Origin of the sequence: Streptomyces sp. NPDC048462, from assembly GCF_043200175.1 — a bacterium.
Lineage (GTDB): Bacteria > Actinomycetota > Actinomycetes > Streptomycetales > Streptomycetaceae > Streptomyces.
On the sequence record NZ_JBICXG010000012.1, the window covers coordinates 55,850 to 111,547 of the forward strand.

At 70.4% G+C, this 55,698-nt stretch carries 52 protein-coding genes and 1 pseudogene (2 of these 53 only partly in view); 33 read left to right on the forward strand and 20 right to left on the reverse strand.

Annotation, left to right across the window (positions count from 1 at the left end; translation table 11 throughout):
* The 9 genes from ACGFU6_RS20960 to ACGFU6_RS21000 all read left to right on the forward strand — a co-directional run.
* Window positions 1-928, forward strand: the 3' portion of a protein-coding gene (locus ACGFU6_RS20960; RefSeq protein WP_393612744.1) for an extracellular solute-binding protein. 359 nt of this gene lie to the left of the window's left edge; only the last 928 of its 1,287 coding nucleotides appear in the window; its start codon lies off the left edge, out of view; the stop codon is at window positions 926-928.
* Window positions 925-1,887: a carbohydrate ABC transporter permease gene (locus tag ACGFU6_RS20965; RefSeq protein WP_393613000.1), complete on the forward strand. Its 963-nt coding sequence runs from the start codon at window positions 925-927 to the stop codon at window positions 1,885-1,887. Before ACGFU6_RS20960 ends, ACGFU6_RS20965 begins: the two co-directional genes overlap by 4 nt.
* Window positions 1,884-2,744 (forward strand): carbohydrate ABC transporter permease, encoded by an 861-nt coding sequence (locus tag ACGFU6_RS20970; RefSeq protein WP_393612745.1) that lies wholly within the window; start codon window positions 1,884-1,886, stop codon window positions 2,742-2,744. The genes ACGFU6_RS20965 and ACGFU6_RS20970 overlap by 4 nt, the downstream gene beginning before the upstream one ends.
* A gap of 45 nt (window positions 2,745-2,789) precedes the next feature.
* Window positions 2,790-4,043, forward strand: coding sequence for a glycosyl hydrolase (locus tag ACGFU6_RS20975; protein ID WP_393612746.1), 1,254 nt, complete (start codon window positions 2,790-2,792; stop codon window positions 4,041-4,043).
* A gap of 70 nt (window positions 4,044-4,113) precedes the next feature.
* A complete protein-coding gene (locus ACGFU6_RS20980; RefSeq protein WP_393612747.1) occupies window positions 4,114-6,174 on the forward strand; it encodes an endo-beta-N-acetylglucosaminidase in 2,061 nt (686 codons plus the stop codon).
* Between the two features lie 64 nt (window positions 6,175-6,238).
* Window positions 6,239-9,268, forward strand: a complete 3,030-nt coding sequence (locus ACGFU6_RS20985) for an alpha-mannosidase (RefSeq protein WP_393612749.1) — start codon at window positions 6,239-6,241, stop codon at window positions 9,266-9,268.
* 358 nt (window positions 9,269-9,626) lie between these two features.
* Entirely contained in the window at window positions 9,627-9,830 is a 204-nt protein-coding gene (locus tag ACGFU6_RS20990; protein WP_015609674.1) for a cold-shock protein, read from the forward strand.
* 430 nt (window positions 9,831-10,260) lie between these two features.
* Complete coding sequence (locus ACGFU6_RS20995) at window positions 10,261-11,847, forward strand: DEAD/DEAH box helicase (protein WP_393612750.1); 1,587 nt, start codon at window positions 10,261-10,263, stop codon at window positions 11,845-11,847.
* 51 nt (window positions 11,848-11,898) lie between these two features.
* Window positions 11,899-12,210 carry an SCO5918 family protein gene (locus ACGFU6_RS21000; protein ID WP_393612752.1) on the forward strand — a complete coding sequence of 104 codons (312 nt, stop codon included), beginning with the start codon at window positions 11,899-11,901 and terminating at the stop codon, window positions 12,208-12,210.
* 77 nt (window positions 12,211-12,287) lie between these two features.
* Here ACGFU6_RS21000 and crcB (ACGFU6_RS21005) read toward each other — a convergent pair whose 3' ends face one another.
* Genes crcB (ACGFU6_RS21005) through crcB (ACGFU6_RS21015) form a run of 3 tightly spaced genes read right to left on the reverse strand, consistent with a single transcriptional unit; the run spans window position 12,288 to window position 13,422 of the window.
* Window positions 12,288-12,662: a fluoride efflux transporter CrcB gene (crcB, locus tag ACGFU6_RS21005; RefSeq protein WP_393612754.1), complete on the reverse strand. Its 375-nt coding sequence runs from the start codon at window positions 12,660-12,662 to the stop codon at window positions 12,288-12,290.
* On the reverse strand, window positions 12,659-13,009 hold the full coding sequence (locus ACGFU6_RS21010) for a DUF190 domain-containing protein (RefSeq protein WP_393612755.1): 351 nt from the start codon (window positions 13,007-13,009) through the stop codon (window positions 12,659-12,661). The genes crcB (ACGFU6_RS21005) and ACGFU6_RS21010 overlap by 4 nt, the downstream gene beginning before the upstream one ends.
* Window positions 13,006-13,422 carry a fluoride efflux transporter CrcB gene (crcB, locus tag ACGFU6_RS21015; RefSeq protein WP_393612757.1) on the reverse strand — a complete coding sequence of 139 codons (417 nt, stop codon included), beginning with the start codon at window positions 13,420-13,422 and terminating at the stop codon, window positions 13,006-13,008. Before crcB (ACGFU6_RS21015) ends, ACGFU6_RS21010 begins: the two co-directional genes overlap by 4 nt.
* A gap of 241 nt (window positions 13,423-13,663) precedes the next feature.
* Between crcB (ACGFU6_RS21015) and ACGFU6_RS21020 the strand changes: the two genes are divergently transcribed.
* The 7 genes from ACGFU6_RS21020 to ACGFU6_RS21050 all read left to right on the forward strand — a co-directional run bounded on the left by ACGFU6_RS21020 (window position 13,664) and on the right by ACGFU6_RS21050 (window position 20,272).
* Window positions 13,664-14,407, forward strand: coding sequence for a peptidoglycan recognition protein (locus ACGFU6_RS21020; protein WP_393612758.1), 744 nt, complete (start codon window positions 13,664-13,666; stop codon window positions 14,405-14,407).
* 70 nt (window positions 14,408-14,477) lie between these two features.
* Complete coding sequence (locus ACGFU6_RS21025; protein ID WP_393612759.1) at window positions 14,478-15,089, forward strand: GNAT family N-acetyltransferase; 612 nt, start codon at window positions 14,478-14,480, stop codon at window positions 15,087-15,089.
* Between the two features lie 126 nt (window positions 15,090-15,215).
* Window positions 15,216-17,429 carry an MMPL family transporter gene (locus ACGFU6_RS21030; RefSeq protein ID WP_393612761.1) on the forward strand — a complete coding sequence of 738 codons (2,214 nt, stop codon included), beginning with the start codon at window positions 15,216-15,218 and terminating at the stop codon, window positions 17,427-17,429.
* Between the two features lie 5 nt (window positions 17,430-17,434).
* Window positions 17,435-18,688 (forward strand): sensor histidine kinase, encoded by a 1,254-nt coding sequence (locus ACGFU6_RS21035; RefSeq protein WP_393612763.1) that lies wholly within the window; start codon window positions 17,435-17,437, stop codon window positions 18,686-18,688.
* On the forward strand, window positions 18,685-19,341 hold the full coding sequence (locus ACGFU6_RS21040; RefSeq protein ID WP_393612765.1) for a response regulator: 657 nt from the start codon (window positions 18,685-18,687) through the stop codon (window positions 19,339-19,341). The genes ACGFU6_RS21035 and ACGFU6_RS21040 overlap by 4 nt, the downstream gene beginning before the upstream one ends.
* 106 nt (window positions 19,342-19,447) lie before the next feature.
* On the forward strand, window positions 19,448-20,035 hold the full coding sequence (locus ACGFU6_RS21045; protein ID WP_393612767.1) for a DUF2975 domain-containing protein: 588 nt from the start codon (window positions 19,448-19,450) through the stop codon (window positions 20,033-20,035).
* A 3-nt stretch (window positions 20,036-20,038) separates the two neighbouring features.
* A complete protein-coding gene (locus tag ACGFU6_RS21050) occupies window positions 20,039-20,272 on the forward strand; it encodes a helix-turn-helix domain-containing protein (RefSeq protein WP_393612768.1) in 234 nt (77 codons plus the stop codon).
* Here the strand turns inward: ACGFU6_RS21050 and ACGFU6_RS21055 are convergent.
* Together ACGFU6_RS21055 and ACGFU6_RS21060 are read right to left on the reverse strand one after the other, a co-directional pair.
* Window positions 20,244-21,566, reverse strand: coding sequence for an ammonium transporter (locus ACGFU6_RS21055; RefSeq protein WP_393612770.1), 1,323 nt, complete (start codon window positions 21,564-21,566; stop codon window positions 20,244-20,246). The two genes, ACGFU6_RS21050 and ACGFU6_RS21055, sit on opposite strands and share 29 nt — an antisense overlap.
* Before the next feature lie 165 nt (window positions 21,567-21,731).
* On the reverse strand, window positions 21,732-23,282 hold the full coding sequence (locus ACGFU6_RS21060; protein WP_393613002.1) for a hypothetical protein: 1,551 nt from the start codon (window positions 23,280-23,282) through the stop codon (window positions 21,732-21,734).
* A 417-nt stretch (window positions 23,283-23,699) separates the two neighbouring features.
* On the opposite strand from ACGFU6_RS21060, the gene ACGFU6_RS21065 reads away from it, so the two are divergent.
* Both ACGFU6_RS21065 and ACGFU6_RS21070 read left to right on the forward strand, forming a co-directional pair.
* A complete protein-coding gene (locus tag ACGFU6_RS21065) occupies window positions 23,700-24,383 on the forward strand; it encodes a DUF998 domain-containing protein (protein ID WP_393612772.1) in 684 nt (227 codons plus the stop codon).
* Window positions 24,384-24,437: 54 nt separating this feature from the next.
* On the forward strand, window positions 24,438-24,665 hold the full coding sequence (locus tag ACGFU6_RS21070; RefSeq protein WP_393612773.1) for a hypothetical protein: 228 nt from the start codon (window positions 24,438-24,440) through the stop codon (window positions 24,663-24,665).
* Between the two features lie 40 nt (window positions 24,666-24,705).
* Here the strand turns inward: ACGFU6_RS21070 and ACGFU6_RS21075 are convergent, their stop codons facing one another.
* Window positions 24,706-25,122 (reverse strand): ArsI/CadI family heavy metal resistance metalloenzyme, encoded by a 417-nt coding sequence (locus tag ACGFU6_RS21075; RefSeq protein WP_393612774.1) that lies wholly within the window; start codon window positions 25,120-25,122, stop codon window positions 24,706-24,708.
* Window positions 25,123-25,201: 79 nt separating this feature from the next.
* Here ACGFU6_RS21075 and ACGFU6_RS21080 point away from each other — a divergent pair, with 79 nt between their 5' ends.
* Both ACGFU6_RS21080 and arsB read left to right on the forward strand, forming a co-directional pair.
* Window positions 25,202-25,573, forward strand: coding sequence for an ArsR/SmtB family transcription factor (locus tag ACGFU6_RS21080; protein WP_393612776.1), 372 nt, complete (start codon window positions 25,202-25,204; stop codon window positions 25,571-25,573).
* Window positions 25,570-26,655, forward strand: a complete 1,086-nt coding sequence (arsB, locus tag ACGFU6_RS21085; RefSeq protein ID WP_393612777.1) for an ACR3 family arsenite efflux transporter — start codon at window positions 25,570-25,572, stop codon at window positions 26,653-26,655. The genes ACGFU6_RS21080 and arsB overlap by 4 nt, the downstream gene beginning before the upstream one ends.
* Before the next feature lie 185 nt (window positions 26,656-26,840).
* On the opposite strand, the gene ACGFU6_RS21090 is transcribed toward arsB, so the two are convergent.
* Window positions 26,841-27,347: a DinB family protein gene (locus ACGFU6_RS21090; protein WP_393612779.1), complete on the reverse strand. Its 507-nt coding sequence runs from the start codon at window positions 27,345-27,347 to the stop codon at window positions 26,841-26,843.
* Window positions 27,348-27,533: 186 nt separating this feature from the next.
* Here ACGFU6_RS21090 and ACGFU6_RS21095 point away from each other — a divergent pair, with 186 nt between their 5' ends.
* The gene (locus ACGFU6_RS21095; protein WP_393612781.1) at window positions 27,534-28,304 is read left to right on the forward strand and encodes a polysaccharide deacetylase family protein; all 771 of its coding nucleotides are present in this window, start codon (window positions 27,534-27,536) and stop codon (window positions 28,302-28,304) included.
* A gap of 155 nt (window positions 28,305-28,459) precedes the next feature.
* Here the strand turns inward: ACGFU6_RS21095 and ACGFU6_RS21100 are convergent, their stop codons facing one another.
* On the reverse strand, window positions 28,460-29,314 hold the full coding sequence (locus ACGFU6_RS21100) for an ABC transporter permease (RefSeq protein ID WP_393612783.1): 855 nt from the start codon (window positions 29,312-29,314) through the stop codon (window positions 28,460-28,462).
* Window positions 29,315-29,325: 11 nt separating this feature from the next.
* Between ACGFU6_RS21100 and ACGFU6_RS21105 the strand changes: the two genes are divergently transcribed.
* The 3 genes from ACGFU6_RS21105 to ACGFU6_RS21115 all read left to right on the forward strand — a co-directional run bounded on the left by ACGFU6_RS21105 (window position 29,326) and on the right by ACGFU6_RS21115 (window position 31,875).
* Complete coding sequence (locus tag ACGFU6_RS21105) at window positions 29,326-29,973, forward strand: response regulator (RefSeq protein WP_393612784.1); 648 nt, start codon at window positions 29,326-29,328, stop codon at window positions 29,971-29,973.
* Between the two features lie 250 nt (window positions 29,974-30,223).
* On the forward strand, window positions 30,224-31,414 hold the full coding sequence (locus tag ACGFU6_RS21110; RefSeq protein WP_393612786.1) for a serine/threonine-protein kinase: 1,191 nt from the start codon (window positions 30,224-30,226) through the stop codon (window positions 31,412-31,414).
* A 41-nt stretch (window positions 31,415-31,455) separates the two neighbouring features.
* Window positions 31,456-31,875, forward strand: coding sequence for a hypothetical protein (locus tag ACGFU6_RS21115; RefSeq protein WP_393612787.1), 420 nt, complete (start codon window positions 31,456-31,458; stop codon window positions 31,873-31,875).
* Window positions 31,876-31,950: 75 nt separating this feature from the next.
* Here ACGFU6_RS21115 and ACGFU6_RS21120 read toward each other — a convergent pair whose 3' ends face one another.
* Complete coding sequence (locus ACGFU6_RS21120; protein ID WP_393612789.1) at window positions 31,951-32,097, reverse strand: hypothetical protein; 147 nt, start codon at window positions 32,095-32,097, stop codon at window positions 31,951-31,953.
* Between ACGFU6_RS21120 and ACGFU6_RS21125 the strand changes: the two genes are divergently transcribed.
* A complete protein-coding gene (locus ACGFU6_RS21125; RefSeq protein ID WP_393612791.1) occupies window positions 32,096-32,485 on the forward strand; it encodes a VOC family protein in 390 nt (129 codons plus the stop codon). The two genes, ACGFU6_RS21120 and ACGFU6_RS21125, sit on opposite strands and share 2 nt — an antisense overlap.
* A gap of 143 nt (window positions 32,486-32,628) precedes the next feature.
* On the opposite strand, the gene ACGFU6_RS21130 is transcribed toward ACGFU6_RS21125, so the two are convergent.
* Window positions 32,629-33,006 carry a DUF4259 domain-containing protein gene (locus tag ACGFU6_RS21130; RefSeq protein ID WP_393612792.1) on the reverse strand — a complete coding sequence of 126 codons (378 nt, stop codon included), beginning with the start codon at window positions 33,004-33,006 and terminating at the stop codon, window positions 32,629-32,631.
* A 123-nt stretch (window positions 33,007-33,129) separates the two neighbouring features.
* On the opposite strand from ACGFU6_RS21130, the gene ACGFU6_RS21135 reads away from it, so the two are divergent.
* Window positions 33,130-33,834: an SMI1/KNR4 family protein gene (locus tag ACGFU6_RS21135; protein ID WP_393612794.1), complete on the forward strand. Its 705-nt coding sequence runs from the start codon at window positions 33,130-33,132 to the stop codon at window positions 33,832-33,834.
* Here the strand turns inward: ACGFU6_RS21135 and ACGFU6_RS21140 are convergent.
* The 3 genes from ACGFU6_RS21140 to ACGFU6_RS21150 form a co-directional block, all read right to left on the reverse strand.
* Window positions 33,762-34,520: an SDR family NAD(P)-dependent oxidoreductase gene (locus ACGFU6_RS21140; RefSeq protein WP_393612796.1), complete on the reverse strand. Its 759-nt coding sequence runs from the start codon at window positions 34,518-34,520 to the stop codon at window positions 33,762-33,764. The two genes, ACGFU6_RS21135 and ACGFU6_RS21140, sit on opposite strands and share 73 nt — an antisense overlap.
* A gap of 116 nt (window positions 34,521-34,636) precedes the next feature.
* Complete coding sequence (locus ACGFU6_RS21145; protein ID WP_393612797.1) at window positions 34,637-35,221, reverse strand: TetR/AcrR family transcriptional regulator; 585 nt, start codon at window positions 35,219-35,221, stop codon at window positions 34,637-34,639.
* A gap of 169 nt (window positions 35,222-35,390) precedes the next feature.
* Window positions 35,391-36,758 (reverse strand): hypothetical protein, encoded by a 1,368-nt coding sequence (locus tag ACGFU6_RS21150; RefSeq protein WP_393612799.1) that lies wholly within the window; start codon window positions 36,756-36,758, stop codon window positions 35,391-35,393.
* A gap of 236 nt (window positions 36,759-36,994) precedes the next feature.
* Here ACGFU6_RS21150 and ACGFU6_RS21155 point away from each other — a divergent pair, with 236 nt between their 5' ends.
* Entirely contained in the window at window positions 36,995-37,879 is an 885-nt protein-coding gene (locus tag ACGFU6_RS21155) for a virginiamycin B lyase (protein WP_393612801.1), read from the forward strand.
* 30 nt (window positions 37,880-37,909) lie between these two features.
* Here the strand turns inward: ACGFU6_RS21155 and ACGFU6_RS21160 are convergent, their stop codons facing one another.
* The gene (locus ACGFU6_RS21160) at window positions 37,910-38,488 is read right to left on the reverse strand and encodes a TetR/AcrR family transcriptional regulator (RefSeq protein WP_393612803.1); all 579 of its coding nucleotides are present in this window, start codon (window positions 38,486-38,488) and stop codon (window positions 37,910-37,912) included.
* Between the two features lie 160 nt (window positions 38,489-38,648).
* Between ACGFU6_RS21160 and ACGFU6_RS21165 the strand changes: the two genes are divergently transcribed.
* From ACGFU6_RS21165 to ACGFU6_RS21175, 3 genes are all read left to right on the forward strand, one after another.
* The gene (locus ACGFU6_RS21165) at window positions 38,649-40,184 is read left to right on the forward strand and encodes an MFS transporter (protein WP_393612805.1); all 1,536 of its coding nucleotides are present in this window, start codon (window positions 38,649-38,651) and stop codon (window positions 40,182-40,184) included.
* A 177-nt stretch (window positions 40,185-40,361) separates the two neighbouring features.
* A complete protein-coding gene (locus tag ACGFU6_RS21170; protein ID WP_393612807.1) occupies window positions 40,362-41,255 on the forward strand; it encodes an SDR family oxidoreductase in 894 nt (297 codons plus the stop codon).
* 172 nt (window positions 41,256-41,427) lie between these two features.
* Window positions 41,428-42,093, forward strand: coding sequence for an O-methyltransferase (locus ACGFU6_RS21175; RefSeq protein WP_393612809.1), 666 nt, complete (start codon window positions 41,428-41,430; stop codon window positions 42,091-42,093).
* A gap of 45 nt (window positions 42,094-42,138) precedes the next feature.
* Here ACGFU6_RS21175 and ACGFU6_RS21180 read toward each other — a convergent pair whose 3' ends face one another.
* The 3 genes from ACGFU6_RS21180 to ACGFU6_RS21190 form a co-directional block, all read right to left on the reverse strand.
* Window positions 42,139-43,182: a hypothetical protein gene (locus ACGFU6_RS21180; RefSeq protein WP_393612811.1), complete on the reverse strand. Its 1,044-nt coding sequence runs from the start codon at window positions 43,180-43,182 to the stop codon at window positions 42,139-42,141.
* 533 nt (window positions 43,183-43,715) lie between these two features.
* Window positions 43,716-44,144, reverse strand: a complete 429-nt coding sequence (locus ACGFU6_RS21185) for a hypothetical protein (RefSeq protein ID WP_393612813.1) — start codon at window positions 44,142-44,144, stop codon at window positions 43,716-43,718.
* Between the two features lie 271 nt (window positions 44,145-44,415).
* The gene (locus ACGFU6_RS21190) at window positions 44,416-45,210 is read right to left on the reverse strand and encodes a DUF4365 domain-containing protein (protein ID WP_393612815.1); all 795 of its coding nucleotides are present in this window, start codon (window positions 45,208-45,210) and stop codon (window positions 44,416-44,418) included.
* A gap of 218 nt (window positions 45,211-45,428) precedes the next feature.
* Here ACGFU6_RS21190 and ACGFU6_RS21195 point away from each other — a divergent pair, with 218 nt between their 5' ends.
* Window positions 45,429-46,160, forward strand: a complete 732-nt coding sequence (locus ACGFU6_RS21195) for an alpha/beta fold hydrolase (RefSeq protein ID WP_393612817.1) — start codon at window positions 45,429-45,431, stop codon at window positions 46,158-46,160.
* 706 nt (window positions 46,161-46,866) lie between these two features.
* Here the strand turns inward: ACGFU6_RS21195 and ACGFU6_RS21200 are convergent.
* The 3 genes and pseudogenes from ACGFU6_RS21200 to ACGFU6_RS21210 form a co-directional block, all read right to left on the reverse strand.
* Window positions 46,867-47,223, reverse strand: coding sequence for a DUF6193 family natural product biosynthesis protein (locus ACGFU6_RS21200; protein ID WP_393612819.1), 357 nt, complete (start codon window positions 47,221-47,223; stop codon window positions 46,867-46,869).
* 24 nt (window positions 47,224-47,247) lie between these two features.
* A pseudogene (locus ACGFU6_RS21205) lies at window positions 47,248-52,142 on the reverse strand (RHS repeat-associated core domain-containing protein).
* A gap of 546 nt (window positions 52,143-52,688) precedes the next feature.
* Window positions 52,689-53,099: a DNA-binding protein gene (locus ACGFU6_RS21210; RefSeq protein WP_393612821.1), complete on the reverse strand. Its 411-nt coding sequence runs from the start codon at window positions 53,097-53,099 to the stop codon at window positions 52,689-52,691.
* Between the two features lie 533 nt (window positions 53,100-53,632).
* Between ACGFU6_RS21210 and ACGFU6_RS21215 the strand changes: the two genes are divergently transcribed.
* Together ACGFU6_RS21215 and ACGFU6_RS21220 are read left to right on the forward strand one after the other, a co-directional pair.
* Entirely contained in the window at window positions 53,633-54,742 is a 1,110-nt protein-coding gene (locus tag ACGFU6_RS21215; RefSeq protein ID WP_393612823.1) for a hypothetical protein, read from the forward strand.
* 391 nt (window positions 54,743-55,133) lie between these two features.
* On the forward strand, window positions 55,134-55,698 hold the 5' portion of the coding sequence (locus tag ACGFU6_RS21220) for a DsbA family protein (RefSeq protein WP_393612825.1). 104 nt of this gene lie beyond the right edge of the window; the window shows 565 of its 669 coding nt (coding positions 1-565); its start codon is at window positions 55,134-55,136; the stop codon falls past the right edge of the window.

The window sequence follows — 55,698 nt, forward strand, 5'->3', positions numbered from 1 at the left end:
CAAGGCGGCCGCCAAGTACCGCAAGGAGTACCTGCCGGGCGCCTGGCAGAGCCATCAGATACCAGGCACACAGGGGACGTTCGCCTTCCCCTGGTACCTCAACACCGGCCCGATGTTCTACAACAAGCGCCTCCTCAAGGACGCCGGACTCGACCCGCAGAAGCCGCCGTCCACCTATGACGAGGTGTTCTCGGACGGACTGAAGCTGGCCGAGAAGAGCAAGGGCAAGGTCGCCACCCTCGCGAACGTGCCCACCATCGAGGACTTCGGCCGCTACGGCGGACAGCTGATGAACAAGGAAGGCACCGGCTTCGCCTTCAACGACGCCAAGGGTGTCGAACTGCTCACCCGCTACAAGGAGTTGTACGACGCCAAGGGGCTCGACGCGCAGGCGCTGACCGCGACGCCCGAGTCGTCCGGCCACAAGTTCCTCACCGAGTCCGTGGCGATGAACCCGGGCAGCGCGCTGGACCTGGCCAACTTCAAGAAGCAGGCGCCCAGCCTCTACAAGAACATCGGCATCACCGACCAGGTCAGCAACACCGGCAAGGCCAACATGTACGTCATGGGCATCATGGTGAACGCCCAGACCAAGCGGCAGCCCGCCGCCGTGGCCTTCGCCCACTACATGACCGACGCGACCCGGCAGATGGAGTTCGCGAAGCAGGTCGCCATCTTCCCCAGCACCGCCGGATCGCTCGACGACCCGTACTTCACCGAGGAGGACGGCACCGACGAGACCCGCGTCCGGGTCGCCGCCGCCAAGTCCCTGAAGACGGCCGTGAATTACACGCCGGTGCTGTTCAGCGAGCAGATGAAGACCGAGCTGCGCAACCAGATCGCCAAGGCGCTGCAGGGAAAGCAGAGCCCCAAGGAAGCCCTTGATAACGCTGTCAAGGCCTGTGACCGGCTGTTGCAGCAGAGCTGAGCCCCCTCGTGACTACCCCCGCCTCCGCCCCGGCCCTCACCCCCGTCCCCACGCCGGCGTCCGCGCCCGCCCCCGGCCCGGTCCGCCGGATCAGCCGCCATCTGCCGCTGAGCCCCTGGCTGTTCGCGGCTCCCGGGCTGATCGTGGTCGGCGCGTTCAGCCTCTACCCGTTCTTCAGTACGCTGGTCAACGCCTTCACCGACCGGCGGACCCTGGTCCCGGGGAAGTTCGTCGGCCTGGCGAACTTCCGGGAACTGCTGCACGACGAGATGTTCTGGACCGGCCTGCGCAACAGCGCGCTGTACGTACTGGTCGTCGTCCCGGCCCTCGTCATCCTGCCGCTGCTGCTGGCGATGCTCGTCCAGCGGCACATCCCCGGCATCACCTTCTTCCGCTCCGCCTTCTACACCCCGGTCGTCGCGTCCATCGTCGTCGTCGGCCTGATCTGGGTGTGGATGCTCGACGACCGGGGGCTGGTCAACTCGCTCCTGGAAGCCGTGGGCATCGGCAAGGTCGGCTTCCTCAGCGACCAGTGGCTGCTGCTCGGCAGCGCGATGGCGGTCACGGTCTGGAAGGGCCTGGGCTACTACATGATCATTTACCTGGCCGCGCTGTCGAACGTACCGCGCGAGCTGCACGAGGCGGCCTCCGTGGACGGCGCCGGGGTGGTGCGCCGCTTCCTCACCGTCACCGTCCCCGCCATCCGCTCCACCATGGTGCTGGTCGCCGCGCTCTCCTCGGTCTCCGCCTTCAAGGTGTTCTCCGAGGTCTACCTGATGGCCGGCCCCTCCGGCGGACCGGCGGGCGAGGACACCACCCTGGTGATGCTCGTCCAGCGGGTCGGCACCGGACTGACCGGGCGGGTCGGATACGCCTCCGCCATCTCCGTCGTCATCTTCGTCGTCACCGTCGGCCTGATGCTCCTGGTGCTGCGCGCCGACCGCAAGGAGGACGCGTGAGCATCCTGAAGACCACCGACGCCGAGGGACGCCGCATCGCGCCCTGGCAGCTCGTCCTGCGCTACGTGCTGCTGCTCGCCGTACTGGTGCTGACCGTAGGACCGTTCCTGTGGCAGCTCTCGACGTCCCTGAAGGGGCCGGGCGAGGACATCTTCAGCTCGCCGCCGAAGTTCTTCCCCAGCCATCCCACCCTGGACAACTACAGCCGGGTCGCCGACACCATCCCGGTGTGGGACTACGCCTTCAACTCGCTCAAGGTCGCCGCCGCCAACGTGGTCACCAACTGCGTGGGCGCCGCACTGGCCGGCTACGCGCTGGCCCGGCTGCGCTACCGGGGGCGGCAGGCCGCGACGCTGGCGTTCATCCTCGCCATGCTGGTGCCCGTGGAGGGCATCATCATCGCCCAGTTCACCACCATGCGTGATCTCGGCCTGAACAACACCCTGCTCGGGGTGCTGCTGCCCGGTTCCATCGGGGCGATGAACGTCCTGCTGATGCGCAACGCCTTCCTGAACCTCCCCCAGGAGGTGGAGGAGGCGGCCTTTGTGGACGGTGCCAACGTCTGGCAGCGCTTCCTGCGGATCGCGCTCCCCTCGGTCAAGGGGACCCTCGCCGTCGTCGCGATCTTCGCCTTCATGGGCTCGTGGGACGACTTCCTCTGGCCGCTGATCGTCCTCAGCGACCCGGAGAACTTCACCCTGACCATCGGGCTGAACTACCTGCACGGCACCTTCGCGAACGACGAGCGCCTCGTCGCGGCGGGCACGATCATCGCCGTGCTCCCGCTCATCGTGCTCTTCGCCGGTCTGCAGCGCTTCTTCTTCCGGGGTGTCGGCGAAGGCGCCGTCAAGGGCTGACCGACCCGCCGCCACCCGCACCACAGAACCAGGACCCCGTTCCCCATGAGCTCCTCCCCGCTTCGCTTCGGCGCCAACTACACGCCCAGCCAGGGCTGGTTCCACCACTGGCTGGACTTTGACCTCGACGCCGTACGGGCCGACCTCGACTCGATCGCCGGTCTCGGCCTCGACCACATCCGGGTCTTCCCGCTCTGGCCGCTCTTCCAGCCCAACCGCACCCTGATCCGCCCGCGCGCCGTCGAGCAGCTCGTCCAGCTCGCCGACGCCGCCGCCGAGCGCGGGCTCGACGTCAGCGTGGACGGGCTCCAGGGCCATCTGTCGAGCTTCGACTTCCTGCCCGCCTGGACCGGGACCTGGCACCGGCGCAACCTCTTCACCGACCCGGACGTGCTCTCCGGGCAGGCCGAGTACCTGCGCACCCTGGCCGCCGCCCTCGCGGACCGGCCGAACTTCATCGGGATGACCCTCGGCAACGAGATCAACCAGTTCTCCGGGGACCCGCACCCCGACCCGGACCGCATCACCCCGGCGCAGGCGGGCAGCTGGCTGACCCGGATGCTGGAGGCCTGCGAGGAGGGGGCGCCCGGCAAGCTCCACCTGCACGCCGAGTACGACGCCGCCTGGTACCAGGACGACCACGCGTTCACCCCGGCGCACGCGGCCCGGATCGGGGCCGTCACCGCCGTGCACTCCTGGGTCTTCAACGGGACCGCCCAGCGCCACGGCCGCACCGGCACCGCCACCGAGCACCACGCCGCCTACCTGATCGAGCTGTCCAAGGCCTGGGCGCTGGACCCGCACCGTCCGGTCTGGCTCCAGGAGGTCGGCGCCCCCGCCCCGCTGATCCCGGCCGAGCACGCCGCCGCGTTCACCTCGGCGACCGTCGAGAACGCGCTGGACTGCCAGGACGTCTGGGGTGTCACCTGGTGGTGCTCCCACGACGTGTCCCGCTCCCTGGCCGACTTCCCCGAACTCGAGTACGGGCTCGGCCTGCTGACCAACGACCGGCAGGTCAAACCGGCCGGCCGGGCCATCGCGCAGCTCGTCGAGGAGCAGCGCGGCCGGGCCCGGGTGCCCGCGCCCCGCACCACGGCCCTCGTCGTCGACACCGGCGACGACACGACCGCGCCCCACCGCTCCACCTGCGCCCCCGGCGGCGAGGTCTTCGAGGCCTTCGCCCGGCTCACCGCCGACGGGGTACGCCCCACGACCGTCCTCGCGAGCAGGGCCGGCGACCGGGAGCACCTGGCCGCGCGCTCCATCACCGAGGTCGTCACGCCCGGACAGGTCCGATGACCACGCCGCCGCCCGCCCGCACCACCCCGCACGGCACCGGAATCGCACCTCACACGATACGGAGCACACCATGAACCGACCCCTGCCGCGCCCGGCCGCCCCCACCCGCCGCACCGTGGTCCTCGCGGGCGCCGCGACCGCCGCCGTCCTACTGGCACCGGCCTCCGCCGCCTCCGCCGCACCCACCGGACCGGGCGGGCGGCAGCCGTACGCCTCCTACTGGTTCCCGGACTCGCTGCCGGCCGGCGAGCCCGGCGACGGTGTCACCTGGCGCAGCCTGAAGGCCTGGCGCGCCGGGAGCGACCCGGACCTGCCGTTCAACACCGCTTCGGTGCCGCTCGCGGACCGGTTCACGCCCGTCCCGGTGAACCCGACGGCCCGCACCGGCCAGGCGCGCGTCAGCTCCCTGGTGGCGTTCGGCAACACGGCCGGGAACCCCTCCCAGGGCTCCGCGACCGCCGACCACTACGCCCTGAACCACTGGGCGTACATCGACGAACTCGTCTTCTGGGGCGGCTCGGCGGGCGAGGGCCTGATCCTCGCGCCCAACGCCCCGGTGGTGGACGCGGCGCACCGCAACGGCGTCCCCGTGCTCGGCACCGTGTTCCTGCCGCCCGTGCACCACGGCGGTGACCTGCGCTGGACGCGCGACCTCGTGCAGCGCGACGCCGCCGGCCGCTTCCCGCTGGCCGCGAAGCTGGTGGAGGCGGCGCTCGCGTACGGCTTCGACGGCTGGTTCATCAACGCGGAGACCGAGGGCGGGGACGCCGCGCTCGGCGCCGAGATGCTCGCCTTCGTCACCGACCTGCGGGCGCGCGGCAGGTCGGCGGGGCTGCGGATCACCTGGTACGACGCGATGACGGTCCGGGGCGAGGTCGGCTGGCAGGGCGCGCTCAACGCGCAGAACGAGGCGCTGTTCGAGGAAGCGGACTCGATGTTCGTGGACTTCCGCTGGACCCCGCAGACGCTCGCCGCCTCCGGCGAGAACGCCGAGGCCGCCGGCCGCAGCCGCTACGAACTCTGGGCCGGCGTCGACGTCGAATCGACCGGCTGGAACCAGTCGGTCGACTGGGAAGCGATCACTCCCACCGACCGCCCGCACACCGTCAGCTACGGCTTCTACCGGCCAGAGTGGACCCTGAACCACCTCCCCGAAGGCCGTACCCCCGCCCAGTTCCACGCCGCCGACCAGCGGTTCTGGACCGGGCAGTCGCTGGACCCGGCCCGGCCCGACCCGGCAGGCGGCTGGCGGGCCCCCGCAACGGCGGTGGCCGACCGCTCGACCGTCGACCGGCTGCCGTTCGCCAGCACGTTCAACACCGGACACGGGCTGCGCTGGTACGAGAACGGCCGGATCACCTCGGAGGCCGAGTGGAACCACCTCGGCCTCCAGGACCGGCTGCCCGGCCGCCGCTGGGTGGTCCGCACCGAGGGCCGGACCCCGTCCGTGGCCTTCGACTTCGACGACGCCTGGCACGGCGGCAGCAGCCTGCTGGTCGACGGCGAGCTCGACGCCCCCGTGACCGTCGAGCTGTACGGCACCCGGCTGCCGTTCACCCGGCACACCGTCGTCGAGCTCACCCACCGCACCGACGCGGGCTCGGGGCCGGTCACCGTCGAACTCGCCGTCGCCCGGCACGAGCCGGAGCGGCCCGGGGACCCGATCGCGTACACGTACGTCCCGGCGGGCGAACTGCGGGCGGGCGGCAGCGGCTGGACCACCTCCGTGCTCCGGCCGCACTCCCTGTCCGGGACCGTCCGCGCGCTGGGCGTACGCCTCACGGCGGCCGGTCCGGTGCGCTGGCGGCTCGGCGCCCTGGCCGTACGGGACGGCGCGGCCCCGGCCCCGGCCGCGCCGACCGGACTGCGCGTCACCGGCGCGTCCCCTGGAGGCGACGGCACCGGGCTGCGGCTGCGCTGGCACCGGGCCCCCGGCAACCCGCGCCACTACGAGCTGCACCGCGTCCTGCCCGACGGCACCCGGCGCTTCCTCGGCGGCACCTGCGGTACGGCGTTCTTCGTGCCGGGCGTCCGCCGGGAACCGGCCGAGAAAGCCGCTCGTTTCCAGGTCAGGGCCGTGAGCGAGCTCTACACGACGTCCGGCGCCGCCACCACCACGCACCGCTGGTAACCCCTGCCGGGCACCGCCGGCACCCACCCCCCACCCGCACCCACCTCACAACGGAGCCACCCTCATGCACGACGACCGCACCCTGGTCGAAGCCCGCCTGAAGCGCGTCCTCGACGAGCGCATCCGGCCGGCCGTATACCCGGAATCCGTACCGCTGGACGTCGCCGTCTGGAACGCTCCGGGCGAGCCGGTCCCGGTCGCCGAGGGTCTGGCCGGTGCCACCGAACCGATCGCGGTCGGCGACCGGTGGGGCGCTCCGTGGGGCACCTGCTGGTTCCGCGTCTCCGGGACGGTCCCGCAGGAGTGGGCGGGGCGGACCGTGGAGGCGCTGCTGGACCTCGGCTTCGACGAGAACATGCCGGGCTTCCAGTGCGAGGGCCTCGTCTACCGCCCCGACGGCACCCCGGTGAAGGGCCTCAACCCGCGCAACCAGTGGGTGCGGGTCGGGGCTCCCGCCGAGGGCGGCGAGGAGGTGCTGCTGCACATCGAGGCGGCGTCCAACCCGGTCATCCTCGACTACCACCCCTTCCTGCCGACCCAGCTGGGTGACAAGGACACCGCGGGCGACGAACCGCAGTACGTCCTCGCCCGGATGGACCTCGCGCTCTTCGACGAGAACGTGTGGAACCTCGTCCAGGACCTGGAGGTACTGGGCGAGCTGATGCAGGAGCTGCCGGTCGACGGCGCCCGCCGCTGGGACCTCCTGCGCGCCGTCGGCCGCTGCCTGGACACGGTCGACCTCCAGGACGTCAACGGCACCGCTGCCGCCGCCCGCGAGCAGCTCGCCGCCGTCCTCGCGGCGCCCGCGCAGCCCTCCGCGCACCGCATCAGCGCCGTCGGCCACGCCCACATCGACTCGGCCTGGCTGTGGCCGCTGCGCGAGACGGTGCGCAAGGTCGCCCGTACGACGTCCAACATGACGGCCCTCCTGGAGGACGAGCCCGACTTCGTCTTCGCGATGTCGCAGGCCCAGCAGTTCGCCTGGATCAAGGAGCACCGCCCCGAGGTCTACGCCAAGGTCAAGCAGGCCGTGGCGGACGGGCGCTTCGTGCCGTCCGGCGGCATGTGGGTCGAGTCCGACACGAACATGCCGGGCTCGGAGGCGATGGCCCGCCAGTTCGTGCACGGGAAGCGGTTCTTCCTCGACGAGTTCGGCATCGAGAACGACGAGGCCTGGCTGCCGGACACCTTCGGCTTCGCCGCCGGACTGCCGCAGATCATCAAGGCCGCCGGTTCCAAGTGGCTGCTCACGCAGAAGATCTCGTGGAGCCAGACCAACAAGTTCCCGCACCACACCTTCCAGTGGGAGGGCATCGACGGCACCCGGATCTTCACGCACTTCCCGCCCGTCGACACCTACAACTGCTCGATGAAGGGCAGCGAGATCGCCCACGCGGCGAAGAACTTCAAGGACAAGGGGGTCGCCCAGCACTCCCTCGCGCCGACCGGCTGGGGCGACGGGGGCGGTGGCACCACCCGCGAGATGATCGCCAAGGCGGCCCGGCTGCGCAGCCTCGAAGGCTCCGCGACGGTCACCTGGGAGACGCCCACCGACTTCTTCACCAAGGCGGAGGCCGAGTACCCCAACGCACCGGTCTGGGTCGGCGAGCTCTACCTGGAGCTGCACCGCGCAACCCTGACCAGCCAGGCGAAGACCAAGCAGGGCAACCGCCGCAGCGAGCACCTGCTGCGCGAGGCCGAGCTGTGGGCCGCCACCGCCGCCGTGCGGACCGGGGCCGCCTACCCGTACGAGCAGCTGGACCGGATCTGGAAGACGGTGCTGCTGCACCAGTTCCACGACATCCTGCCCGGCTCGTCGATCGCCTGGGTGCACCGCGAGGCGGAGAAGACGTACGCCGCCGTCGCCGAGGAGCTCAATGCCGTCGTCGACGCCGCGCAGCGCGCCCTGGCCGGTGACGCCACGACGGGCGGGACCCTCCTCTTCAACTCCGCCCCGCACTCCCGCGGCGGCGTCCCGGCCGGTGCGGCGGGCGCCCTCACGGCGGCCGACGGCGCCACCCTCGCCTCGCGCGAGGGCGGCGGCTTCGTCCTGGACAACGGGCTGCTCCGGGTGGAGATCGACGCCCGGGGGCTGGTCGTCTCGGCGTACGACCTCGCCGCAGGCCGCGAGACGGTGGCCCCGGGGCAGGCCGCGAACCTGCTCCAGATCCACCCGGACTTCCCGAACATGTGGGACGCGTGGGACGTCGACGAGTTCTACCGCAACACCGTCACCGACCTGACGGACCTGGACGAGCTGACCCCCGTCCAGGACGGGGAGGCCGTCGCCGTACGGATCGTGCGCGGCTTCGGCGAATCGAAGGTCACCCAGCTGCTGACCCTCGCGCCGGGCGTCAAGCGGCTCGACATCGACACCGAGGTCGACTGGCACGAGACGGAGAAGTTCCTCAAGGCGGCGTTCCCGCTGGACATCCACGCCGAGCGGTACGCCTCCGAGACCCAGTTCGGGCACTTCTACCGGGCGACGCACACCAACACCAGCTGGGAGGCAGCCAAGTTCGAGGCGTGCAACCACCGCTTCGTGCACCTGGAGGAGCCGGGCTGGGGCGTGGCGCTGGTCAACGACTCGACGTACGGGCACGACGTGACCCGCACCGTCCGCGACTCGGACGCGGGCACGACCACCACCGTGCGGGTCTCGCTGCTGCGCGCCCCGCGCTTCCCAGACCCGGAGACCGACCAGGGCGTGCACCGCTTCCGGCACGCGCTCGCACCGGGCGCGGCGATCGGTGACGCGGTCCGGGAGGGTTTCCGGATCAACCTGCCGGAGCGCCGGATCGCGGGCGCCGGCGAGGTGGCCCCGCTGGTGGCCGTCGACAACGACGCGGTCGTGGTCAGCGCCGTCAAGCTGGCGGACGACGCGAGCGGCGACCTCGTCGTGCGGCTCTACGAGTCGACGGGCGGCCGCGCCAAGGCCCGGCTGAGCACCGGCTTCGAGGCCGAGGGCCTCGCGGTGACCGATCTGCTGGAGCGGCCGCTGGGCGGCGTGGTGGCGCCGGAGCTGAGTGAGGGCGGCGTCCAGCTGTCGCTGCGCCCGTTCGAGCTGATCACGCTGAGGTTCGCGCGCGGCTGAGTTCCGGCCCGGTGTACCGGCGGACCCGTCCGCCGGTACACCGGGCGGTGGAGCACCGGCCCGTTCGGCCGCGAATATCTACAGCGACAAGCACAGAATTTTACGCAATGCGCGATGAGGGTTTATGACACGCCGGATGGAGTGTAATTACTTGCCGCGGCCGTCCGCATTCATTGTGCTACTGTAGATCTCAGTTGCAGTTGTGGTTCCCAAAGACTCCAAGTGCTCTCCTCAGCTAAATGGGCTGATGGGTGCACTTTTGTATTTCCGGTTCATTATCCGGATGGGGTAATCATCGCGGCGACGCGGGACTGGCACAGTGCGAGTCCCCGGGCTCTGCCCCAGAAGGAGATAAGACATGGCTACTGGCACCGTCAAGTGGTTCAACGCGGAAAAGGGCTTCGGCTTCATCGAGCAGGATGGTGGCGGCGCTGACGTCTTCGCCCACTACTCGAACATCGCCGCCAGCGGCTTCCGTGAGCTGCAGGAGGGCCAGAAGGTGAACTTCGACGTCACGCAGGGCCAGAAGGGCCCGCAGGCGGAGAACATCACCCCCGCGTGAATCTGATCGCACCGGCGCTCACGCGCTGAGATGCTTTCGCGCAGCTGGGGCCCGCACCTTGGGGTGCGGGCCCCAGCTCGTTGCTTTCCCGGGTCCACCCCCGAGCGATGCCGTGCCGGTGTACGACCGCCACGAGCTGCCGGGCAGGCGCCCGGACCACGATCTTCACCGTGCGGCGGACGATCCGCCATGGCCCCCGGACCGGAACACCGGCCCGCCGGGGCCCCATGACACGACCTGCCGGACCGCCCTGCGGCCCGCTCGTCCCGTCATCGCGAAGCACCGGACCCGGTTCGGCCGGGCCCGTATCGGCTCAAGACCGGCTGCCGGGCTTCGTTCACGTATGCCAACGGCCCGTTCTTGCGATTCTTGTGCCGCTCGTCGCCGCAATGAATTCCTCGATACGCGCCATATCGAGGAAGGGTTCTGTATGAACCGCGACCGCACACCCCGCTCGAATGACCGTTATTCCCGCGCCTCCGGCGGCTCCCGCTCGGGTGGTTCGGGCGGCGGCTTCCGCTCACAGGCCCCGAGCCGCCAGGGCGGCCAGGGCCGTTTCGGCGCCCCGGCCCAGCGCTCCGGTGGCGGCGGTGGCTACGGCCGCAGGCCCGCCGCCAAGCAGGGCGAGTTCGCCCTGCCGACGACCATCACCCCGGCGCTGCCGGCCGTGGAGGCCTTCGCCGATCTGGAGATGCCCGCGCAGCTGCTGTCGGCGCTCGCCAACGAGGGCGTCACGGTGCCGTTCCCGATCCAGGCGGCCACGCTGCCGAACTCGCTGGCCGGCCGTGACGTGCTGGGCCGGGGCCGTACCGGCTCCGGCAAGACGCTCGCCTTCGGTCTGGCGCTGCTGGCCCGCATCGAGGGCCGTCGCGCCGACGCCCGGCGTCCGCTGGCCCTGGTGCTCGTCCCCACCCGGGAACTGGCCCAGCAGGTCACCGACGCGCTCACCCCGTACGCCCGCTCGCTCAAGCTGCGGCTGGCCACCGTCGTCGGCGGCATGTCGATCGGCCGGCAGTCCGCGGCGCTGCGCGGCGGCTCCGAGGTCGTCGTCGCCACCCCGGGCCGGCTGAAGGACCTGATCGAGCGCGGCGACTGCTCCCTGGACCGGGTCTCCATCACGGTCCTGGACGAGGCCGACCAGATGGCCGACATGGGCTTCATGCCGCAGGTCACCGAGCTGCTGGACCAGGTGCAGGCGGGGGGCCAGCGGATGCTGTTCTCGGCCACCCTGGACCGCAACGTCGACCTGCTGGTGCGCCGCTACCTGCACGACCCGGTCGTCCACTCGGTCGACCCGGCCGCCGGTGCGGTCACGACGATGGAGCACCACGTGCTCTACGTCCACGGCGCCGACAAGTACGCCACCACGACGGAGATCGCCGCGCGCGACGGCCGCGTGATCATGTTCCTGGACACCAAGCACGCCGTGGACAAGCTCACCGACCACCTGCTCAACAGCGGGGTCCGGGCGGCGGCGCTGCACGGCGGGAAGTCGCAGCCGCAGCGCACCCGCACCCTGACCCGGTTCAAGACCGGGCACGTCACGGTGCTGGTCGCCACCAACGTCGCGGCGCGCGGCATCCACGTCGACAACCTCGACCTGGTCGTCAACGTCGACCCGCCGAGCGACCACAAGGACTACCTGCACCGCGGCGGCCGCACCGCCCGCGCCGGGGAGTCCGGCAGTGTCGTCACGCTGGTGCTGCCCAACCAGCGCCGCGAGATGACGCGCCTGATGTCCGACGCCGGGATCACCCCGCAGATCGCCCAGGTCCGCTCCGGCGAGGCCGAGCTCAGCCGGATCACCGGTGCGCAGGCGCCTTCGGGCGTGCCCGTCGTCATCACCTCGCCGGTGTCGGAGCGCCCCAAGGGCGGCTCCTCCTCGCGCGGCCGGCGCAGCCGTCCGGCCCAGGCCCGGCGCACCTCGGCGTCGGCCTCCTCGGCGTCGGCTCCCTCGTCGTCCTCGTCGCGGGGCGGCGGTGCACAGCGCCGGTCCTCCGGCAACCGTGCCGCCTGACCGATACCCGCGTTCCCGTCCGGTTCCGCTCCCCGACCCCGTTGAGGCACTATGCGCTGCGTCATCGCCCGCTTCCCCTTCGACCTCTTCAAGCATGAGGTCGAGGCATCGATGAAGGGCATCAAGCCCGAACCCGTCACCGGGGAATCGGTGATCATCAGCCGTCGTGTCTATCCGGTCAAGCAGGTGGGCGAGATCATCACCCGCCAGGACCGGCGCGACTTCAGCGCCGGTGAGGTGACCAGGGCGCTGGGGCGCCTCGGCTTCACCTGCCGGTCCGTGCCGGCGCCCGCCGCTCCGGTGGAGCTCAGCCCCATGGAGGCCGCTTCGGCCGCGCTGGGCACCCCCGGACAGGACGCCTGAACCACACCCGTACCACTGCCTGGGCCCGGCCCCCTTCGGGGGAGCCGGGCCCAGGCGCGTCGTACGTCCTGCGGCGGTCAGCCCCAGAGCGCCTCGGCGAGCGTGACGCCGACGAAGACCGCGCCGAGACCCGCCACCACGCTCGCGACCACGTTGGCCGCCGCGTAGAACCGCGCGCCGTCCTCGGCCAGCCGCAGCGTCTCGTAGCTGAAGGTGGAGTAGGTGCTCAGGGCCCCGCAGAGCCCGGTGCCGAGCAGCAGCTGGACGTGGGACGAGGCGGCGCCCGCCGTCACTGCGCCGGTCAGCACCCCCAGCACCAGGCAGCCCGTCACGTTCACCGTGAACGTTCCCCAGGGGAAGACGGTGTCGTGCCGGGACTGCACCGCCCGGTCGGTCAGGTAGCGCAGGGGGGCGCCGACGGCCGCGCCGGCGATCACCAGGAGCCAGTTCACCGGGGCTCCTCCCGCTCGCCGCGCCGCACCAGCTCGCAGGCGTCCAGGACGACCGGGCTGTCGCCGGTCAGCTCCTCGATCAGCGGCAGGAACGCGCGCACCTTCTCCTCGGCGTCCACGATCACCACCGCCACCGGCAGGTCCTCGCTCAGCGAGAGCAGCCGCTGGGTGTGGATCATCGAGGAGGCGCCGAAGCCCTCGATGCCCCGGAACACACTGGCGCCCGCCAGTCCCGCCGCGTGCGCCCGGTGCACGATCTCGGTGTAGACCGGCCGGTGGTGCCAGCCGTCGGACTCCCCGACCAGAACGGTCAGCCGCAGGGCACGCTCGGTCCTCGATGTCGTCATGACTGCCTCCACGCCAGCACGCGGCGTGTCAGCCACACCGCGCTCCACACCGCCGCGAGGGCCGCGAGCAGTGTCAGTCCCAGATACGCCAGACCGCTGCGGGCCCGGCCACCGTCGACGAGGCGCTGGATGTCCACGGCGTAGGTGGAGAAGGTGGTGAACCCGCCCAGCACCCCCGTACCGAAGAACGGCCGCACCAGCCGGTGGGCGGCCCAGACCTCGCTGATCACCACCATGAACACGCCGATCACCGCGCAGCCGATGACGTTGACCACGAGGGTCGTCCACGGGAATCCGCCGCCCGCCGTGGGCCAGAGCAGTGCCGCCCCGTAGCGGGCGCACGCGCCGACGGCGCCGCCGAGCGCGACCACGGCGACGACCGGGGCCTGCGGGTTCAGGGGTCTGGTGGGCACACTTCTCCTACCTGCCGGGGCGACCGCCGGACGCGGGCGCGCTCGTGCGCAAGTAGGGACCGTTGGCGGCCGCTGTCCGCGGCCGCGGTTCGGGTACGGCGGGCCCCACCGCCGCGCGGCGGCCGTCTCCGGCGCCGCTCACCCCCAGAATATCGTGCGGCCCGTACGGGGGCGTGCCGGGCGGTTCACCCGATCGGCCACCGCATCTGCGGACGGGGCCGGGAGGCCGCAGGGTGGTCCCATGTGGCCCCGTCGAGTCGTGCTGGGCGCCGCGGTCCTCCCGCTCACCCTGCTGGTGCTGCGGGACGCCCCGGTGCGGTTCGCGCTGCCCACGTCGGCCGCGGCCGCGCACGAGCGGCCGCACCCGGTGCCGCACGGCGTGCCGCAGCCCGCGATAGTCAGCCGGGCGGCCTGGCACGCCGACGAGCACATGGTCAGGGAGCCGGCGGTCTACACGGGCCCGGTGCGGGCGGTCTTCATCCACCACACCGGGGAGTCCAACGACTACGACTGCGCGGACGTGCCCCGGATGCTGCGCGCGGTGGAGGAGTCCCACATCAAGGGCAACGGCTGGGACGACATCGGCTACAACTTCCTCGTCGACCGGTGCGGGACGGTCTACGAGGGCCGGGCAGGCGGCGTCCGGCGTTCGGTGCGCGGCGCGCACACCACGGGCTTCAACGCCGACAGCGTGGGCATAGCGGTGCTGGGCAACTACGGCCGGGGGACCACGGTGCCGCCGGTCCTGGTGCGTGCGCTGGCGAAGGTGGCCGCGTGGAAGCTGCTGTCGGGCATCGATCCGCGCGGCAAGGTGCAGCTGGTCTCGACGAACGACGCGAGCCGGTTCCCCAAGGGCACGGTCGCCGACCTGAACGTCATATCCGGCCACCGCGACGCCTACCAGACCACCTGTCCGGGCGAGGCGCTGTACGCCGAGCTGCCCGCGATCCGGGCGGCGACGGCGGCCCTGCGCAGGACGCGGTGAACCGCGGCGGGTTGATTGCGCTAGTGCATATGCGTTTTCTGTCTAGTTCGTACTGGGCTAGGGTTCCGGCATGTCTGCCACACCTCCGCACCCCGTGACCCTGACCGGCCGCCACGTACGCCTGGAGCCGCTGTCCCCGGACCATCTCGACGGCCTCTTCGCCTCGGGCGGCGGTGACGAGGAGGTCTGGCGCTGGCAGGGCGGACCGGCCCCGCGCACCCGGGAGGAGCTCGGCGAGAAGATGGCGGCCCTGCTCGCGGACGCGCGGCGGGGCGCGCGCGTCCCGTTCGCCGTCATCGACCTCACCAGCGGCCTGGCCATCGGCTGGACCACGTACATGGACATCGACGTGGCCAACGAGCGGCTGGAGATCGGCTGGACCTGGTACGGCCGCGCGTACTGGCGCTCGGCCGTCAACACCGAGACCAAGCTGCTCCTGCTCACCCACGCCTTCGAGGAACTCGGCATGGGGCGCGTGCAGTTGAAGACCGACCACCTCAACGAGCGCTCTCAGGCGGCGATCGCGCGCCTCGGCGCCCGGCGCGAAGGGGTGCTGCGGCGCCACCGCCGCCGCCCGGACGGCAGTTGGCGCGACACGGTCTACTTCTCGCTGCTCGCCGACGAGTGGCCGCAGGCGAAGGCCGGGCTCAGGGCCCGGCTCGACGCCGGGTCCGCCGCCTGACTCCGAGGTCCCGCGCCGACCGCGTACGGGGGAAGGCCCCCGGGGCCTTGTCCACCGGTCGGTGGACACCGGGTTCCACCGGGCGGGGCTGCCGGGCGAGGGGCCTGGCGGACGAGCATTTACCGCATGAGAATACGACCCGTACGCATGGCCCGCTGGAGTGCGCGGCACCCGTGGAAAGCGATCGTCGGCTGGTTCCTCTTCGTGCTGCTGTGCCTCGGCGCGGGCATCACGGCAGGCAACAACCCGGCCACCACCGAGGACTTCTGGGTCGGTGAGGCCGGCCACGCCGAGTCGATGGCCACCGACGCCGGCCTCCAGCGCAGGCCCACCGAGCACATCCTGATCCGGTCCGCCTCCGGCCCCCTGGACAGCGCCGAGGCCACCGCCGCCGCCCGCGACGTCACCACCCGGATGAGCGCGCTGCCCGAGGTGGCGGAGGTCGCGCCGCCGGTCCGCTCGAAGGACGGCACCGCACTGCGGGTGACCGTGGTGATGAAGGGCGCCGAGCTCGACGGCAAGAAGAACGTCGTCCCGCTCCTCGACGCGACCGGCAAGACGGCCGACGCCCACCCGGGGCTGATCGTGGAGGAGACCGGGTCGCCCGCCATCTCCAAGGGCGTCAACGACCAGCGCGGCAAGGACCTCGCGCTCTCCGAGCGCCTCACCCTGCCGGTCACGCTCGTCATCCTGCTGATCGTGTTCGGCTCCGCCGTGATGGCCGGGGTGCCGCTGCTGCTGGCGCTCTCCTCGATCGCCGCCACGATGGGCCTGGCCATGCTGGCCTCGCACCTGATGCCCGACCCGGGCGTCGGCACCAACATGATCCTGCTCATCGGACTCGCGGTCGGCGTCGACTACACGCTCTTCTACCTCAAGCGCGAACGCGAGGAGCGGGCCCGCGCCAAGGGCCGGCTCGGCCCGGAGGCGCTGGTGGAGCTGGCCGCGGCGACGGCCGGCCGTGCCGTGGTGGTCTCCGGCCTCGCGGTGATCGTCTCCACCGCCACCCTGTACCTCGCCACGGACGTCATCTTCTCCTCGCTGGCGACCGGCACCATCCTGGTCGTCGCCGTCGCCGTGATCAGCTCGCTCACCGTGCTGCCCGCCCTGCTGGTGAAACTCGGCCACCGCGCCGAACGGCGTGCCGCCAAGAAGGCCGCCCGGCTGGCGAAGCGCGGCACACCCGCCGTGACGAAGAGCGCGAAGCCCGAGAACGGCCGGGTGTTCGGCGCCCTCCTGCGCCCCGCCCGGAACCACCCGGCGATCACCCTGTGCGTCTCCGTGCTGGTGATGCTCGCCGTGGCGGCGCCCGCGCTGGGGCTCAAGCTCATCGACCCGGGCAAGGACACCTTCTCCCGCGACATCCCGGCCATGCAGGTCTACGACCGGCTCACCGCCGAGTTCCCCGAACTCCTGGTCAAGCACGAGGTGGTGGCCCGCTCCGCCCCCGGCCGGGCCCCCGAGGTCAGGCAGGCGCTGACGGAGCTGGGACGCCGGGCCCAGGCGGACCCGCTCTTCGCGCGGAACGCCGCGCCGGTGCTGCGGACTTCCGGTGACGGGCGGATCAGCGTGCTGGAACTGGGCGTGCCGCACCCGGCGCCCTCCGACGAGGCGATCGCGTCCCTCGACCACCTCCGCGACCAGTACATTCCTTCCACCGTCGGTGAGTTGGCCGGCGTGGACACCGCGGTGAGCGGTGACGTGGCCCGGGGCCAGGACTATGTGCACCACGAGCGGAACAAGCTGCCCCTCGTCATCGGCTTCCTCCTGCTGCTGACCTTCGTGACCACGGCGGTCGCCTTCCGCTCCGCGGTCGTCGGCCTGATCGGCGTCGTACTGAACCTGCTGTCGGCGGCGGCCGCGCTCGGCGCGCTCGTGCTGGTCTTCCAGGGCACCTGGGCGGAGAGCCTGCTGGACTTCGACTCCCTCGGCGCGATCGCCTCCAGGGTGCCGCTCTTCCTCTTCGTGATCCTCTTCGGCCTTTCGATGGACTACCAGGTCTTCGTCGTCAGCCGGATCAAGGAGGCCATGGAGCACGGGATGTCGGCCCGCGAGGCGGTGCTCGACGGCATCGAGCGGTCCGCGAAGGTGGTCACGAGCGCGGCACTGGTCATGGTCACGGTGTTCGCCGCCTTCGTCTTCCTGCACCTCACCGAGATGAAGCAGATGGGCTTCTGCCTCGCGGTGGCGGTACTGCTGGACGCCGTGATCATCCGGATGATGATCCTGCCCTCCGTACTGCTGCTCCTGGGCGAGCGCGCCTGGCGTCCGCTGCGCCCCTCACGGCGGCGTGCGCGGAGCACCGAACCTGCCGCGCCCGCTCTCCCGCACGTAATCTGACCGCCATGCTTCAACGGCCGCAGCGCGGCGATCCGGTCTGGATCTGGGTGCTCCACGGGTGGGAGGCGCTCTCCTGGGCGCTGGCCGCCCTGGTCACCCTGATCACCCTGCTGGGGGGCACGTCCCCGGGACGCAAGCTCGGACTGCTCGCGCTGATGGCCGTGCTCGCCCTCTGCTACGCACTGGTGCGGCTGCGCCCCGGCAACCCGGTGCTGAGCCCCTACGGATATCTCGGCGTGCTCGCCGGGGTGCTGGGCGGTGTCTCGTACCTGGGGGACGGCTTCGGGGTGTTCTACGCCGTGATGCTCACCCAGTTCATCGTCTTCGCGGACAGCCCGAGGGGCGCGATCCTCTTCACGGGGCTCGGCGCCCTGGCGATCACGGTCGGCGGCAGCCTGCGCGAGGGCGGGCGGGCCGAGGTGTTCCTCAGCAACTCGGCCTCCTCCCTCGGCGTCTGGGCCATCGCCGTCGTGATGGCGGTACTGACTCCCCGGGCGCTCGCTCAGCGCGACGAACGGGCCGCGCTGCGGGCGGAGTTGAGAAGCACGCGGGTCGAACTGGCCGAGGTGTACCAGCGGCAGGGCGCCGCGGAGGAACGCGAACGGCTCGCCCGGGAGATCCACGACACCCTCGCCCAGGGCTTCGCCTCCATCATCGTGCTGGCGGAGGCGGCCAGGTCCCAGCTGTCGGTGGACACCGAACGCAGCGCCCAGCAGCTCCAGTCCATCGAGCAGACGGCCCGGGAGAACCTGGCCGAGGCCCGGGTCCTGGTCGGCGCCGCCCCCAGCAGCGGGGTGGCCGCCGGATCGGTCGCCAAGACGCTCCGGCGCACCCTGGACCGCTTCACCGAGGACACCGGCCTCACGGTCACGGCGGAGCTGGCGGACATCGAGTGCGACCAGCCGACCCGGATCGCGCTGCTGCGGTGCACCCAGGAGTCGCTGGCCAACATACGCAAGCACGCCGCCGCCTCCACCGTGGGCGTCGTCCTGGCCCGGCAGCCCGAAGGCGCGGAACTGGAGATCACCGACGACGGACGCGGGTTCGTCGTCGAGGACTCCCACGGCTTCGGACTGGACGGCATGCGACGGCGCCTCGCGGAGTTCGGCGGCGGCCTCACCGTCACCAGCTCGGTCGGAGACGGCACCCGCATCCTCGCCACGATCCCGCTGAGCCACGACCCTCCGAGTCACGTCCCTCCGAGCCACGACCCGCTGAGCCACGATCCCTCTGAACGACAGGTCCCAGGTGTGACATGACATCAGACCCCGCGGCAGCCGCCGCCCCGCTGCGCATCATCCTGGCCGACGACCACACCGTGATGCGCGCCGGCCTGGTCGCCCTGCTGGGCTCCGAGCCCACCGTCGAGATCGTCGGTGAGGCGGGCGACGGCCGGGAGGCCGTCGGCCTCGTCGAGCGGCTCCGGCCGGACGTGGCCCTGCTCGACCTGCGCATGCCGGTCCTGGACGGGGTCGGCGCCACCACGGAGATCGTCGCGGGCCCCACGTCCACCCGCGTCCTGATCCTCACCACGTACGAGACCGACGCGGACATCGAGCGCGGTGTGGAGGCGGGCGCCACCGGCTACCTGCTCAAGGACGCCACCCGCGAACAGCTCGTCGACGCCATCCACGCGGCCTCCCGGGGCGAGACGGTGCTGGCCCCCCGGGTCGCCCAGCGGCTGGTGGCCCGGATGCGCCGTCCGGTCCCGGTCACGCTGACCGCCCGCGAGGCCGAGGTGCTGGACGCGGTGGCCGACGGGCTGTCCAACGGGGAGATCGGCCGGCGGCTGTTCATCGGGGAGGCCACGGTCAAGACCCACCTGCTGCGGATCTTCGCCAAGCTCGACGTCAACGACCGCACGCGCGCGGTCGTCGTCGCGATGAACGGCGGTCTGCTGCAACGCCGTTAGCGCTCCCCTCCGCGTCGCGCCGGGCCGGCGGGACGACCTTGCACTTGTCGTTTATCGATATGCCCCCCTACAGTGAGCATATCGATAAACGATGGAGGGGGATGCGATGAACAGGCGACTCACGAGCGTGCTGGCCTCGGTGACCTTCGGGCTGGCGGTGCTCAGCGGGCTGGCCTTCCTCGGCAAGGGTGCCTCGCACATGCTCGACGACGGGGCGGTCTGCGTGGAGACGGGCTTCTGGGCCAACGCCCGGCTGTCGTCGGACGGCCTGCCGGTCGCGAAGGGCGTCGAGGCCTCGGGCAGTCTCACGCGCCTCTGCCAGGAGAGCCCCTCGGTGGGCCAGCGCGCGGCCGACCTCGGGAGCGGGCTGCCCTGGCTGCTGTTCGGCGCGATCGCGCTGCTGCTCTTCTCCCGGCTGCTGACGACCGTGCTGAAGAAGGGCCCGTTCACCGAGCCGGTGGCCCGGCAGCTCACCACGCTCGGCTGGGTCGTCGCCGCCGGTACGCCGCTGGCCGGTCTCGTCGTCGGGTGGTCGCAGTCCTGGCTCGTCGGGTCGATGGCGCCGGTGGTGGGTTCCGGGCCGACGGTCGCCGGGCCGCTGGTTCTGGTGTTCGCCGGCCTCGCCGGTGTGATCCTTGGCAGGATCATGCGCGACGGTGTGCGCATGCGGGAGGACCTCGAAGGGACCGTCTGACTGATGACCGAGGACGAAATCCACTCGATCCGCATTCACCTCGACCGGCTCCTGGTCGAACGCGGTATGACGCTCACCGAACTGTCCGCGCAGGTGGGGATCACCGTCGTCAACCTGTCCGTGCTCAAGAACGGGCGGGCCAAGGCCATCCGCTTCTCCACCCTGTCGAGGATCTGCGAGATCCTCGGCTGCCAGCCGGGGGACCTGATCACTCACGAGCCCGCCGAGCGGGCCTAGGTTCCGCGCGGGCGTCGGTGGCGAGCGCCGCGCCGTGGCCGAGGGCGCCGTGGTCGTAGGCGCTCTCGGCGTGCAGCGTCTGGTCGAGGCCGGTGAGCTCCTCGTCGGCGGAGGCCCGCAGGCCCATCAGCCGGTCGATCGCCTTGCCGATCCCGTACGTCATGAGGAAGGTGTACGCCGCCACGGCGAGGACGGCGACGGCCTGCCGGCCGAGCTGGGCCGCGCCGCCGCCGTAGAACAGCCCCTCCGGGCCGCCGGTCATCGTGGTGGTCGCGAACAGGCCGATGAGCAGGGTGCCGACGATGCCGCCGACGAAGTGCACGCCGACCACGTCCAGCGAGTCGTCGTAGTCGAGGCGGAACTTCCACCCCACGGCGTACGAGCAGACGACCCCGGCCGTGAGCCCGACCGCCGCGGCCCCCACGATGCCGACCGTGCCGCAGGCGGGGGTGATCGCGACCAGCCCCGCGACCGCGCCCGAGGCGGAGCCGAAGGTGGTGGGGTGGCCGTCGCGCTTCTGCTCGACGAAGAGCCAGCCGAGCAGCCCGGTGCAGCCGGCGACGAGCGTGTTGAGCATCGAGGCCGCCGCCAGGCCGTTGGCGCCCAGGGCCGAACCGCCGTTGAAGCCGAGCCAGCCGAACCAGAGCAGCCCGGCGCCGAGCATCACCATGGGAAGGTTGTGCGGGCGCATCGCGTCCTTCTTGAACCCGATGCGCGGCCCGACCACCAGCGCGAGCGCCAGCCCGGACGCCCCGGACGCGATCTCCACCACCAGCCCGCCGGCGAAGTCCAGCGCGCCCAGCGAGTCCTTGATCCAGCCGCCGGGGCCCCAGACCCAGTGGGCGACGGGAGCGTATACGAGCAGGGTCCACACCGGTACGAAGACCAGCCAGGCGGCGAACCTCGTACGGTCCGCGATCGCGCCGCTGATCAGGGCGGCCGTGACGATCGCGAACGTCAGCTGGAAGGTGGTGAACAGCAGGGTGGGTACGCTGCCGGTGAGCGTGCCGGGGCCGATGCCCGCCATGCCCAGGTGGCCGAGGCCGCCGACGAGACCGCCGAACGCGTCGCCGTCGAAGGCCAGCGAGTAGCCCGCGAGCAGCCAGACGACCGTGACCAGCGCGATCGACACGAAGCTCATCATCAGCATGTTCAGGACGCTCTTCGTGCGGACCATGCCGCCGTAGAACAGCGCCAGGCCCGGAGTCATCAGCAGAACGAGCGCGGTGGCGGCCAGCAGCCAGGCGGTGTCGCCTGTGTCGAGGCCTGCCGCGGCCAGATTCACGGGGGTCACTGTGGGGGTCCCTCCTCGGTACGGCGTGCGGGTCGGGCGACAGAGAGGCTGTCGGAGAGCGTGACCGGCGCGCGTTTCGTAACGGGGACCCAGGTGTTTCCGCGATATTTCATTGCGGGGTGGTTGCCGAAATCTCACCACCCCGTGCAGGGCGGGGGACCCGGTTCAGCAGCGGCGTGCCCGTGACAGCGCGTAGACCGAGTCCAGCCGGTAGGTGCCGCTCCTGGGCACGGTGAGCTCCGTCCAGTCGCCGTCCCGCCGCAGACAGCCGCCGGCGCCGCGCCCGCCGACCTCGCGCGCCCGCAGCCACGGCGAGTACGCCAGCCGCACGGTCAGCGAGCCCGCCCTCGGCACCCGGACCACCAGATCGGCCTCGCTGCCGCTCACCACCGCGGCCGGCGCCGGCACCAGGGGCACCGCGTCGCGCACCCGGTAGACGGACCAGCCGTCGTCCCGCCACACCCGTCGCAGCCAGGGCAGCCCGCCGCGCACCAGGGCCGCCTCCGCCTCGGCGGGGCCGTCGGGCTGCCCGTGGTGCAGCACCACGTACCCCACGGCCCAGCGGTCCAGCCAGGCACGGTAGGTGGCCGGGGACAGCGTCCCGTCGTAGAAGAGGCGCCCCCGCTCCACGTCGAGCTGCCGGTTCCAGCCGCGTGCCATGTTCACGTGGCGGGCCAGCACCGTCGCCTCACGGTGGTTGCGGGCGGGGACGACCTCCACGCGGGTCCGGCCGGCGTTCAGGCGCCGCAGTTCGCTGACGACGCCGTCCGTGCGGGCCGCCCAGGACGGCACGGCGTCGGAGACCTTGAGATCGTCCACCGTCTTGCCGGCCAGCCAGTTGGCGGACAGTCCGAGAGCCACGGCGATGACGACCGTACGGGTCCAGTCCCGCTCCCGGACGAGCTCCAGGAGCGCCGCGAGGAGTACGGGGACGGCGACGAGGCCGAGGAGCCGCTCCACGTTCGTCCCGATCGGGGAGGCGACGAGGAAGACGAGGACGACGCCGACGGCGTACACCGCGGCGCCGTAACGCGTGACGAGCCACCGCCGCCCCGGCGGCGCCGCGACCGCCAGCGCGGCGCAGACCAGCAGCGGCATCCACAGCCGGTTGCCGTGCATGGGCTGCTCGCCCTCGCCGGGGAAGAGCAGCGCGACCGCTCCCACGACGGCGACGAACGGGACGATCAGGACGACGCCCCTGCGCCACTGCCGGTCCAGCAGGTAGGCCGCCCCCGCCACCACGAGGAACAGCCCCGCCACCGGACTGGCCATCGCCGCCAGCGCCCCGGCCACGAGCGGGACCACGACGCGGTGGACGTACAGGCAGGCGACGAGCCCTATGGCGACGCCGAGCGCGAACGTCGTACGCCCCGAGGCGACGTTGCACCACAGGGCCAGTGAGGCGAGCACCGCGGGGGCGAGCGGCCGACGTATCCCCGCGCGGACGAACAGCAGGGCGATCAGCCACGATCCGGCGATCCCGGCGGCCACCGAGACCGTCCGGACGCCGAGGAAGGCCATCAGGTACGAGGAGAAGACGCTGTACCCGGCGGTGTGGATGCCGCCGTACCAGGACAGGTTGTACGCCGAGCCCGGGTGGCGCGCGGTGAAGCCCGACCAGGCGAGCTGCGCGGCCAGATCGCCGCCGCCGGTCGCCAGGACGGCCGCCCACACGACGTACAGCGGCACCACGACGGCGACCGCGACGAGCGGCACCAGGTGGCGCCGCCACCAGGGCGGCACGGCCGGTTCCCCGTCCCCGCCCTCCCGTCGCAGCTCACCGACGTCACCCGTACCCGCTCGCACTTCCCCGCTGATCCCCACCCGGGCAAGCCTAGGGCGTGTTTGAAAGTAGCGTCGTCCGCCCGAAGGGCCGCCGGGCAGACGGGACTTTCAAAACACGCCCTCGGGTCTGCCGTTCGGATCGGGCTGGGCTTGCGGGGTCCGCGGCTTCTCCGCACCGGACGGTCAGGGGGCACGGCATGACATGTCCGGACCGTTTGCTGCGGCGGTATGCCGGTGGCAGGGCGAGACCGGTCGGACTCCATGTGGCCCAGGTCACATGGACGGGGCCGATGACTTCACCGGGCGGCGTGGGTCATACCCGCAACACCCGGACGAGAAAGGAACGTCATGACTCAGACGCTCAACTCCCGCCACTTCGCATCGAGTTCGGCCGGCACCCCGGCCGGCGTTCCGTCGTCCTCCCGGCGCCTGCTCGCCGGTGCGGTGGCCGCGGGCCCGCTGTTCCTCGGGGCGGGCATCGTGCAGGGCCTGGCGCGGGAGGGCTTCGGTTTCACCCATAACGCGATCAGCCAGCTGGCCCTCGGCGACCTGGGCTGGATCCAGACCGTGAACTTCGTGCTCGCCGGCGTCCTGCTGCTCGCCGGGGCGGCCGGCCTGCGCCGCGTACTGAGACCGGAGCCGGGCGGGACCTGGGGCCCGGCGCTGATCGCCGTCTTCGGGGCGTCGTTCCTGGTCGCGGCCGTCTTCCGGGCCGACCCCGGAGGCGGCTTCCCCGTCGGTTCCCCGGCGGCCGGCACCCTGAGCGCGCACGGTGCGGGCCACATGGCCGGCGGCGGGATCGGATACCTCGCGCTGTCCGCCGCGTTCGTCGTCCTGGCCCGTCCGCTGGCGGCCCGGGGGTACCGAGGCTGGGCGCGGGCCTCCCGGGTCGCGCCGGTCGTCGTCCTCACCGGATTCATGGCCTCGGCCGCCTCGGTCCTGGTGTTCACGCTCGGAGCCGGCCTCGGCCTCTGCTGGCTGGCGGCAGTCGCGGTCCGGCTGCTCACCGGCCCTTCCTCGCAAGGACGTTAGGGCATACCGGCGGGCGTGCGGCGGGTGATCGCCCGGCCGGTAGGCTCGTCCGCCATGCCCATACCGATGCCCACCTGGATCACCCCGCGCGGCACCGGAGCCGCCCTCGTCATCGCGGCCGTGTTCGCGTCCGGCTGGTACCTGGGGCAACCCGTGCAGGCCGCGCGGTGCGAGGTGCCGCCGAGGACCGTGCGCTACAGCGACCACCTGGCCGCCGACACCGTCCCGGGCTGCGGCGAGAGGCCGCGCCTGCTTGCCTGGCTCACCGGGTCCCTGCGCTGAGGGCCGGGCGGGAAGCGGCCCCCGGCGTCGGGCGGCCGCGTCAGGCGCAGCAGGCGTCGCCCTCCAGGGCGGGGCTCTTGCCCATCAGGCCGGCGTCGGCCTTGACGACGTAGACCTCCCACGGCTCCTTGCCGGGGCCGTGGACCCACACCTTGTCCTGGAGGGCGTAGCAGCAGGAGGTGTCGTTCTCCTCGAAGGTGGCGAGCCCGGCGTCCTTGAGGCGGGTGGCGGCGGCGGCCACCTCGTCGGTGGAGTCGACCTCGACGCCGAGGTGGTCCAGGCGGGTCTCCTGGCCGGGCTCGCCCTCGATGAGGACGAGCTTGAGGGGTGGTGTGGTGATCGCGAAGTTCGCGTATCCCGGGCGCCGCTTGGCGGGTTCGACGCCGAACAGCTTGGAGTAGAAGGCTACCGACGCTTCGAGGTCGGCGACGTTGAGCGCGAGCTGGGCACGGGACATGGCACTCTCCTGATCAGGTTGTATCGACTCCTGTCGAATCAAGCTTGCGTCTTGGATCGAAGAACGTCAACATAGAAGCATGTCGAAACAAGAGCTTGTGGTGCTTGGCCGAGGGGACGGGGACGGATGCTGTCCCACCCTGCTGACCGCACCGCTGGACGAGGCGCGGGCCGAGACGCTGGCGAAGGTGTTCAAGGCTCTGGGCGATCCGGTGCGGCTGCGGCTGCTGTCGATGATCGCCTCCCGCGCGGGCGGGGAGATCTGCGTCTGTGATCTCACCCCCGCCTTCGAGCTGTCCCAGCCGACGATCTCCCACCACCTCAAGCTGCTGAAGCAGGCCGGGCTCATCGACTCCGAGCGGCGCGGTACCTGGGTCTACTACCGGCTCCTGCCGGAGACGACCGACCAATTGGCCGCCGTGCTCACGCGTCCCGCCGGGACGGCCTCGTGAGCACGGGCACCAGTACCAGCACCGTCGCCGCCGACGGGCCGGTCGCCGGGCGGCTGTCGTTCCTGGACCGCTTCCTCGCCGGGTGGATCCTCCTCGCGATGGCCGCCGGCCTCGGCCTCGGCCGGCTCGTCCCGGGCCTGGGGGACGGGCTCGCGCGGGTGACGGTCACCGGGGTCTCGCTGCCGATCGCGCTCGGCCTGCTCGTGATGATGTACCCGGTCCTGGCCAAGGTCCGCTACGACCGCCTCGACACGGTCACCCGGGACCGCCGCCTGCTGATCCCGTCGCTGGTCCTGAACTGGATCGCGGGCCCGGCCCTGATGTTCGCGCTCGCCTGGCTCCTCCTGCCGGACCTGCCGGAGTACCGCACCGGCCTGATCATCGTCGGCCTCGCCCGCTGCATCGCGATGGTCGTCATCTGGAACGACCTGGCCTGCGGCGACCGGGAGGCCGCCGCGGTGCTGGTCGCCCTGAACTCCGTCTTCCAGGTACTGGCGTTCAGCCTGCTCGGCTGGTTCTACCTGAGCGTGCTGCCCGGCCTGCTCGGCCTGGAGCAGACCTCGCTCGACGTCTCGGTGTGGGAGATCGCCCGCTCCGTGCTGATCTTCCTGGGCGTTCCGCTACTGGCCGGATTCCTCACCCGCCGGATCGGCGAGAGGGCCCGGGGCCGCACCTGGTACGAGACGGAACTGATCCCCCGCATCGGCCCGTTCGCCCTCTACGGGCTGCTGTTCACGATCGTCGTGCTCTTCGCCCTCCAGGGCGACGCCATCACCTCCGAGCCCTTCGACGTCATCCGGATCGCCGTACCGCTGCTGGTGTACTTCGCCGTCATGTGGGCCGGGTCCATGGCGGTCGGGCGGGCCGTCGGACTCGGCTACCCGAAGGCGGCGACCCTGGCGTTCACCGCCGCCGGCAACAACTTCGAACTGGCCATCGCGGTCGCCATCGCCACCTTCGGCGCCACCTCGGGCCAGGCCCTCGCCGGGGTCGTCGGACCGCTCATCGAAGTGCCCGTCCTCATCGGCCTGGTCCACGTCGCCCTGGCCGCCCGCAGGTTCTTCCCCGGCCCGGCGGCGTAAGGACCGGGCCATCTGGCCACTTAAGCGGCCGGTTGGACGTAGGTCATCACCCACCACGCACCGTTCATCCGTCACTGCCGGGCCCCGCTCCGGGCGCGGCCTCTCGTCCGACTCCATTGAGGAGATACGTTCATGACCGGCTCGGTCAGGCCATCGGCAGTCTCGGCATGCCGCCGTCCCGGCCCTCAGTAGATGCCGGTGCTCCCGTCGATCGTCTCCCGGATGATGTCGGCGTGACCCGCGTGCCGGGCCGTCTCCTCGATCATGTGGTGCAGGACCCAGCGCAGATTCCGGTCCGACAGGTCGGCCAACGCGCATGGGGCGTCCAGCGGCAGACCCGCGGTGATCTCCCTCGAAACGGCCGCCTGCTCCTCGAAGTACGCCGCCCAGTGCGCGACCGTGTCGCGCTCGTCGACACGGAAGTCCTCCTCGAACCAGCCCTCTTCCTCCGCCTCGGGCCACTCGCCGGGGAGCACCCGCCCCGCCACGATGGCCTGGAACCACCGGCGCTCCCAGAGCGCGGCGTGCTTGAGCAGCCCCAGCAGGGACAGCGGGCTCACCGTCGGCGCCCGGCGGGCGTCCGCGTCGGACACGCCCACGATCTTCCGGAGCAGGTCGGCGCGCTGTTTGTCGAGGAAGCCGCAGAGGGCGTCCCGTTCGGTGGATATGGAGAACGACTGCTTGTCCGTCATGCCGCGCGACGCTATCGGATCTGCGGGACGGGCCCCGTGGGCCGCGCACCTGTCGCGGATGGCCTGCGTTTGTCGCCGGGCCCCTGCAGCTTTGTCCGCGATCCGTAACGGGGGGATCTTGTGGCGGTGTTCGTATGTCTTGATGGGGGCAGGGCATCGGCGAACACGACAAAGGGGTGGGCGGACATGGCGAAGCACAAGGGAAGGGGATGGCACGGCAGGCTTCTCGCGGCGGCGCTCGGAGTGACGGCGGTGGCCGCCGCCACCTCGGTGTGGACCGCCCAGGCCGACACCACCGGAGGGCGGCAGCCGCAGGCCGGGGCCGGCGCACCGGCCAACGGGCCCGCGGCCAAGGTGGCCGAGGACATCGCGCACGCCTCGGACCGGGGCGCACGGGGCGTCAACATCACGATCGACGACGGACCCGACCCGACGTGGACCCCGCAGGTGCTGCAGCTCCTGAAGGAGAGCGGCGTCAAGGCCACGTTCTGCATGGTGGGCACCCAGGCCCAGGCCCACCCGGACCTGGTCAAGGCGGTCGTGGCGGGCGGGCACCGGCTCTGCGACCACACCGTCTCGCACGACACCGCGATGGACCACAAGTCCGAGGCCTACCAGTCCCAACAGATCCTGGATGCCGAGCGCATGATCACCAAGGCGTCCGGCGGCGTCCGGCCGCAGTACTACCGAGCCCCGGGCGGCGCCTTCACCCCGTACAGCCGGCACCTCGCCGCCTCCCGGGGTATGCGGCCGCTGGGCTGGAACGTCGACACCAAGGACTTCGAGCACCCCGGTGTCGCGGCGATCGTCGCCACCGTGAAGAGCGAGATCTCCAACGGGCCGACCATCCTCTTCCACGACGCCGGCGGGGACCGCGCCGAGACCCTGGCCGCGCTGCGCGAGGTGCTGCCCTGGCTGAAGGAGCAGGGGTACAGCTTCGGCTTCCCCGTGCGGTGAGTGCGGCTCTCCCGCGCACACGCCAAATCCCGGCTCGGCAAGGGCGGACAGGCATGGGCGGGCGGCGACGGCCGGACGTCCCCGGGCGCGCTGCCTGCGGAGGAGAAGGCCGCGCCAGGGGTGGCCGGGTTCCCGGGCGTCCTGTCCCGTGGTTCCTAGGCGGTCTGCTTGCGGAGTGTCCTGGAGGTGACCAGTACCCCGGCGGCGACGGCTGCCAGGAGGGTGCCGAGGATCGCGGCGACGATCACGGGGGCGTTCAGGTGCAGGCTCACATCGGTTGAGGTGGCCTGGGACAGGCCGGAGGCCATTCCGGCCAGCGGGGGCAGTGTGACCAGGACGCCCAGGGCGGCGCCGATGACGACCAGGAGCGCGGTCTCGCCCGCGGCCAGGAGAACGAGCTGGCGGACCGTGCCGCCGGCGGTCTTCATGACTTCGTAGTCGCGGCGGCGGCCGTGGGCCGCCATCGCCATGCTGTTGGCGACCGCGATCACGCTGTAGCCGACCGAGATCACGATGAGCATGGTGGCCAGGCTGTCGGTGAGCTCGGCGTCGGTGTTGTAGTCGGCCAGTGCGTACTCCAGGGCGTCGTGGGTGGCGGTGCCGGGTACGGCGTTGGTGGCCTTGATGCCGGCCGGGACGAAGATGTCGTCGGTCAGGGCGGCCGGGTCGTGGGCACGGACCAGGTCGCGGGCGACGACGAAGTCGCCGCGGGCCGGGTCGTCGGGCAGCACCGCGCTGACCCTCAGGGTGACGGTGGCGCCGTCGCCGAACCGGACCGGCACCCACCGGCCCTCCTCGAGGTTCAGGTCCTTGGCGGTGCGGGTGCCGACGACGGCCTGGCCCGGCTTGTCCCACTTGGCGTCCCGGCTGCCCAGGACGTCCATGACGACGGGGCTCTCGGCCTTGCCGACGAAGGCACGGGTGGGCAGGGCGGCCTTGCCGACCGGGTCACGGCGCTCGAAGGCCGGATGCGGGTGTCGAGCCCGGCCGGCGGTCCCACCCTGCTGCACGTGGAGGTACCTTGTCGCTTCGCCTGATCGTGGCCGAAGACGCCGTCCTGCTGCGCGAAGGCCTCATCGCCCTGCTGCAACGGGTCGGACACGAGGTGGTGGCCGCGGTGGGTGACGCCGACGCGCTGGTCACGGCCGTCCGCGCCGACCGCCCCGACCTGATCGTCACCGACGTACGGATGCCGCCGACGATGAGCGACGACGGCCTCAAGGCGGCCGTGCGGCTCCGGCAGGAGTTCCCCGGGCTGCCCGTACTCGTGCTCAGCCAGTACGTGGAACGCTCCTACGCGCTCGGGCTGCTGGACTCCGGCGGCGGGGCGGGCGTGGGCTATCTGCTCAAGGAGCGGGTGGCCGCGGTCGCCGACTTCACCGCCGCGATCGACCGCATCGCCGTCGGTGGGACCGTCGTCGACCCCGAGGTGATCCAGCAGCTCGTACGGCTGCGCCAGGACCCCCTGGAACGGCTCAGTCCCCGAGAGCGCGAAGTCCTCGCGCTGATCGCGCAGGGGCGCTCCAACGCCACCCTCGCGGCCGAACTGTTCATCAGTGAGGCAGCCGTGAACAAGCATGTGGGCAACATCTTCGCCAAGCTCGACCTGCCCGTCGGAGCCGAGGGGAACCGGCGCGTGCTGGCCGCCCTCGCCTACCTCCGGGCGTGACACGGCCTCCTGTTCCCGCAGCCGCGTCGACGGACCCGAGGGCGAAGTCCCGCATCAGCTCCAGTTGCCGGGCGACCGTCCGCAGTTCGGGCCACCGCGGGGCACTCATGTCGTTCACCGGCGAATCCCCTCTCTGTACGGCCGGCCGGGTCCTGTCGAGTGGATACCCGTCACCTTGGCGGGACAGCCGCGAGGGATGCGGGGCCCTGAGTCATACTGGGGCGCCGGGGCCGGGAGGGGCGTAGAGCGTATGAGGTACGGGGCAGACGGCGCGAGCCTGCCGGAGCATATCGGCGGGTACGCCGTGGAGCGGGAGCTGGGCGCCGGCGGGATGGGCACCGTGTACCTGGCCCGCTCGCGGGGCGGCCGTGCGGTGGCGGTGAAGGTGGCGCGCCCGGAGCTCGCGTCCGACCCGCACTTCCGGGAGCGGTTCCGCGCCGAGGTCGCGGCCGCGCGCAGCGTGGGCGGCTTCCACACGGCCCCCGTGGTGGACGCGGACCCGACGGCGGACGCGCCCTGGCTGGCCACGGCCTACGTACCGGGGCCGACGCTCGCCGCGCTGCTCGATGCGGAGGGGCCGATGGGCGAGGTACGGCTGCGGCAGCTCGGCGCGGCGCTCGCCGAGGCGCTGGAGGCGATCCACCGCTGCGGCCTGGTGCACCGTGACCTGAAGCCCGGAAACATCATCATGGCCTCGGACGGGCCCAGGGTCCTCGACTTCGGCATCGCGAAGGCACTGGAGTCGCCGAGTCTGACTGCCACCGGCATGGCCTTCGGCACCCCGGGGTTCCTGTCGCCCGAGCAGGCGCAGGGCCAGGAAGTGGGCCCCGCAGCGGATGTGTTCGCGCTGGGCGCCGTGCTCGTGGCGGCCGCGGGCGGCAGTGCGTTCGGGGCGGGTACGCCGATGGGCATGATGTACCGGTCGGTGCACGAGCAGCCGGACCTGACGGCCGTACCGGACGGGCTGCGCCCGGTCGTGGCGTTCTGCCTGGCGAAGGTCCCGGAGCAACGGCCTTCGCTGGGACACCTGCTGGACCTGATCGCACCGGCCACCGCCGGGTACTTCCCCGCGGCGGCCATCCCTCCGCCGCCGTCCCATGCGCCGCACGTCCCTGCCCCGATGTATCGGGCTCCGGCGGGATACCTCCCCGGGCGCGAGGTGCCGCCGGACGGCGAAGTCGCCTTCGTGGCGGTCGCGCCGGACAGCGCGATCCTGATCGACGGCATGGGCGTCACGCTCGAATTCCGTTACAGGTCCCTGCAGTTCACCTGGGACGAGATCAGGACCGTCGAATACGCGCCCGAGGGCACCAAGCATCTCAGGGTCGTCGTCCACCTCCATGACGGCACAGCCCATCCGTGCCTGCTCGCCGCCCGCAGACGGAGCCGTCTCAGGGAGTGGCTCCAGGACCTCCCGATGATCCTGGCCTGCTTCGCCTGAACGGTGGCCTGCTGCTGGCCTGCCGCCGACCGAGGGGGACCGTGGTGACCGAAGCCGAGGTAGGGGAGCTGCTGCACCGGCGCGGCTGGCGGACTGCATTCACGGCCACCGGGATGGTGGCGGAGTGGGCCGCCCTGGTGGGCGCCATCGAGCGCGGCTACGGCCACGACATCTACGAGTACACCAACGACCTCTACTGCCGGAACTGGCTGCACGAGGCGTGGATCCTGCTCGACGACCACATCGTCCAGCTCCTGACCCCGCAGATCAGAGCCCTGGACGACCGGTACCGGGCCGCGACCTTCGACGACGACGGCCAAGCCCTCGACCGGTTCCACCGGTTGCCCGGTCCCGATCTGTGGTGGTGGCGACGGCACCCCCGCATCCTCACCGGCGACCTGGGCCGCTCGCTCCGCTCGGCCGGAGCCGTCGGCATCGACCCGGACCCCGGCGCAGTGTGACCCCGGCACGCGGCCAGGCACGCGGTCCGGCACGTATCGGGGGTGCTGACCTGTCGCAGCGGAGTTCGATCGGTCTCACTGAAGACTGACCACCGGCGGGCTCGTCTCACCGAAGTTCGACCGTCGCTGTTCTGTGCCACCGATCAGATGGTTCGGCAGCCGCGCACCGAGGGTGGCGACCGACATCGAGTGGCCCTGTGCGCCCTGAGAGGATCTGGGCATGACGGACTCACCTAGGCAGATCAACGCCCTCATCGTCGATGCCGCTGACCCTGAGCGAGTTGCCGCGTTCTGGTCCGAGTTGCTTGGCCGGCCAGTCGTGGCCCGCATGGGACCTTACGTTTGGCTGCAGCGCGAGAACGGCCTGGGCCTGGGATTCCAGCGAACCGGTGAGCCCAAATCTGTGAAGAACCGTATGCACTTCGACATCACCTCACCCAACCCGCCCGCAGAGCAGGAGCGTGTCGAAGCGCTCGGCGGGCGCCGGCTGGAGGAGTACGACGCCGGCGGGTTCCTGGTGATGGCGGATCCCGAGGGTAATGAGTTCTGCATCATCCCCGAAGGCCCCTTCGAACTCGATGATGAGGGGCGTGCGGACTACCTCATCTGAACGGCCTTCCGGTCTGAGCCGGAAGGCCGTCGACTCCTCTGCCGTTATCGGAGTCAGTCCAACTTCCGTGAGAACGGTCAAAGTTCACTGAGACGAGTCAGGTGCGCGGCGGTCCTCGTAGGGAGAACGCGGCTCCCTCACCGTCACCCCGCCGCTGTCGCCGCAGACGCCTCGGCCAACTGCTCGAACGTGTCGCTGAGTACCGTCCTGCGCGCTTCCTTGTACGCGGGTTTCGGCTCCAGGCCGTCGATCGTCCGCTCCCACACCGCCAGGAACGTCTCCCGCCAGGCCCGGATCACCTCGGGTGCCGGGAGGGTCACGCCCACCCATCCCTGGCGGTCCAGTACGAGCAGCAGTTCCAGGTTGCAGGGGACGGTCACGCCCCAGTACTCATCCGGTTCGAGCTCCACCGGATCGCCGGCCATCGCCTCCGTCACCTCGGCTACCAGCCGTTCGGCCAGCGACGAGAGATGGTCCGCCGCCGTGTCGCTGTCGAAGTTGCCCGCACCCCACGTGCCCACTGTTCCGCCTCCGCGTCGTGCGTCGTCGATTCGTTCCGTCAGCCATCACAGCAGAGGGCACTGACACCCGTCCGGCACCGCCCGTCCGGGGGTGCGTGGCGGCGGCCGGCAGGATGCGGTGCCATGACCGCACCGATCACCGCGTCCTGGAGGCGAATAGAGAACTGGCTGGCGGACCACGCGCCGACGACCTACGCCGCGCTGGCGCCGCCCGCGGAGCCGGCGGACATCGCGGCGGCCGAACGCGTCATCGGCCGACCGCTCTTGAAGCCCCTGACCACGTCGCTCCTGCGGCACGACGGCATGGGCGACCGGCGGTGCGTGCTGCTGCCGGGGTCCTACCGGCTGCTGAGCGCACGGGAGACGGCGGCCGAATGGCAACTCCTCAACGGCTTCCACGACGAGCGCACGGCGGACGAGGCAGGAGAGGACGCGGACGAGGACTTCGTCCGGACCGGCGTCAGCGGCGTCCTTTACGGGCACCCCCAGCTGATCCCCGTCGCACGGGACGTCCGTGGGGGCTGCCTGGTGCTGGACCACCGCCCGGAGGCCGACCGGGGACGCCTCCACGAAGCCGAGGCTGAGGAGGGCATCGTGCGCGGCACCGGCGACATGTGGGCATCGCTGCCGGTGCTGATGGAGAGGCTGGCCTTGTCACTCGAGACCGGCCGGCCCGTCGGCGCCCACGCGCCCATGGTGGACGAGGAGCAGCGGCTGTACTGGGACTTCGTCCCGCCGCACGGCGAGCGGAGTCGTCAGGCCGACGACCCGCTGTCGACGACCAGATCGGTGCCGACGACGGCGCCGGCCATCGGTGAGGCGAGGTAGAGCACGGCGGCCGCCACTTCCCCGGCCTCCGCGAGGCGTCCGAGCGGGTTCTCCGACTTCACCCGCTCGACCCGGTCGGCCTCGGTCTCGCCCGGCCGCAGCGACATGGGGGCGGCGGAGGCCCCCGGGCTGACCGCGTTGATGCGGATGCCCTGGTGGATGTGGTCGAGAGCGGCGGCCCGGGTCAGCGCCGAGACCGCAGCCTTCGAGGTGATGTACGTGGCGAGGTTCGGGACGCGCAGGTGCGCGCCGAGGTTGGAGGAGATGTTGACGATGACCCCGCCGCCGTTCTCCTTCATGTGGGCGATCTCGTGCTTCATCGCCAGCCAGACGCCGGTGACGTTGGTCCGCAGTACCGCTTCCCAGTCCTCCTCGCTCACCTCGCCGACGGGGCCGGCGCCACGGAGTATCCCGGCGTTGTTGACCGCGATGTCGAGCCCGCCGAAACGGGTGACGCTCTCGCTCACGAGGTCCCGGAGCCGGCCGGAGTCGGTGACGTCGGCCGTGACGGCGGCAGCCGTGCCGCCGGCCGCCTCGATGAGCCGGACCGTGCCGTCCAGCGAGCCCGCGGTGCGGCCCGCGGCGACCACGGACGCGCCCTCGGCGGCGAAGGCGAGCGCGATCGCCCGGCCGAGGCCGGAGCCCGCGCCGGTGACGAGCACGGTCTTGCCAGAGAAGTGGTTCATGGTTCGGCAGCTCCTTCGAGTGGCGGGATATTTGATCGGTCGTTCCATTATGCGGACGGGCGAGACGCACCCGGCGGCTCCTGCGGGCCGTGGGAGGGGTTTGGCCGGGGGGTGGCTCAGTCCAGCAGGGTCAGTGCCTGCTCGGCCGCGTCCCGCACCCGGGCGGGATCGCCGGAGGTCTTGCCGACGACCCGTACGCCCTGCAGCAGGACGAGCAGCATGCGGGCCAGTGCGCGCGGATCGCGGTCCTCGGGCAGCTCGCCCTGGGCTCGCGCCCGTGCGAGGGAGGACTGCAGGAGTGTCTCGAAGCGCTCCCAGCTGATCTCGACCCGGCGGGTCGCCGCAGGGTCGTGCGGGGCGAGTTCGGCCGCCGTATTGGTGATGAGGCAGCCGTTCGACCCGTCCTCGGGGGAAGTGGCCTCCGAGGTGAAGCGGCGTACCACCGCCCGCACGGCGGGCAGTGCCGGGCCCGGCTCGGACAGCTCGGCCAGGAGGAGCGGATCGCGCGCCTCGGAGTACCGGTCCAGGGCCGTCAGGTACAGCGCGTGCTTGTTGCCGAACGTGGCGTAGATGCTGGCGCGGCCGATGCCGAGGTGCTCGACGAGGTCGGCGATCGACGTCGCCTCGTAGCCGCGCCGCCAGAACAGCTCGAGGGCCGACTGCAGCGCGGCGTCCGGATCGAATTCCTTGGTCCTGGCCACGTCGAAGACTCTAAGTTAATCCAGAACGATCGGTCAATAACTGAGCGGGCGTGGCAAGTCGTCCCATTTGCGGCTGAGTTGCGGTCGCGAGAGAAGAGGCACGTGCGGCCCGCCGGGCTGATGCTCGGCGGGCCGTGTCGTCTCGTCTCGTGTCGGGATGTCCCGGTCGTCAGATACGGGCCGCGCGACGGCGGGCCAGCAGGACCGTGCCCGCACCGGCGGCAAGGACCGCGGCGGCCGTGCCCGCCAGGGGGAGGGCCGAACCGGAGCCGGTGTCCGCCAGTGCGCCGTTGGCCGTGGAGCCGGAGGTGCCCGAGGAGCCGGTCGTCGTGGCGCCGCCGGTGCCGGAGCCGCCCGTGGAGGCGGAACCTCCGGTGGACGTCGCGCCGGAACCGCCGGTGGAACCGGAACCGCCGGTGGAGGACGTCGAGCCGTCCCCGCCCGTCGAACTGCCGCTCGTGGACGTGTCGCCCGTGGAACCGCCGCCACCCGTGGAACCGCCGCCACCCGTCGAGCCGCCGCCGGGGACGTCGAGTGTGAACGTCGTCGTGTCGTTCTTCTTGTTCTTGTCGTACGGGCGCGACTTCGTTTCGAGCGCCACCGAACCCTTGCCCCCGGGGATCACCTTGTCGACGCGCAGCGTGAAGGGGAAGGACTCGGTGGTGTTCTCCCTGACGAAGGTGAATCCGGCGCTCGTGGGGTGGCAGCTGTAGCTGAGGGCGCCGGTCTTGTCGCAGTGGTTGTACGCCTTGGTCACGGACGTTCCGGCGGGCAGCTTGACCAGGACCCGTGACACCACCGGGCGGAGTTCCTCGTACGCCACCCACGCCGGTCCCGCGTTGATGAAGTCCGCCTCCAGCGTGACCGTCTTCCCGACGCGGCTCGTCTGCCGTGCGGCGACCTGCAGGTCCGCCGTGTTCACCACGTTCAGGGGCGTGGTGATGTAGTCCCTGTCGCGGCCGTCCTGCGAGGACGGGCTGTTGCCGTCGCCCACCGGGGTGGTCGGGGGCAGCTCGACCAGCTTCACCGCGGGTCCGGTCCCCGGTTCGGCGCCCTCGACGTATTCGGCGGGGTCGTAGTTGCTGACCGTCACACCGGTCTGCTCGTACATCGCGTAGTCGAGGACCTTCAGCGAAAGCCCCTTCTCGGGTGCGTAGATGCCGCCGGCCTTCACCGTCTGGTCGAACTCGCAGACCATGGAGAACCCGCCCGGCTGCCCCTCCTCGGTCGTGGCGGCGTCGCTGCCCAGGAGAATGCAGTTGGAGGGCAGCTCCTGGTTGATCAGCCCGCGGCTGAACTGGTAGGACAGGAAGACCTTGTCGTACGCGGCCGCCCCCCTGTTCGCGAAGGTGCCGGGAATCACCACGCTGCCGCCGGGCTCGACTCCGGAGACCGGAGGGAGCGGCCCCACCACCAGACCGGGCCGGCTCTCGTCGGCCGAGGCGGGCACCGCGGCCAGGGCGATCAGGGTGACGGCGCCGATCGCGGCGGCGGTCCTGCGCAGCGGGCGGCCGGGGGAGGCAACAGTTCGGAGCATGGTTTCCCTTGCAGTGAAACGCCGAATGCGTACGAGTGAGCGGTTGGGGAACGCGAGTTCCGCCACATCAGACACGCGATGACACCCGACGGTTGTACGGAGCCGGGGCCCGGCCGAGGGTCCGCCCCCACGGCGAAACTGCCGGTGGCCGGGCCGTGTGCCACCTGCGTTGCTGGATCGTGGCCGTCGGCAGCCCAGCCCGCATCGCACGCCCGGCAACATCCGGAAAGGCTCGCATGACCTCCACGACCATCGACCAGTTCGCCGTCCCCGGCAGTGGTCCGTACGCCCTCACCACCGGCCCCGACGGCGCCCTGTGGTTCACCCTGACCGGCAGCGGCGGCATCGGCCGGCTGGTGCCCGGGGAGCGCCCGACGGTCCATCAGCTCGAACCGGCATCAGGCCCGACGATCATCACCTGCGGTCCGGACGACGCGCTGTGGTTCACCGAGTACCGGTCCCACCGCATCGGCCGCGTCACCACCGACGGCGCCGTCACCCACGTGGTGCCGCCGACGCCCGAGTGCGGACCGTTCGGCATCGCCACCGGCCCCGACGGCGCGCTGTGGTTCACCGAGACCACCACCGACCGGATCGGCCGGCTCACCCCCGACGGAGACATCGACGAGTTCGCGCTTCCCGGAAGCGGGGCGTTCCCGTCCGCCATCACCGCCGGGCCGGACGACGGGATGTGGTTCACCCTCAACCAGGCGAACGCCGTCGGGCGCATCGGCATGGACGGATCGGTCGCCGTGCACCCCTTGCCGCCGCCGTTCAGCGCACCGGTCGGGATCACCGCGGGACCGGACGGCGCGCTGTGGTTCGTCGCCATCGCCTCGGGGCACATCGGCCGGATCACCACCGGCGGCGAGGCCACCGCCTTCGCGCTGCCCGATCCGGCCGCGCGGCCGCACGCCATCACCTCCGGCGGCGACGGCGCCCTGTGGTTCACCGAGTGGGGCGGCAACCGCATCGGCTCCCTGACCCCCGACGGCCGGATCGAGGCCCACGATCTGCCCACCCCCGGCTCCGAGCCGCACGGCATCACGCTCGGCCCGGACGGCGCGCTCTGGGCCGCCCTGGAGATCGGCTCCCTCGCCCGTATCGCGTCCGGCCGGTAGCCCGGGTCCGGATCCGGCTCCGGGGCCGGCTCACGGCCTCGGATGCCCCAGGGTGCGCAGGAACTGCTCCGTGAGCTGCTCGGTGTCGATGCCGGCCGCGTCCCGCCCGGACAGGATGTGGAAGAAGGGCGGGCCGATCAGGAGTGCGGTCGCCTGTTCCAGCGAGAGTGCGGTGCCGCTCGACTTCCGTGCCGCCTCCACGACCTCCGCCGCGCTCTCCCCGAGGATGTCGCGTGAGGTGAGCAGGGCGGCGACATTCGCGTCGTGCTGGGCCTCCCCCATGAGGGCGCGATAGGCCGCGCCCGCGTGCGAGCGGGACAAGAAGGTGACCAGGGCGTCGAGGTAGGCCTTGAGGTCCTTGCGGGGGTCGTCGGTCCCGGGGACGGACAGCTCCTTGCGGGCGTCGATGGCGCTGGCCTCGTAGAGCACCTCCGCCTTGTTCGACCACCACCGGTACACGGTCTGACGGCCCACGCCCGCCTGCTCGGCGATGCCCTTCATGGTCATGGCCGCGTACCCGACCTCGACCAGGAGGTCGTCGACGGCGTGCAGCACAGCGGTGCGTGCGCTTTCGCTGCGGGGCCGTCCGAGGCCGCTTCCATCCACCATGCCGCCACTATATACGAGACACAGTGTCTCGCATGTGTTAGCTTTACGGTGCACGGTGACTCGTAAGTGGTTGCCCCGGCCCTTCCCCGCCCGATTCCCGGGCGGGTCTGCCGGGCGCCGTCCGGCCGTGCTCCGTACCGCAACCCCCGAAGGAATTGCCGTGCTTCGTACCGCGACCCCAGCCCCGGCCCCCGAAGGAATCGAGGCAAGGGCTCCCGTACCGGAAGGCGCCGGGCACGCGGCGCAGCGGTCCGGCGCGGTGCTCGTCTGCGTGAGCGTGTGCACCGCCCTGGTCGTCGGATTCGTCGCGGCGATCAACCTGGCGGTGCCGCAGCTGGCGGCGAGTTCGCTGCGACCGTCCTCGGCGAACCTGCTGTGGATCGTCGACGCGTACGTCGTGATCTTCGCCTGCCTGGTCATCCCCGCCGGTGCGGCGGGCGACAAGCTCGGCCGCAAGGGCGTCCTCATGGCGGGGCTCGGCATATTCGCGCTCGGCGCCGCGCTGTCGGCCGTCGCGCCGAACGTGGCGGTCATGCTGATCGGGCGCGCCGTCACGGGGCTCGGCGCCGCGTGCGTCCTGCCCAACTGCGTCGGCATCCTCCTGCACGCCACGGCCCCCGAGCGGCGCCCGCACGCGCTCGCCGTCTGGGCGGCGGCCTCCGGGATCGGCGGCGTCGCCGGCAACGTCGGAGGCGGCGTGGTGCTGAGCGCGGGCTCCTGGCGCGCACTGTTCGTCGCGGTCGCCCTCGTCGCGGTCTGCTGCCTGGCGTGGGCGGCACGGTCCGCGCCGCGCAGCGCCCGGCACGAGCGCACCCTCGACCTGCCCGGCACGCTGCTGTTCGTGGCGGCCGTCGTGGCCCTGCTGACCGGGATCATCGAGGGGCCCGAACAGGGCTGGGGCAGCGCGCTCGTCCTCACCGCCTTCGGCTGCGCCATCGTGCTGAGCCTGTGCTGGGTGGGCGCGGAACTGCGCACATCGCACCCCATGCTCGACCCGAGGCTCTTCCGGAGCCCGGCACTCAGCAGCGCCGCCCTCGGCATGACCATCACCTTCTTCGGAAGCTTCGGCCTCTTCTACGTCAACGCCTCACTCCTCCAGTACGGCCGTGGCTTCTCCGTCCTCCAGGCGGGGCTCGGCATCATTCCGGTGACCGTCCCGCTCGTGGTGGGCACCCGCTACGTTCCCGGGCTCATCGCCCGCATCGGCACCCCCGCGACGCTCACCGCGGCCTTCGCGCTCACCAGCGGCGGCCTGCTCGGGCTCTCGTACGCCTCGACCTCGGCCTACCCCGTCTACGCGGCCGCCCTGTTCGTCGTCGGGCTCGGCATCATGCTCGCGGCGCCCTGCCTGACCGCTCAGATCGCTTCGGCCCTCCCCGTGGAGAGGGCGGGCATCGCCGGAGGCCTGCAGTCCGCGACCCGCGAACTGGGCAGCGCGCTGGGTGTGGCGGTCGTCGGCACCGTCCTCACGGCCGGGTTCACCCACCGCCTGCCCGCCGGGCTGAGCGGACGGGCGCCGCTCCCGCGAACGGTGCGGGAAGCGCTCACGCTGGCCCCGGCCGACCACACCGCCGTCACCGATGCGTTCACCCACGGCGCGAACAGCGCGCTGCGGGCCGCAGCCGTTGTCGTGCTACTGGCCGGAGCCCTGGTAGTTGCGGGCAGCCGCCGCGCCAACCGGACCGCCCCGCAGTAACAGCGGGGGCGGCAACTGGGCCACACACCACCTGACCAGGCACCGAGCCGAAATCAGAACACTCCCACCCACATCCCCATCCCCATCCACATCCCCACCCACACTCCCACTCCCACATCCCCGCTCCCATCCCCATCTCGTGCACCTGCCCCTCCCGGGGCGAAGGAGGTCACACGCATGCGCGCATTTGTCACCGGAGCGACCGGCTGGATCGGATCCGCCGTTGTCGACGAACTCATCTCGGCCGGCCACCAGGTCGTCGGCCTGGCCCGGTCCGACCGGTCCGAGCAGACGCTCGTGGCCAAGGGCGCCGAAGCAGTCCGGGGTGACCTGGACGACCTCGCCTCGCTCCGGCGAGGCGCCGCCCGTGCGGACGCGGTCATCCACCTGGCCAACAAGCACGACTGGGGCAACCCCGCCGAGTCCGACCGCTCGGAACGGGCTGCGGTCCAGACCCTCGGCGACGCCTTGGCCGGATCCGGCCGCCCGTTCGTCGTCGCCGCGCCCCTCTCCGGGCTTGTCGAGGGCCGCCCCGCCACGGAGTCCGACGTCTCTCCGGCGATCGGCCCGGACTCCAACCGGGGCGGCGCCGAGAACCTCGCCCTGGACTACGTGGCCCAGGGCGTGCGGACCGTGATCGTCCGCTTCGCGCCGAGCGTCCACGGCAGCGGCGACTGGGGGTTCGTCAACTTCCTCACGGCGGCCGCCCGCAAGCAGGGCGTCTCCGGTTACGTCGGCGACGGATCGGCGGCCTGGGCCGCGGTGCACCGCGCCGATGCCGCCCGCCTCATCCGCCTCGGCATGGAGCAGGCACCTGCGGGAACGCGCCTGCACGCCGTCGCCGAGGAGGCCGTCACCACCAGGGCGATAGCCGAGGCGATCGGCCGCAGCCTGAGCCTGCCGGCCGAATCCGTCGCCCCGCAGGACGCCGGAGCCCATTTCGGCTTCGTCGGCGGCTTCTTCGCCTCCACCATGACCGCGTCCAACGACGCGACCAGGCAGCTCCTCGCCTGGGAGCCGACCGGGCCGGCCCTTCTCGCGGACATCGACGCGGGCGCCTACACGGACTGACGAGGCGCCCCGGCGAACCACGACGGGAAGTACCCGCCGATACGCCGCGTCCCGAGCCGCCCACTCCGTACCCGTACCCCGCACACCGCGCACGTCGTCCCACCTCACGCCTCACACGTCACAAGGCGCGTCGCGCACCGCGTAGCGCCCACCGCTCGAAGGAGCCAGAACCATGCCCACGTATCCCTGCACCCTCGAAGAACCGCGCGTCTCCGCCGCCCTCAACCGCATGTTCGAAGCCGCCGCCCGTGACGAAGAGACCGCGGCACGGCTGCAGGAAGTCCAGCCCTACGAAAAGGAGTCGCTGACGGCGCAGGAACTCGCCGACGCGGTACAGGAGGTCTACATGCCGGTCTCCGCCGACGGCGGCCGGCTCCTCTACAACCTCATCCGCGCGACCGGGCCGGCCACCGTCGTCGAGTTCGGGACCTCGTACGGCATCTCCACCCTGCACCTGGCCGCCGCCGTCCGCGACAACGGCACGGGCCGGGTCATCACCACGGAGATGAGCCGGACCAAGGCGGCCCACGCTCGCGACACCTTCGCCGCCACCGGCCTCGACGACGTGATCACCGTGCTGGAGGGGGATGCCCTGGAGACGCTCGCCGCACTGCGGCAGCCGGTCGACTTCCTGTTCCTGGACGGGTGGAAGAACCTCTGCCTGCCCGTCCTGCAACTCCTGGAGCCGCACATCGCCCCCGGCACCCTCGTCGTCGCGGACGACGTGGACCTCCCCGACCTCGGCACCTACCTCGACCACGTCCGCGACACCGCGAACGGCTACCACAGCGTCACGTTCCCCGTAGAGGACGGCCTCGAAATCAGCTGCCGCCTCTGACCGGCGGGGACGGGACCCCACCGGCAGGCGGGTGACGTTGTCGGCTCACTCCATGATCTGGAGGTGGGGGTGGTCCGGAGAGGCCGGGCAGACGTGGAGTTGGAGGGTGTAGCCGCCGCGGATGTCGACGAGGGTGGGCTTCTCCGGGGCGCCCGGAAGGTGCACGAACGGATCGGCCCGGTCCTCCTCGGGCCGCCAGCTCTCGCTGCCGGTGTCCCACTCGGAGCTCGCGATCGTGAGGAGCGGGATCTCCGGGGTGCCACAGGCGGGGCAGTCGCGGGGCTCGGGGTCGGTGAGGCTCCAGCAGGTCCAGCCACCGGCCTTCCAACCGGGGGCGGTGCTCAGGTTGCGGAAGTAGAACTCGTGCGGATCCTCCGACTCGCCGTCGTCCCACTCCGCCCCGGCGGCCTCCCACCGGCTCTCTTCCTCCACCTGCTCCCGCAGCTCCTCGCTCAGCTCCATGGGACTGGGGTACTCGGTGACCTGCTCCGGCGTCAGCAGGCAAGGCCGGGGCAGGTAGCCGTTCCCCTCGATCACGGCCGGCTCGGGCGGGACGTCGAGTGCATCGGTGACGGTGGCGGAGGAGCGCCAGAACAGAGCGGTCCGGGGCTCCGACACCCCGTGGCCGTAGGGACACCAGAGGACTTGGAGGAGGTCGGCCCCGGCCGGGCGGGCCGGGAGCGGGACGTCCCGGACGTAGAGCTGGGCCACGGGCAGCATGGCGATCGGCCCGTCGCTCCACGGCCTGCCCTGCCCCGTCCGCTTCGCGGTCTCCCGTTCCCCGGGCGTGGGCACGGGCTCCCGTTGACCGCGCAGCCGCCGCTCGGCCGACGCGGCCAGATCCCGGCGCAGCACCCGCACATCGTCCAGGGACCGAGGCGTGCCGTCGGCCGCCTTCTTGTCGTGCGGCCCCTCGCAGTGCGGCCACGCCTCGTCGGCGGGCCACAGCAACGGCCCGCCCACGGAGCTGTCACGCACACCCGGCGCCCCGGGCCGGGGATGCAGCCGCGTCGCCGTGCGTGCCAGCGAAGCCAGTTGAGGGACGAGCGCGACCGGGTCGACCGGACGCGGCGGAGTGGTGAAACGCATACCGGCTCCCGAAGGCGCGACGTAGAGGTTCGGTTACCGGGGCCGAGCGTCCCGGTGTATGGCCCGGCGTCGGGGCCACGGACGTCGGGGGACGGCCCCCCGTGGCGCTCGTTCGCCTGTTCGCCCGTTCGATAGTAGCGATCACCGCGACTCCGCTCCCCGAGCAGTGCCAAGCGCCGCCGTGACGAGCAGCAGACTGTTCACCAGCACATGGATCGCTTCCGCGCAGTCCTCGAAGTCCCCGCCGGGCGAGGCTGCTCGGCCTACCGCGCCTCAGGTAAGACGCGCGTGACAACCCAGTATTCGTCGACCTCGGACGTGACCGCGCACAGATGGCGACCGTCCGCCGACAACGTGGTCCCTCTCCGAACGTACCGACGTGGCGGCGTACGCGGGCCTGACACCGGATGAGTCTCGTCCGTAACTGTTTCGTTGACTCCTGCCTGGATGGCTCACTCCCGGGCCGGTACCCGAAGCCGGGGGCAACAGATCGTGGTCACGGCCCCAAGCCACCATCGCCCACGGGGTCGACCTCACGACCAGTGCGAGCAGTCATCCGCGGAGAACTCCCCGACGGACGCGTCCGTCACGCCCTCAAGGTTGGGGATGTAGGGAAGGGCGTCGGGAAGGGGTGTGCAGAAGGTGACGTTGGAAGTCAGCGGTGCCTCGTCCGTATCGGCGAAGGACAGCGAGACGTAGGCCCTCACCGCCGTGTCACCGAAGTCCTCTTGCGCGCGCTGCAGGCAGGCAGCGACGTAGGCCAGGCACCTGCGTACGAGGACGGGCGCGCGTTCGTCCGTCGCGGTGGGCAGGTCGTAGTCCGTCATCGCCCTGCCGTTGATTGTGGCTTCCTCCGTGAGTCGGTCGGAGTATCGCTGCCGGTTGTCGAGGAGGAGATCGGTCAGCACCCGACTGCCGGCGGGCGCCAAAGACCATCCGCGCTCCACCACTTCACGGAACATGGGAGGAATGTCCTGAGCACTCAGTCCTGTCGTGTCGGTCTCCTGCAGGAGTGCCCTCATTCGAGCATTGCTTCGCATATCCAGCCCTCGCCGAGCGAGCGCGGCGAGCCCCTTCCTCATTCCTTCAAGAGAGACGGAACTTCGCCTCCACCGGCGGTCACCGCGCCCCTTGGAGGCGCCGCATGTCCTTGTGTTACTACGCAAGGGGCGAGCGGTTAGCGCTGCACCAACACGAGTTCAGCAGCAGCGACCGGGACGGTGCGGCCGTAGCTCACAGCCGGCTGGAAGCCTCGCGGGGCCCAGCGGAGTCACGATGGTCGATGGGACGTCGCCACCACTCCGTGGACTTGAAACAGCCCATCAGCCAGTGTGCTTCCGCAATGTCAAGGATGACGTTGCCGATCCAGGGGATCGGCTCGAAGCGGAGCATCCTCTCCTGGATGCGCACCGGCTCCCAATCCAGGTCGTGGTGGAGCAGTACCGCGTACGGCTCACCGCGACGCTGCCAGAAGACCATGGGTTCGTAGACCTCGTTCTCGAAGGGTTTGACGATGTCGTCCGGAGCGAACTCGACGTTCGCCATGTCCGCCCACCTACCGACCCCCTCGCGTTCCCGTGCCAGGTAGCGCCGCATGACCTGCACGAATGCTTTGAGGCTCGCGTCGTCCAGTACGGACTCCCGGGAGACGACGATCGACTTCACTTTCTTACGCAGCGCCGTGCCCCGACGAAGCTGACGGGTCGCATTGGCCCAGAAGAGTCCACCGCGCTCGGCATCGTGGACCACACAGAGAACGGGAAGACTGCCATCGCGCCAGTTGTCACCGTGATCGCCGACCGGTACGCGGTGCCCGCGTTTGGTTCGGGTCGAGTCTCCACCCTTCACCTGAACGGTCAGGGAATCCTCCGTCCGCTGTCCGTTATCGACAAAGGTGATGAGCAGATCCTCGCCATGGTCGTTGCTGCCGTCTATCTCCTGAACGATGTGGCCGTGTCGTTCCAGCAGCGAACGCACCTCATTCACTGCCACCCGTCCGATACGCCTGGATTCTGGCACCTTCGGCATGGAGCCCCCCCCCTCACGAATACGCGGGAACCAGATTAGGACCACCCACTGACACGCAGCTCGCGTTCGAAGAATGTGGTCGGGTCCGCAGGGCGACGCCTGGGCTGACCGCCGGTCGCCGTGCTGTCGGCGGCGCTGAGTCAGAGGCTCTGCCGGTAGAGAAGGGCGAGCCGTTCCTACGCTCCACCTTCGGGCGGAAACGAAGAAGACTTCCACTTATGTCAACTTTCCTGCTGGTACACGGTGCCTGGCACAGCGGTCGGTGCTGGGAGCGGGTGGTCCCGCTGCTGGAGTCGGCCGGACACCGCGTGTTCGCGCCCTCGCTCACCGGTTACGGCGACAAGGCACATCTGCTCGGTCCCGAGGTGGGGCTCGACACACACGTCGAGGACGTTCTGAAGCTGATCCACGAGGAGGACCTGACCGAGGTGGTGCTCGTGGGTCACAGCTACGCGGGGCTGGTCGTCTCCTCCGTGGCCAACGAGGTGCCGGAACGGATCGCGCACCTCGTGTACCTGGACGCGATGGTCCCGGAGCACGGCGAGACCGCCGTCGACGTACAGCCCATGACCCAGAACCTGATCGACCTGGCCGCCAAGTCCGACAACGGCTGGCGCGTCCCGCCGCTGCCCGAGATGCCTCCGCCCCTCGGTCTGTTCGGGGTCACCGACCCGGCGGACATCGCATGGCTGAGTGCGACGCTCTCCGACCAGCCGGTGCGCTGCCTGCAGCAACCGGTCCGGCTGGACAACCCTGCCCTGGAATCGGTTCCGCGCACACACATCCACTGTGTCGGCGCGGAGCCGCCAGGCATCGTGCGGCGGACCGTCCCCGCGACCCAGCCCAACGGCTCTCCGGCACGGATACGGGAACTACGGACCGGGCACGACTGCATGATCACCATGCCGTCGGACCTGAGCGAACTGCTGCTTGAATCCACCCCTCGGTAGCGTCCGGACCGGGACTGCGGCAGCGGGTCGGATCCGGCCCGCCACTGACGGACAGCCCACCTGAGCCACGAAGCCGCCCGCGCCCAACGAGCGGCGACACAGCAGGGCCTCGGCGCCCGTCTCGTTGTACGCGTGCTCGCGGCCGGTCGGCCTTGTGCGCACCGCCTCGGGAGAGGGCGGAGGAAGAAGCCCTCTGGTGCGGATCTGGTGCGGGGCCCCTGAACGGCGCCGGACAACGGAGAAGCCCCCGGCCACTGGCCTGCGGCTCTCATATGGAGCGGGTGACGAGAATCGAACTCGCGCTCTGAGCTTGGGAATCACCCGGTACTGGGCTGTGTGTATAGCCTCTGAGCTGTGAGGATGTGCGTCAACGATCTCGTCCTGACGGGGCGTGTGGGCTCCTTTGGTGACCGCTGTTTACCGCCCCTACTGGCACGTTGTGGCACGGCCTCCTGTGAGGGGGCAGGGGGAGACGATTGACAGGGGCTCGAATGCGGTGATGGTCCTGGCGTCCGAGGGGCACCTGTCGACCGCCGAGACCACTGCGCCTTGGGGCTGTCCCAGCCGTTCGTCGCTCGGCTACTTGTCGTCATTGCCTGAGCGTCAGAGCGTTTACTCCCAGGCGGTCCGAATGGTGCGGGCTCGTTGGACATCGCATCGAGCAGGCGTTGGGGAATCCGGCGCCACCGCGTGACGATGACAGGGGTCATAGGTCTTCCGGCGTGCCATCGATAGCCGGTCCGCAGCCGTCAGGGAGATTGGCAGCGATCAGTTCATACGCCTCCTCCACGGTTCCCACCTCCCCGATGACGGTGTGGTCGGACTCCCGACGCACGCGGTATCCGCCGGCGACCTGCGGAAAGGCGGTTCCGACGTCGTGTGTCCAGGGGTATTTGATGCACCGGCTCAGGTACAGAACGCCATGGCTGACCATGGGGAAGAGGTCGCGCAGCGACCGGTGGCCATAGGCGGTGCGGGGCACAATCGGGTTGATGCGGTCCTGACCGTAAGCCAGAACCGTCGCCCATTCTGCAGCTACGATGTCTTCTGCATTCTGTGGCATTTCAGTTTTCCTCATGAATTGTTACTATCTCAAATGGTCCGGGAGTTTCGACAGATCCGGCTGTATTTCGGGAATGTCGGGCTTTGGTACCTTGATCTCCTTGTAGCCACCACCCTCTTCGTCACGGGTATACCACCGAATCTCCTCCCAGGGCCGACCAGGGCGCTGGTCCTCAGGATCCCTCCACGCAGCAGCTCCGTCATAATTGCGGACTGCGTAGGCTACTTCACTCATCTCCCACGCAGTTCCGTCACCGCGGCGAGGATAGTTGGCTTCATGTGAGGTATTGAACTGCGAACCGTGCTGGGCCGCTCTCCGGAATGCGTCCGTGATGTCTTGCGGGGTGTTCCAGTCGGCTATCTCGCCCCGGCTGTTCGGCATTCCGTCGAGGGTGATTGACAGGGTGGTGTCGCGATCTCCGATGGCGCCCATCACGTTCGTCATCCACACAGGGCCCCCGGCCTCCTGACCGGCGTAGTCCGGGCCGTTGTAGGTATGGGCTCCCGGGTCTCTGGCACGGTTCGGATCGTGGCCGTCGACCGACGGATCGTTGCGGAGGTAGCTCGCCAGTGACTCCGACGGGTGATTTGGCGGCACATCCACCCCCAGCACCACACTGTGCCGAGGCTGGCCCTCCGCGCGATGCGGGCACCCCGCCAGCCCCAGCGGGTCGATCCATCGTGTGGGGTTGTCGACGTACGTGACTGGGTTCGGAGCGGGCGTCAGGCCGAGAGGGTCGGGGGAGAGGTAGCGGCCGGACTCGGGGTCGTAGTGGCGGTGGCGGTTGTAGTGGAGGCCGGATTCGGGGTCGAAGTACTGGCCCGGGAAGCGCAGCGGGGTGTAGGCGCCGGCGCCGCGGTTCCATGAGGTGTTGCCCCACAGAGTGGCGCGGGTGTGCCACGCCACCTCGCCCTGCTCGTCGATGAGTTCGCGCGGCGTTCCGACCCGGTCGGTGATGATCGCGAAGAAGCGGTGGTCGACTTCCGACTGGTCCAGAAGCCTACGCTCCACCTGGGTGACCGGCTTCACGCCGTCGTGGTCCCAGGTGAGGGCCACGGAGTCCGGGGAGCCCGCTATGGAGCTGACCTGTTCGCAGAGGATGTCGCCGTCCCACGCGAAGGTCACCTCCTCGGCAACCGTCGTGCCGTCCCCCGACAGGCGCTGTTTGGCGGTGCGGCGCCCCAGGGCGTCGTAGATGTAGCGCCAGCGCGTCCCGTCGGGTGTGGTGACCGAGACCAGGCGGTCCTCGGCGTCCCAGCCGTAGCGCCAGGTGTCGGGCTTGCGGGAGAGGCGGGCCTTCTGGCGCAGGACCACCCGCCCTTGGGCGTCGTGTTCGTATCGGACGCTGCCCGCGCGGGTGATGCGGGTCCCGGTGTACTCGCGGGGTCCGGTGGCATCGTCCGTACCGGGCCAGGTCGCGGTGGTCTGGTTGCCGGCCTCGTCGTATGTGTATCGCTCGGACCAGTTGTCAGCGGTGATGCCTGTGACCCGGCCCTCGCGGGTCACCTCCAGTCGCTTGAATCCGCTGGTCAGTTCATCGACCGAGGCGAGGTGGCCGTCGGCACGGTAGGTGTATGTGCGGCGTTGGAGGGGCCGGTCTCCCGGGGTGCGGACGTTTTGGTCGGTCAGGCGGCCTGCCGGATCGTAGGTGTACTCGACGGTCAGCGAGTCACCGATCCGGCGGGTTGTCTCGCGGCCCGTCTCGTCGAAGGCGAAGGCCAAGTGATGACCGGAGGAGTTCAGTTCAGCGGTGGGGCCGGCCGGGAATGACCATGTGCTGACTGCTCCGGACGGGGTGACACGACGGACGCGCCGTCCGGTCTCGTCGTAGGTGTTGCTCAGTTCGCGTCCGTCGCAGATCTCGCGGAGGACCCGGCCCGAACTGTCGCGGACGTAGGACAGCTCAGTGTCCGGTCCTGTCGCCGAGGCGAGGTGGCCTCGGATGTTGTAGGTGAACCGGGTGACCGCGCCGGCTGCCTCCTTGGCGGTGATGCGGCCGGCGAGGTCACGCTCGTAGCGGACGGTCTGTCCGAGGCCGTTCGTGCGTGAGAGGAGTTGGCCGCCGGCGTCGTGGACATAGCTGAGTGTGCGGCCGTCGTAGTCGGTCTCGGCGCTGGTGCGGCCGCTTGCGTCGTAGGTGTAGTCCCAGGTCAGGCCCTGAGGGCTGGTGACCCGGGTCAGACGTAACTCGGTGTCGTGGGTGAACTCCTGGCGGGCGCCGTCGGGTGTGGTGCGGGCCGAGACCAGGTCGAAGTGCGTGTACTCGAAGTGGGTCTCGCCGCCCGCCGCGTCGACGTGGAGCAGGCAGTTGCCCTCGCCGTCGTACGTCCAGGACTGCTGCGAGCCATCGGGATCCGTCCGCCGGGCGAGCTTGCCCTCGACGGTCCATTCCAGTGCGGTCGTGCGGCCCTGCGGGTCGGTGATCCCTACCGCACGCCCGAACGCGTTGCGGGTGTAGCGGGTGACCGTGCCGAGCCGACCGCGGACCGCCAGCGGCAGACCGGCTATGTCGCAGTGCAGCCGGTCCAGTGCGCCGAGGGAGTCGTCGACTCCGGTGAGCTGACCGTTCGGGCCATGGGTGAGACGGGTCGTCGTGCCGTTCGGCCGGGTGAAGAGGGTCGGGTTGCCCCGGTCGTCGTACTCCTGCCACGACGTTGCACCGTCGGGGCCGGTAACTGCGGCGAGCTGGTTCAGCTCGTTGTACTCGATTTCGGCGGAGCTGCCGTCTGGGTGCTCGATCCGGGCCAGGTTTCCGTGGTCGTCGTAGGTGTAGTCGGTGGTCCGGCCGAGCGCGTCGGTCCGGGAGAGGAGCCGGTCGTAGCGGTCGAAGCTGCGGCGGGTGATCACGCCCAGTGGATCGGTCTCAGCGATCGCCTGGAGACGGGCGTTGAAGTAGTGAACCTTGGTCGCGCCGAGGGAGTTCGTGTATCGGGTGACGCGGTCGCCGGTCTCCGGGTGGGTGTCGTACGCGAACGTGGAGGACAGGTAGCCGACCGGACCGATTGTGCGGACCACCCGGCCGGCGTCGTCGTACACGTAGCGGAACGTGGAGTCGTTGCGGTCGGTCCAGGATGTGATCCGGGCGTCCGCGTCGTACGTGAAACGCAATGGGAGCCCCGAAGAGTTGACGACTCCTTCGAGGTTGCCCACGGGGTCGTACCCGTAGCGCATGACGGTGACAGGACCGTCGGGCGTACGCAGGGACATCTCCCGCACTCGGGCGTCCTCGACTGCCAGATCGATCCGGTAACCGCCGGAATGACTGACCGTTGTCGGGCTGCCGTCGCCGGTACGTGTGAACGAGATCAGGTTGAGGTTGCGGTCCTCGATTTCCTTGAGCCAGTAGGCCGGCGATGCGTTGTACGCGTTGCCTCGGAACGATCGCGTCAGACCCGTGTACGGGTCGGTGACGAGGTAGGTGGTCTCCCCGTTGTCGTGTCCGCCGTGCACCAGAGGAAGCCGGCACCTTCAAGGGGCAGGACACCTTCGTCGTCCCCGGGTAGCGGCAGCCGCGGATAGACGAGGAGTGAACCGTCGTCCCGTGACCACACGGCCCCCGCGCCGAGTGGGTCGAGTTCGATCCGTTCGTCCAGCGTGGAGGCCCAGCTGCGGCCGAACCACTGGCCGTAGCGGTAGTCGGAGAAATGTGTCCGTCGCAGGACGAGCGGAAGGACTCCGGGCAGGGCCACATCGGTCTGCGGCAGTGTCATCTCGCCTGTGGCGACGTCCACCGGGTCGTTCTCACAGGTCTTTTTGTCCAGCGAGATGCTGTTGCGACGCGGCTCGTCCTTGGCGCTCTTCAGTGCGTCCGCCTTGGTGTGAGCGGAGTCCCGGCGCGTCCTGGCAGGGGGCGGGACGGTCTCTCCGTCATCCTGGCGCACCTTGTTGAGCCTGTCCTTGATATCCAGATCGATCTTCTTCTGCGCCTCCGATATCTCCCTGACCGCCTTCGGCAGCTCCTCGCCGAGGTGGTCGCCCACCGCCTTGTTGGCTTTGCCGAGAGCTTTCATCGCCTTGTCGATCACGGGGTCCAGGGCGTTGGCGATATCGTCCTTGCCCCGGGTCCGTCCATGGTGCGTCCGGGCTTTGGCCAGCCTGCCCGCGGTTTTGCCGTGAACGTCGACACTGACCAGATTCAGGCTGGTGCCGGCTCGTTCGTGCTCCGAGTGCTCGATGTGCACCCCCTTGCCGGGCGCTGCTCCGGGTCCACCGGCTGAAGCGAGCTGGAAGGAGTCCTTGGCTCCGGCCACACCTTCGTTGAAGCCCTCCTTGCCCGACTGGCCGACCTGGTCCATGTCGACGCCGTCCTGCAGACCGAGCATGGTGGCGCCGACCTGTACTGCCAGATCCGCGGCCATGCCTTCCAATGCGGCGACGGCCGGTTCGGTCAGAGCGGAGACGATATAGCTGACGACTTCTTCCAAACACTCCTTGATGACCCGGCGGATGGCCTGCTGAGCAACCGCGATCGCTCCCCCGCCGATGAGCATGGACAGTCCGCCGGTCACCGGTATCAGAGCCATGGAGATGCCCGCCTTGCCGGCCAGCACCCCCAGATGGACAAGCGCCGCGTACTTCATGGCTTCAATCGCCGTGGCCGCGTTGTCCAAGGCTCCCGCGATCATGCGAGCGCCGTCGGCCAGATCCTTCACATGCTTGTTCTTGACCTTGCCCCAGTGGCCGCCGAGCGCGTCGAGAGCTTCGCCGTAACCGGACGACAGCAAACGTTGCACATGCTGATTTGCGAGGTATCCGTCGTCCTCCACGTCCTCGGCGAACTCCCGGAGCGCGTCGGCCATGTCTCGATACGCGTCTTCGTCAACGTTCGGCCAATTGACGCCGATGACGTCAAGTAGGGTGTCGGCCCAATCCGGCACAGTTACAGCCACAGTGTGAAGTCCCCCCGAACGAAGCAGCATTCAATGAACGCACATGCGAAGAGGATCTCATTCCTGGGCTGCCTCACCAAAGCCTTTCGGGGTCGGCGGGCGTCGGCGAGCGGGTGGCTGCGGCGTGAAAGAACTGACGTCTTGGCGCCATGTCCCGCGAGGCCGGGGGGGCGTGGGACGTGCGCTCGCTGTCCCCACGCGAGGGACGCCTTCTGGTCGAGGCCGCTGTCGGAAACTGCTGCCGCTCGCTGGCCAAGCGAAGGCCAAAGGTGAGCCTTCTGGTGCGGGACCTCTGAAGTGGTCCAGACAACAAACAAGGCCCTGGTCTCCGACCAGGGCCTTCATCATGGAGCGGGTAACGAGAATCGAACTCGCGCTCTGAGCTTGGGAATCAACGGTTCTTGAGTCGTCATAGGGTCGCTGACCTGCAAATTTGCATTGTGCAGGTGGATGGCCTGCGGTCTCTGGGAGCCGTATCTGACCGCTGTTGTCCGCTCTGCTGGGCACGGATAGGGCACGAGCGCCAGCAAGTGCGACGGAAGCTGCCGAGGTGCGAGCTCCAGGTGGGCCGGCGTGTCAGAGAGGGATGATGCGGACCTGATTGCCGCAGAGCTTGGTCTTGTCGTCGCTGTCGTCGCTGTCGGACGTCAGTAGGGCGACAGGCTTCGGCTGGCGGAGCGCTGCCTCGGCGACCGTGGCGTCGATGGCGTACTTGTGTCCGTGCAGTCCGGCGGCTTTGAGGAGTTCCGCTGTCGCGTCGGCCGCTTGTTCGGTGACCGGTTCCACTTTGATGCGGGACAGCGGCCGGTTCAGGCGAGGCATGTTGGTGCGCGAGTGGGTGACTTCCACGATGGTGTTCGCCCTGATCACCAGGTCGGCGCCCATGTCGTGGAAGACCTGCAGCATCGCGAGGAGCTTGCGGTCCTGCGCGATCCAGGCGGAGCGCCCTTCCGAGTCCGGGACAACGGTCTCGATGTGCTCACTCACGCGGCGTCCGCGTCCTTGGCGCAGCCGGGGGTGCCGAAGATCTTCGCGTGGGCCTTGGTGAGTTCCTCGTCGCTGAAGTCTCCGTGCTCTTCCTCGTGCCGACGTATGCACATGCTGGCCGGGCCCAGACCTTCGGTTGCTGTGGAGTCGTCGACCAGGTGCCGGCGAGTTCTGGACAGGCCCGGCTGCGGTGTGCGCAGAGGCGAGTGAGGTGGGAGGGGTGAGAGGAAGAGTAGTTGGCACGGCAGCGGCTGTAACTGCTGGTTTCACGCGTCGCACCAAGCGAGCCGCTGTGCCCGGCGGCAGGTGAGGCGGGCACCGAAACGGCTGACCGACAGCGTTCCGACGGGTTGTACTTCTGGGACAGTGGAAATCGGATTTCGAACCCACGGGCCGCCGTCGGGGTGCAAGCCCTGCCGTTCTGCAGAGCCGCAGGAGGACTGAGCTCGAGCCTCTGCGGCACGTGGAGGGCAATCGCACTCAAGTACCGGATCGCACAGGCAGTACCGACCTCATCAACAGGAGGCACGCCCATGCACGTCCGCACCTCACATCTGTCGAGCAGACCCGTCCGGGCCGTGATGCTCGTTCTGGGCATGGTGGCCGCTCTTCTGGCCGCAGCTCTTCCCGCAGCCGGCCCGGCACACGCCGCCGTACCCGACCGCTGGGGCTTCGCGTATCTGGACAACGCGACTCCGCCCCCCGGCTACGCACCCGACCCCTCTCGGCAGTGGGGCAGTTGGGCTTCACCTTCCGCCAATCCCGTGAAGGTTGACCAAATCGGTCTCGGTTCGTACGTGGTGCACTTCCCCCTGATCGGTGGTCCGGGTGGCATCGCCCACGCCACCGCGGTGAACAGCGTTGCCCACTGGTGTCAGATCGCTGACTGGAAAACTGTGGGACCTGGTCAGGACGTGTACGTGAACTGCTACCTCCCCAGCGGTGCACCGGACAACTCCACCTTCACGGTCCTCTACACGAGCAGCAGCGGCTTGCCCGCCACCCCCTCCGGCTCGTACGGCTACCTGAATTCGGACAGCAGCGGCACCGTACTCACCCAGTACAACTCCGCGGGCTCCACCAATGCGGTGAGCAAGGGCTCGACGGGCATCTGGAAGGCGTGGCTTCCGTCTCTCGGGCTGTCCAGCTACGCGGGCGATCTCCAGGTCACCGCTGTCGATCCACGGCAGGGAGCGCGGTGCAAGGTGTCAGACTGGACACCAGGGACGGCGGGCCAGACCGTGATCGTTGCCTGTTACGACGCGTCCAACCAGCCATACGACACCGAGTGGACTTTGAGTTACTCCTATCTGCGAGCGGTACACGGCCCGGCCTTTCCGCCGAAGTCCTTCGGGTATCTCTGGTACAGCGGGTCGCTGCCCGCTCTGACCAACTACAACTCCAGCGGAGCCACCAACAGCCTCGGTGGCTCGGGAGCGCCCTTCACCGTCACCATGCCGTCGGTGGCCGTCCCGTCGGACACCGCGCACGCCACCGCTTACGGCCGCAGCGCCGACTACTGCGGCCTGTACAGGCCCTGGGACCGGACCAGCGGCTCCGTCCGGCTCTACGTAGCGTGCTTCGACCCCGGCGGAGCGCCGGTGAAGACGCCCTTCTTCGCCGCCTACACGTCGGCGTTCTGACCTGAGCACGACTACCACCGGAGCACGTTCCTGGAAACGTGCGCTTCGGGCACTCCGGAGGCGCCGAACGAGTGGCACTCGGACCACGAGCGGCAGCGGGGGGTTGCCGATGGGCTGGACCGGATGGTGCGGGCTATCGCGAAAGGCAGTGTGACCAGCGGCAGAAGGGCCCACGTGGCGCAGAGGTGTTGCTGAACGGGTCCAGACCATGACAGAGGCCCAGGTCGCCGACCTGGGCCTCTGTCATGGAGCGGGTGACTTCCTGTGGCTCTGCCCGCGAGGAATAAGCAGCGCTTCTCGGTCTGGTGTATGCCAGTGTCCCAGGGCTGGCGATCCGCCTTGCGGGCCGCCGCGTAGACTCTGAGCCATTTGCCACTGGGGAGGGGCATCCATGAAGGTGAAGCGCGGGATTCAGGGACCGGTGATCGCCGCCATCCTTGGGCTGTTCCTTCTGGCCTGTGGGGTGCGTTCTGGTCATGCCACCGACGCTGATATACCCGAGTCTCTGGGCGCGGACGGGACGACGATCGTGGTCGGTGATGAGGGCGCGGGTACCACCGTCCAGCTCTTTGAGGATCTGCGCTGCCCTGCCTGTCAGGAGTTCGAGACACAGGGCGCCGGGGCTGAGCTGCACGAACTGACTCAGAGCGGTTCAGTGCAGGTCCACTACACACTCGCGTCCTTCCTCGACGGCAAGTTGGGCGGCAACGGCTCGAAAAAAGCTGTGAACGCGTTGCGCGCCGCACTGGCAGAGGGCCGGTTCGTTGAGTTTCACCAGGTCCTCTACGCAAATCAGCCGGATGAAGCAGTCGATGGCTTTACCAACGATTTCCTCCTGAAGATGGCGTCCCGCGTCGAGGGTCTGCGCGGGCCAGGCTTCGATGGTGCGGTCCGAACGATGAAGTACCAAACCTTCGTCGACGCATCCGAGAGTGCCTTCCAGAACTCCAGTGCCA

Excerpts from the sequence above, each read along its gene's own strand:
- ACGFU6_RS20975 (WP_393612746.1), top strand. The coding sequence starts at position 2,790 with ATGAGCTCCTCCCCGCTTCGCTTCGGCGCCAACTACACGCCCAGCCAG.
- ACGFU6_RS20980 (WP_393612747.1), top strand. The coding sequence starts at position 4,114 with ATGAACCGACCCCTGCCGCGCCCGGCCGCCCCCACCCGCCGCACCGTG.
- ACGFU6_RS20985 (WP_393612749.1), top strand. The coding sequence starts at position 6,239 with ATGCACGACGACCGCACCCTGGTCGAAGCCCGCCTGAAGCGCGTCCTC.
- ACGFU6_RS20990 (WP_015609674.1), top strand. The coding sequence starts at position 9,627 with ATGGCTACTGGCACCGTCAAGTGGTTCAACGCGGAAAAGGGCTTCGGC.
- ACGFU6_RS20995 (WP_393612750.1), top strand. The coding sequence starts at position 10,261 with ATGAACCGCGACCGCACACCCCGCTCGAATGACCGTTATTCCCGCGCC.
- ACGFU6_RS21000 (WP_393612752.1), top strand. The coding sequence starts at position 11,899 with ATGCGCTGCGTCATCGCCCGCTTCCCCTTCGACCTCTTCAAGCATGAG.
- ACGFU6_RS21010 (WP_393612755.1), bottom strand. The coding sequence starts at position 13,009 with ATGACGACATCGAGGACCGAGCGTGCCCTGCGGCTGACCGTTCTGGTC.
- ACGFU6_RS21020 (WP_393612758.1), top strand. The coding sequence starts at position 13,664 with ATGTGGCCCCGTCGAGTCGTGCTGGGCGCCGCGGTCCTCCCGCTCACC.
- ACGFU6_RS21025 (WP_393612759.1), top strand. The coding sequence starts at position 14,478 with ATGTCTGCCACACCTCCGCACCCCGTGACCCTGACCGGCCGCCACGTA.
- ACGFU6_RS21030 (WP_393612761.1), top strand. The coding sequence starts at position 15,216 with ATGAGAATACGACCCGTACGCATGGCCCGCTGGAGTGCGCGGCACCCG.
- ACGFU6_RS21035 (WP_393612763.1), top strand. The coding sequence starts at position 17,435 with ATGCTTCAACGGCCGCAGCGCGGCGATCCGGTCTGGATCTGGGTGCTC.
- ACGFU6_RS21040 (WP_393612765.1), top strand. The coding sequence starts at position 18,685 with ATGACATCAGACCCCGCGGCAGCCGCCGCCCCGCTGCGCATCATCCTG.
- ACGFU6_RS21045 (WP_393612767.1), top strand. The coding sequence starts at position 19,448 with ATGAACAGGCGACTCACGAGCGTGCTGGCCTCGGTGACCTTCGGGCTG.
- ACGFU6_RS21050 (WP_393612768.1), top strand. The coding sequence starts at position 20,039 with ATGACCGAGGACGAAATCCACTCGATCCGCATTCACCTCGACCGGCTC.
- ACGFU6_RS21065 (WP_393612772.1), top strand. The coding sequence starts at position 23,700 with ATGACTCAGACGCTCAACTCCCGCCACTTCGCATCGAGTTCGGCCGGC.
- ACGFU6_RS21070 (WP_393612773.1), top strand. The coding sequence starts at position 24,438 with ATGCCCATACCGATGCCCACCTGGATCACCCCGCGCGGCACCGGAGCC.
- ACGFU6_RS21075 (WP_393612774.1), bottom strand. The coding sequence starts at position 25,122 with ATGTCCCGTGCCCAGCTCGCGCTCAACGTCGCCGACCTCGAAGCGTCG.
- ACGFU6_RS21080 (WP_393612776.1), top strand. The coding sequence starts at position 25,202 with ATGTCGAAACAAGAGCTTGTGGTGCTTGGCCGAGGGGACGGGGACGGA.
- ACGFU6_RS21090 (WP_393612779.1), bottom strand. The coding sequence starts at position 27,347 with ATGACGGACAAGCAGTCGTTCTCCATATCCACCGAACGGGACGCCCTC.
- ACGFU6_RS21095 (WP_393612781.1), top strand. The coding sequence starts at position 27,534 with ATGGCGAAGCACAAGGGAAGGGGATGGCACGGCAGGCTTCTCGCGGCG.
- ACGFU6_RS21110 (WP_393612786.1), top strand. The coding sequence starts at position 30,224 with ATGAGGTACGGGGCAGACGGCGCGAGCCTGCCGGAGCATATCGGCGGG.
- ACGFU6_RS21125 (WP_393612791.1), top strand. The coding sequence starts at position 32,096 with ATGACGGACTCACCTAGGCAGATCAACGCCCTCATCGTCGATGCCGCT.
- ACGFU6_RS21120 (WP_393612789.1), bottom strand. The coding sequence starts at position 32,097 with ATGCCCAGATCCTCTCAGGGCGCACAGGGCCACTCGATGTCGGTCGCC.
- ACGFU6_RS21135 (WP_393612794.1), top strand. The coding sequence starts at position 33,130 with ATGACCGCACCGATCACCGCGTCCTGGAGGCGAATAGAGAACTGGCTG.
- ACGFU6_RS21140 (WP_393612796.1), bottom strand. The coding sequence starts at position 34,520 with ATGAACCACTTCTCTGGCAAGACCGTGCTCGTCACCGGCGCGGGCTCC.
- ACGFU6_RS21150 (WP_393612799.1), bottom strand. The coding sequence starts at position 36,758 with ATGCTCCGAACTGTTGCCTCCCCCGGCCGCCCGCTGCGCAGGACCGCC.
- ACGFU6_RS21155 (WP_393612801.1), top strand. The coding sequence starts at position 36,995 with ATGACCTCCACGACCATCGACCAGTTCGCCGTCCCCGGCAGTGGTCCG.
- ACGFU6_RS21160 (WP_393612803.1), bottom strand. The coding sequence starts at position 38,488 with ATGGTGGATGGAAGCGGCCTCGGACGGCCCCGCAGCGAAAGCGCACGC.
- ACGFU6_RS21170 (WP_393612807.1), top strand. The coding sequence starts at position 40,362 with ATGCGCGCATTTGTCACCGGAGCGACCGGCTGGATCGGATCCGCCGTT.
- ACGFU6_RS21175 (WP_393612809.1), top strand. The coding sequence starts at position 41,428 with ATGCCCACGTATCCCTGCACCCTCGAAGAACCGCGCGTCTCCGCCGCC.
- ACGFU6_RS21180 (WP_393612811.1), bottom strand. The coding sequence starts at position 43,182 with ATGCGTTTCACCACTCCGCCGCGTCCGGTCGACCCGGTCGCGCTCGTC.
- ACGFU6_RS21185 (WP_393612813.1), bottom strand. The coding sequence starts at position 44,144 with ATGTTCCGTGAAGTGGTGGAGCGCGGATGGTCTTTGGCGCCCGCCGGC.
- ACGFU6_RS21190 (WP_393612815.1), bottom strand. The coding sequence starts at position 45,210 with ATGCCGAAGGTGCCAGAATCCAGGCGTATCGGACGGGTGGCAGTGAAT.
- ACGFU6_RS21195 (WP_393612817.1), top strand. The coding sequence starts at position 45,429 with ATGTCAACTTTCCTGCTGGTACACGGTGCCTGGCACAGCGGTCGGTGC.
- ACGFU6_RS21200 (WP_393612819.1), bottom strand. The coding sequence starts at position 47,223 with ATGCCACAGAATGCAGAAGACATCGTAGCTGCAGAATGGGCGACGGTT.
- ACGFU6_RS21215 (WP_393612823.1), top strand. The coding sequence starts at position 53,633 with ATGCACGTCCGCACCTCACATCTGTCGAGCAGACCCGTCCGGGCCGTG.